Raw genomic sequence first — 57671 nt, 5'->3', positions numbered from 1 at the left:
TGCTGCCGTACGGCCGGCCGGGCGTCATCGGCGCCACCATGCTCGGCCTGGGCCGGGCACTCGGCGAGACGATCGCGCTGGCGATGACCCTCGGCATCGTCTCGAGCATCTCCTTCAACCTCATCGAAAACGGCGGCAACACCGTGGCCGCCAACATCGCCAACGCGTTCGGCGAGGCCAACGACGTCGGCCGGGGCGCACTGATCGCCTCCGGCCTGGTGCTCTTCTCGATCACGCTGATCGTCAACATCACCGCGCGGGCGATCATCTACCGGCGCCGGGAGTTCACGGAGTCCGCCGCATGACGACGACACTGACGCCGGCACCGCCGGGGCAGAGCCCGCAACTGCGTACCCGGAAACTGCCGGTGGTGGCGAGCCTCGGCATCGCGGCCGCCGCCCTGGTGCTCTCCGCCGCGCTTGTCTACGGCGCCGGGATCGGCGGCCCCGCCCTGGTCGTCGCGCTCGCGGTGCTGCTCTACCTGGTCGGCCTCTTCGTCGCCAGCTTCGCGGTGGAGGGGCGGCGGCAGGCGCGCAACCGCACCTGGAGCGCGCTGATCCACTCCGCCTTCGTACTCGCCCTGCTGCCGCTCGCCTCGGTCACCTGGACACTCGTCAGCAAGGGCGTCGAGCGGCTGGACGGCGACTTCTTCGGCACCTCGATGAACAACATCGGAGCCCGGGACCCGAACGGCGGCGCCTACCACGCCATCGTCGGCACCCTTGAGCAGGTCGGCATCGCCACCCTGATCACCGTGCCGCTCGGCATCGCCTGCGCCGTCTACGTCGTCGAGTACGGCCGGGGCCGGTTCGCCTTCACCATCCGGTTCTTCGTCGACGTGATGACAGGCATCCCGTCGATCGTCGCCGGCCTCTTCGTACTCGCCTTCTGGATCCTGATCGTCTCGCCGTACTTCAACGACGGGCGGCCGGGGTACTCGGGCTTCGCCGCCTCGCTCGCGTTGAGCGTGCTGATGCTGCCGACCATCGTCCGGTCCACAGAGGAGATGCTCCGCCTGGTGCCGGCGCCGCTGCGCGAGGGCGCGTACGCGCTCGGCATCCCGAAGTGGAAGACGATCCTGCGGATCGTGCTCCCCACCGCGCTGCCCGGAATCGTCACCGGCGTGATGCTGGCCGTCGCCCGGGCGGCCGGTGAGACCGCACCGGTGCTGCTGGTCGCCGGTGGCGGGGCCGCGATCAACTACAACCCGTTCGAGAACAACCAGTCGTCGCTGGCGCTCTTCGTCTACCAGCAGGCCGGGGACGCCTCCCGGTACGCGCCGGCCCGCGCCTGGGCCGCCGCACTCACCCTCGTCGCCCTCGTGCTGATCCTGACGATCACGGCGAAACTGCTGGCCCGCCGCAACCGGTTCAGCCGCTGACCCCGAAGGAATGACTGACCCCGAAGGAATGATCATGGCCAAGCGAATCGACGCGACGAGCGTCACCGCGTACTACGGCTCGTTCAAGGCGATCGAGGACATCCACCTCACCGTAGAACCGAAGACCGTCACCGCGCTCATCGGACCCTCGGGCTGCGGCAAGTCGACCTTCCTGCGCACCATCAACCGGATGCACGAGGTGCTGCCCGGTGCCCGGGTCGACGGCAGGCTCACCATCGACGACCAGAACATCTACGAGCGGGACGTGGACGTGACCGCGGTACGCCGGATGATCGGGATGGTCTTCCAGCGCCCCAACCCGTTCCCTACCATGTCGATCTTCGACAACGTGGTCGCGGGGCTGCGGCTCAACGGGGTACGCAAGAAGTCCGTCCTGGCGGAGGCGGCCGAACGGGCACTGCGCTCGGCGAACCTCTGGGACGAGGTCAAGGACCGGCTCGGCAAGCCCGGTGCGGGGCTCTCCGGCGGGCAGCAGCAGCGGCTCTGCATCGCCCGGACCATCGCGGTCGAGCCCCAGGTGGTGCTGATGGACGAGCCCTGCTCGGCGCTGGACCCGATCTCCACGCTGGCGATCGAGGATCTGATGTTCAAGCTCAAGGACCGCTACACGATCATCATCGTCACGCACAACATGCAGCAGGCGGCCCGGGTCTCCGACCGGACGGCCTTCTTCTCGATCGAGCGCACCGGCGACCCGGGCCGGCTCATCGAGTACGACGACACCCAGAAGATCTTCAGCAACCCGAGCGAGAAGAGGACCGAGGACTACATCACCGGCCGCTTCGGCTGAGGTGCAAGGAAGGGCCCCTTCTTATCGCTTTTTGTAGAAGAAGGGGCCCTTCCTAACACCTTCACCCGGGTCAGTCGACGTGGAAGTGGACGGTGCCGTCCTGGGCCTCGGTGAGGCGGGGCACAATCGGCTGGGCCGGATTCCGCGCGGTGGCGGCGGCTGGCACTGCGGCCAGGTCGGGGCAGGCGTCGAGTTCGGTGAGCGTGATCAGGGTGGGCGGAAGCATCGCCATCTCCCCCGCCGCCGCCCGGGCCAGCGCGTCGGCCGGCCGGATCCACATGGTGTGGTCGGCCTCCCCGGAGACGTCCCGGGGGCGCTGCCCCGCCGGCAGCAGCGCCACGAAGAAGTACGTGTCGAAGCGGCGCGGCTCGAACTCCGGGGTGATCCACCGGCTCCACGGCAGCAGCAGGTCGGAGCGGAGGGTGAGTTGGCAGTCCCGGAGCAGGTCGGCGAAGCCGGTACGCCGGTTCACCAGCGCCTGCCGGGCCCGCTCCCACTCATCGCCGCTGACGTCGCCGACCACCGCACCGTGTCCCGGGCCGGCGAGCAGCACTCCCGCCTCCTCGAAGACCTCGCGGGCCGCCGCGCAGACAACCGCCTGGGCCGCCCCGGGGTCCAGGCCGAGCCGGTCGCCCCAGCCGGTCGCGTCCGGCCCGGTCCAGTCGAGCCGGATCTCCGAATCACCCGGGTCGACGCCGCCACCCGGGAAGGCGTACATGCCGCCGAAGGTCATGCTGACGGCGCGGCGGATCATGTACACCTCGAAGCCGGCCCCGCCGGACGCGGCGGGGCGCAGCAGCGGCACGGTCGCGGCCGGCCGGGGCGGCACCGGGGTACCGCCCTCGGCGTAGAACCGGCGGGCGTGTGCGGCGATCGACTCCGGGGCGGCAAAGCTGGTCATGCAGCGAGGGTAGTGGGCGGCCTCGGCGCCAGGATCACGCATGCCGGTACGGGACGGGCGCCGAGAGCACCCACGGCAACCGCAGGCCAACCGGACGCCGGCAGGGTTCGCCTGGACGCGACCCCGGTGATGGCGAAGATCGTCTGCCAGAGACCCCGACTGTGCTCCTACTGGATACTGGTGGCGTGACCATGGTGCTGACACGCTCGCGGATCGACGCCCTCGTCGACGTCGGCGAGGTGCTGGAGCTGCTCAGAGAAGGGTTCCGAGCACCCACGGCATCGCCGGCACCCCTGCGGATCCGCACCGACCTACCCGGCCCTGGCACCGCGACATGCCTGATGCCCGGGCTCCTACCAGGTGTCCCCGCCTACACGGTCAAGGTCAACGCGAAGTTCCCCAACGCCACACCCGCCCTGCGCGGCGTGGTCTGTCTGCACGACCTGCACACCGGAGAACTACTCGCCTTGGCCGACTCAGCCAGCCTCACCGCCTGGCGCACCGGCCTGGCCGCCGCACTGGCCACCCACACCCTCGCCCACCCCGACACCGACACCCTCGGCTTCATCGGCGCCGGCGCCCAGGCCCGCACCACGTGGGCTGGGCTACGCCACCTACGCTCCTGGCGACACACCACCGCCTACGACCTCAACCCCACCCGCGCCCGCGAGCTGACCGCGCACCTGGTCGGCAACGCTCGTGCCGTGGCCGCACACGCCGATGTCGTCGTCCTGGCCACCTGGTCACGCGAGCCTGTGCTGCACGCCTCGGACACGCACGCCGGGCAACATCTGACCAGCCTTGGCGCCGACGAACCCGGTAAGAACGAACTGTCGACCGACCTGCTACGCAGTGCCCGAGTGATCGTTGACAACCTCGACCTGGCCTGCGCCACAGGCGCACTGGGCAACGCCGGCCTCGACGCCACCGCCGCAGCCGGCACCCTCACCGACGTCCTGCACGGCAACCTTCCCGCCCACGACCAATCACGCGCAAGCGTCTATGCACCCGTCGGCCTGCCCTGGCAAGACCTGGCACTGCTGTGGTGGCTACATCAGCGCGCCACCGCCAACCCGGTCATCACCATCGACCTGTTGAGCTGAGGTGCACCCGCCTCCACCAGTGACCCGCACGAGCCTTCTGGCTGGTTCCCATGTAGTTGACGGCCGGACATATCTGGCGGCCCGTAGTTGAAGAGGTGCCATGGCGCAGCAATCCAGCCCTGACGGCAAGACACGTTGGGGCATCCTGGCCACCGGTTACATCGCGGCGACCTTCGTCGAGGATCTCCGGCTGCTGCCGGACGCCGAGGTCGTCGCCGTCGGCTCCCGTACGCCGGAGACGGCTCGCGCCTTCGCGGAGCGGCATGGGGTGCCCCGGGCGTACGGGTCGTGGCAGGAGTTCGCCGCCGACGACGACATCGACATGGTCTACGTCGCCACCCCGCACGCGGCACACTTCGAGGCCACGATGGCCTGCCTCGACGCCGGCCGGGCGGTACTGGTCGAGAAGCCGATCACCCTGGACCGGGCCGGAGCGCAGCGGCTCGTCGACGCGGCCGGTGCCAGCCGACGCTTCCTGATGGAGGCGATGTGGATGCGGTGCAATCCGGTCGTACTCCGGATTCTGGAGCTGATCGCCGACGGCGCGATCGGCGAGGTGACAGGCGTGCAGGCGGACTTCGGGGTCGGCGGGCCGTTCCCGCCGGAGCACCGGATGCGGGCCCGGGCGCTCGGCGGCGGCGCCCTGCTGGACCTCGGGGTCTATCCGATCAGCCTGGCGCACCTGCTGCTCGGCGTGCCGGATGAGGTCCGCTCCTGGGCGAAGATCAGTCCGGAGGGGGTCGACGAGAACACCGGGGTCATCCTGGGCTACGAGTCGGGCGCGGTGGCCACGCTGAGCTGCGGCATGATCGGTGCGACCCGGGTGGCGGCGGCGATCACCGGGCGGACCGGCCGGATCGAGCTGGCGCCGCCGTTCTACCGGCCCGGCCAGGTCACCCTGCTGCGGGACGGAGCCGACCCGGAGTTGCTGCCGGTCGACCTGACCGGCTCGGGCTACCAGCACGAGGCGGCCGAGGTGCAGCGCTGCCTCGCCGCCGGGCTGCTGGAGAGCCCGCTGGTGCCGCACGCCGCCACCCTTGAGGTGATGGGCCTGCTCGACGACATCCGCCAGCAGATCGGCGTCACGTACCCGTGAAAGGAAGGGCCCCCGCATATACAAAAAGCGATATGCGGGGGCCCTTCCTTTCACGCGTTCAGAAGAGTGGCCTGACGAGGAGGTACATCAGGGCGCCGATCGAGCCGGCCGCCGGGAAGGTCAGGATCCAGGCGCCGACGATGTTGCCGGCCACGCCCCACCGGACGGCGGAGAGCCGCTTGGTCGCCCCGACGCCCATGATCGCCGAGGTGATGGTGTGCGTGGTGGAGATCGGCGCGCCCAGCACCAGCGCGTTGAAGTAGAGCACGCCGCTGGCGACGGTCTCGGCGGCGAAACCCTCCGGCGGCCGGAGGTCGATGATCTTCCGCCCGAGGGTACGGATGATCCGCCAGCCGCCCGCGTACGTGCCGAGGGCCAGTACGGTCGCCGAGGTCCAGAAGGCCCACTCCGGGATGTGCTCGGGACTGCTCTGGTAGCCGCCGACGAAGAGGGCGAGCACCACGATGCCGATGGTCTTGGCGGCGTCCTGCATACCGTGCCCGATCGACATCGCCGCCGCCGAGGCGGTCTGGGCCCACCGGAAGCCCCGGTTGAGCTTGCCGGGCTGCCCGTTCCGGAAGATCCACTGAACGGCGATCATGACCAGGTAACCGAGCAGGAAACCGACAAGCGGCGAGAGGATCATCGGCAGTACGACGTCCTCGCCGATGCCCTTCCAGAGCACCGTGCCGGAGGCGGCGAGGGTCGACCCGACCAGCCCACCGATGAGCGCGTGCGAGGAGGACGAGGGCAGGCCGAAGTACCAGGTGATCAGGTTCCAGGTGATCGCACCGATCACCCCGGCGAAGACGATGCCCAGGCTGGAGACGCCGGTGGGCAGGGAGACCAGGCCGGAGCCGACGGTCTTGGCCACGTCCGCACCGAAGTGCGCGCCGATGAAGTTGCCGATCGCCGCCATGCCGAGCGCGACCCGGGGCGTCAGTGCCCTGGTGGAGATGCTGGTGGCGATCGCGTTCGCGGCGTCGTGGAACCCGTTCGTGTAGTCGAAGAGCAGCGCGACGGCGATCACCGCCAGTACGGCGATGAGTTCAGGACTCACGGGTCAGCTTTCCTTGACCGCGATGGTCTCGACCGTGTTGGCGACGTGCTCGAACGCGTCGCAGGCCGCCTCCAGTTCGTCGGCGACCTCCTTCATCTTGAGCACGGTCAGCGCGTCGTACTCGCCGGAGAAGAGCCGGACCAGCAGCATCCGGTACGCCTGGTCGCCGTCGTTCTCCAGCCGGTTGCACTCGATCCAGTAGTCCTCGAGGTCCTTCATCGCCCGCAGCCGGGGCATCGCCTCGGCGGTCAGCTTGGCCTGCTGGTCGAGGACGTTCACCAGCTCGTGCATCTCCCGGGGCAGCGACGGCAGCTTGGTCAGCCCGTAGAGGTAGAGCAGGTTGCCGACCGCCTCCAGGTGGTCCATCACGTCGTCGAGCAGCGAGCCGAGCCGGTAGATGTCCTCCCGGTCGAACGGCGTGACGAAGGTGGAGTTGATCTTCTTGTACAGGTCGTGGGTGATCTGGTCGCTGTCGTGCTCGACCTCGGTGAGCCGCTCGCTCACCGACTGCACGTCGACCCCGGGCAGCGCCAGCTCGTTGAGCAGCTCGGTACCCCGCACGAGGTTCTGAGCGGCCCTGGTGAACAACTCGTAGAACGCGCCCTCGGAGGGGCGGAGGGAAAACTTCACGGCACGGAACCTCGTTGCGTCGGCGGACGGGTGGCGGGCCGCAAGAGGCTGCCCCTCGGGGAATGCTAGGGAACCTCGGAACACAGTTTTCGCCCGCCCACCCCTGATCAGAGGTGGTTCACCTGGGATTCACCTGATGTTCACCTTGGCTGCCCGGCAGGCCGGCACGAACCCGACCGAACGAACCTAGATCACACCAGGGGTGTGAGATTGGCCGCGCGCGGCCCGACCTCGGGCTGGGGCTAACCTCGCGGAAGGGACGTACGGCGCGGGGAGGCAGCGGTGCGCGATCTGGCCAGCGAGTTCGAGGCCGAACGGGCCCACCTCAGCACGGTCGCCTACCGGATGCTCGGCAGCCGGTCGGAGGCGGAGGACGCCGTACAGGAGACCTGGCTGCGGTACGCCGCCGCCCTGGGCAGCCCGCAGGCCCGCGCCGAGGTACGCGACCTGCGCGCCTGGCTCACCACCGCCACCGCCCGGATCTGCCTGGACGTGCTCCGCTCCGCCCGGGTACGCCGGGAGTCGTACCACGGCGAGTGGCTGCCGGAGCCGATCGTCAGCCGGTTCACCGACCCGGCCGGCGGGGCGGACGGCTTCGCCCCCGACCCGGCCGAACGGGCCGCGCACACCGAGCAGGTCGGCATCGCCCTGCTCACCGTGCTGGAACGGCTCGGCCCGGAGCAGCGGGTCGCCTTCGTGCTGCACGACGTCTTCGCGGTGCCCTTCGCGGAGATCGCCGCCGTGCTCGGGACCAGCCCGGCCGCCGCCCGGCAGCTCGCCTCCCGGGCCCGCCGCACGGTGGCCGAGGAGGGTCCGCCCCGCTCCGCCGACCCGGCCGAACACCGGCGGCTGCTCAACGCGTTCCTACAGGCCGTCGAGTCCGGCGAACCCGAGCGACTGCTCGAGGTGCTCGCCCCGGACGTGGTCTTCGTCGGCGACGGCGGCGGGCTCTTCCCGACCTCGCGGCGCCCGATGGTAGGCGCGGACAAGGTCGCCCGGTTCACGTTCGGACTGATCCGCCGGGCCGCCCGGGATACCCGCGACCTGCGGATGCGACAGGTACTCGTCAACGGCACGCCCGGCATACAGTTCGAGGCGGAGTACCGGCCGGGCATGCCGCTGCACGGCGTCATGTGGTTCACCGCCGCCAACGGCCGGATCACCGCCGCCTACCACCAGCTCAACCCGGAGAAGCTGACCCGGGTACCCCGGATAGCGCCGGCCGAGCACACCTGGCAGCTCCCACGCTGAGCCGCGCGGCGCCCGCGCCCGCACGGCCGCCTCGACGCCGGGCTCAGACGACCAACGCCAGCCACTTCCGGTACGCCGACGCGAACGGCTCGGTCCCGTCGCCGAGCGCGACGTGCAGCCACTCCGCGGCGGCCCGAGCCTGCGTCACCGTCTCCTCGGGATAGCCGAACCGGATCCGGTGCTCGGCGAACTCGTCCTCGTCGCGCAGCTCCACCAGGCCGGTGCCGCGGCGGCGCACCACGTCGAGGTCGAGGTCGATCAGGTGGACGGTCTCCCCCTCCCAGCGGGCCGGGCTGGTGATGTCGCAGTAGACCTCGCTGGTCCGCGGCGGCGGGTTGAACATCGCACTCCACCAGGTGCCGTGTGGCACCAGCAGCACGAACGGGATCTGTTCCACCGAGGGGCGGCCGTGGTAGACCGACGCCGTCCCGGCGGTCACGCCGAGCCACACGCCGAGGTCGTCCTCGGTCAGTCTGCGGGCGGGGTAGTCCCGGTGCGCGGTGCCGTCGTACTTGCGGTAGACGACTCGGACCACATCGCTCGACATGCCCGCACCCTAACCGATGTAGCCCAATACGCGCGGTGCGTGAAGCGGCCGTCAGGCGTCGGAATCGACAACATCACCCCTGCCCGGGGGCGGGGCGCGGACCCGCCGGGGCGATGGAGTGCGGCGGTGTCGGGATCGGCGGGTACGGTCGCACGGTGACCGTGCCCGCCACCGACACCAGCGTTCCCACCCTGATCGACTCCGAGGCGGCGGAATCCGGCCGGCCTCCGGCGCCCCGGTCCCGGCGGCGGCGCCGAGGTGACCGCCCAAGCGGATCCGACCTGCTCGCCGCCGCCGTCGGTGCCGTGCCGGGCGGCAAGGCGCGGCCGGGGCAGCAGCAGATGGCCGCCGCGATCGAGGAGAGCATCCTCTCCGGTGAGCACCTGCTGGTGCAGGCCGGCACCGGCACCGGCAAGTCGCTGGCGTACCTCGCCCCGGCGCTGACCGTGGACGGTCCGGTGGTGGTCTCCACGGCGACTCTCGCGCTCCAGTCCCAGCTCGTCGACCACGACCTGCCCCGGCTCGCCGACGCGGTCACCCCGGTCCTCGGCGAGCGGCCGACGTTCGCGGTGCTCAAGGGCCGGCACCACTACCTCTGCCTGGCCCGGCTGGAGAACTCCACAGAGGACGAGCCGGAGGACACCCTCTTCGACACGCCGGGCCGGGGTGGCGGCGGGACGAAGTGGCTCGGCGAGGCCGGCCGGCTGGGCAAGCAGATCGAACGGATCCGGGACTGGGCGATGGAGACCGGGACCGGTGACCGCGACGAACTCGACCCGGGCGTCGACGACCAGGCGTGGCGACTGGTCTCGATGCCGGCCCGGGAGTGCGTCGGCGCCGGGCGCTGCCCGTACGGCACCGAGTGCTTCGCCGAGGCGTCCCGGGCCCGCGCCCGCGAGGCGGACGTGGTGGTGACCAACCACAGCCTGCTCGCCGTCGACATGCTCGCCGGCCGGCACATCGTGCCGCCGCACAAGCTGCTGGTGATCGACGAGGCGCACGAGCTGGCCGACCGGGTCTCCTCGGCGGCACAGGCGGAGCTGATCCCGGAACTGATCGACCGGGCCGCCCGGCGTAGCCGGCCCCTGCTCGACCCGGAGCTGGCCGAGTCGCTGGTGGCGGCCGGCGACGCGCTGGCGGTGGGACTCGCCGAGGCGCCGGCCGGGCGGATCACCGGCGAGCTGCCGGGGCCGCTGCGCGAGGCGTGCACACTGCTGGACGCGGCGACCCGGTCGGCACTGGAGAAGATCGGCGACGTGAAGGCCGACGATCCCGACCCGGTACGCAAGCAGCAGGCGAAGGCCGTACTCGACGACCTGTCGAAGACCGCCCAGCGGCTGCTGGAGGAGGCCGACCACGACGTCGCCTGGGTGGAGAAGCCGGACGGCGGCGGCGCGGGCCGGCGGGCCCTGGTCGTCGCCCCGCTCTCGGTGGCCGGCACCCTCGCCACCCACCTCTACGAGGACCGCACCGTCGTCGCCACCTCGGCCACGCTCGCCCTCGGCGGCCGGTTCGACACGGTTGCCCGGGCCCTCGGGCTGGCCGCCCCGGCCGACCCGGGGGGCGACCCGACCCGGCCGCACCCGCGTGCGGCGGCACTGCGGACGGTACGCCCCGATGCGGCGGGGACCGGTGCCGAGAAGCCAGGCGAGGCGCGGCGACCCGCCGCCCGTCCAGCGGACCGGTCCGCCGAAGACCGAGCCGGCCAGGCCGACGGCTCCGGTGCCGATCACCGGGACGCCGGCTGGCGCTCGCTCGACGTCGGCTCCCCGTTCGACTACCCGCGTCAGGGCATCCTCTACGTCGCCGCGCACCTGCCCCGGCCGAGCGCCTCGGGACTGCCGGCGGCGGCCGGCGAGGAACTGCTCGGGCTGGTTGGCGCGCTCGGCGGCCGTACCCTGGGGCTCTTCTCGTCCCGGCGGGCCGCGTTGCAGGCCGCCGAGCTGCTGCGGGCGCGCACCGACCTGCCGATCCTGCTCCAGGGTGAGGAGGCGCTGCCGCTGCTGGTCCGCCGGTTCCGCAAGGAGCGGGCGAGCTGCCTCTTCGGGGTGATGTCGCTCTGGCAGGGCGTGGACGTGCCCGGCGACTCCTGCCAGCTGGTGGTGATCGACCGGCTGCCGTTCCCGCGCCCGGACGAGCCGCTGGCGGCGGCCCGGGCGGCGGCGGTGGACGCCTCCGGCGGCTCGGGCTTCGCCTCGGTGAGCGTGCCGATCGCCGCCGTACGGCTCGCCCAGGGGGTCGGCCGGCTGATCCGGTCGACCGGCGACAAGGGCGTGGTGGCGGTACTCGACTCCCGGCTGGAGACCGCCCGGGGGTACGGCGCCTTCCTGCGCAGGTCGCTGCCGCCGTTCTGGTACACCACCCGGCCGGAGGTCGCCCGGGGCGCCCTGGAGCGGCTCGGCAAGTCCTGAACCCGAGCCGCCCCGGGGGCTCGGCTGCTACGGGGCCTTCGCGGCGACCACCACGGCGTCCGGGGGCACCGCCGGCGGCCGGCGGTGCGCCAGTCGCCGGACGGCGGTGTTGAGCACCGCGATCAGCGGTACCGAGACCAGGGCGCCGACGATGCCGGCCAGCACCACACCGGCGGCGATACCGACGATCACCGCGAGCGGATGGATCGCCACCGCCCGACCCATGATCAGCGGTTGCAGGATGTGCCCCTCGACCTGCTGCACCCCGATCACCACACCGAGGATGATCAGCGCGGTCACCCAGCCGCTGTCGACCAGGGCGACCAGCACCGCCACCGCGCCGGAGAGGGTGGCACCGACGATCGGGATGAACGCGCCGAGGAAGACCAGCGCGGCCAGCGGGAACGCGAACGGGATGTCGAAGATCACCAGGAAGACGCCGATCCCGACCGCGTCGATGAACGCGACGAGCACGGTCGCCCGGACGTACGCGACGAGCGTGGCCCAGGAGGCCCGGCCGGCGTCGTCGACCCGCCACCTGGCGGCCACCGGGAGCAGCCGGACGAGGAAGCGCCAGATCTTCTCACCGTCGCGCAGGAAGAAGAAGGTGGCGAAGAGCACCAGCAGGGTACCGGTGAGCAGCTCGGCGACGGTCGCGGCGGTGGAGACCGCCCCGCTGGTCAACGCCTGGGTGTTCTCGTTGATCCACTGCTCGCCCTGCTCGATGTACGAGTTGAGCTGGTTGTCCGACATGTGCAGCGGCCCGGTCTTGAGCCACTCCTGGATCTTCCGGATGCCGTCGGTGGCGTTACGGCTCAGGTCGGGTACGCCCTGGATGAACTCGTTGACCACCAGGGTGAGCGTGCCGACCACCGCCGCCAACCCGGCGACCAGCACCACGGCGGTGGCCATCGAGCGGGGGAACCGGGCCCGGAGCAGCAGCCCGACCAGCGGCGCCAACAGGGCGGAGAGCAACAGGGCGATGGCCAACGGGATGATCACGATCCGGATCGTGCCGACCACCCGCAGCAGCGCCCAGGCGACCAGGCCGATCACGATCAGTCGCCACGACCAGGCGGCGGCGATCCGCAGCGCGTGCGGTACGTCCGCGTCGTCCCGGCTCGACGTCGACGGGTGCAGTTCCATGGCCGGTTCAGCCCCGGCCGGCGGCGGAACGGGGGTCAACTCGGCAGGCGTCGCGCCGGCACCCCCCTCCGCCGGGCCGGCCTGCCCACCGGACTGGTCCGTCGACCGGCCGAACGCATACGCGCGACGGATCCTTGCTCGTAGCTGCTCGAAACGGCGCAAGCGCACCTCCCACGGCGGAATCGGCCTTCCCTACGGTAGCCGCACCGGGCCCGGCCGGCCCGGAACGGCCGGCGGGGGTGACGCCGACAACCTGTCTGGTGCGGCACGCGGTACCGTTCCGGTCGTGACCGCCGAGGAAACCAACGACAACGGCCTGCCCATCCGCCTGCTGCACGACCGGGTGCTGGTCCGGGCGGACGGCGGCGAGGGCGAGCGCCGCTCGACCGCCGGCATCGTCATCCCGGCGACCGCCTCGATGGGCCGGCGGCTGGCCTGGGCGACAGCGGTGGGCGTCGGTCCGAACGTGCGCTCCATCGTCTCCGGGGACCGGGTGCTCTTCGACCCCGACGACCGGTCCGAGGTCGAGCTGCACGGCCGGGAGTACGTGCTGCTGCGCGAACGCGACGTGCACGCCGTCGCGGCCCAGCGGGTGGAGACCGACTCCACCGGCCTCTACCTCTAGCCTCCCCGGCTACCTCTGAGCTGCCCGGGCCCGAGCCACCCGCCGGTCAACGGTGGTACGGCCCCGGCCAGGGTCCGACCGGCCCGGAGCCGGGTGCCTGCGGTCCGCCGTACGGGCCGGGTGCTCCGGCGTACGGGGGCGGGGGGCCGCCGTACGGGCCGTACCCGGGGACGGGGTAGCCGGAGTGGACCGGTACCGGCGGGGGCGGTGGCGCCACCAGGACCACCGGGATCGGCACCACCGGCTCGGCCGGCGCCGGCAGGGTGCGGCGGGAGCCGTCCGGGAACGCCAGGTGGTAGCGGGAGCCGTCCCAGATCCCGGCCGGGGCCTGCGGATCGCGCCCGACGAAGACCCTGCGGGCGGCCTGGATCGCGTCGAGCAGCCGACGTTCCTCGTCGAGCCGGTGGGCGAGCTGCCCCGGCCGCCGCTCCAACCCGCGCACCAGCCCGTCGCGGAGCAGCGCGAGCCGGGTCGCGGAGATCTGGATCGACCGCATCGCCTTGACGCCCTCCTCCCCGGCGATCCGGCGGGCCCAGCGCCGGGCGGCGTGCCGCCGGCCGAGGGTGCCGAGCGCGGCCAGCTCGGGTGGGGTGAGCCAACCCGCCGAGACGTAGTCGGGGAGCCGCCGCTGGGTGAGCCGCCCCTCCCAGCTGCGGACCCAGAGCGCCAGGCCGACCACGCCCAGGAAGATCGGCACCATCAGCCCGAGGTAGCTGTAGAGCAGGATCAGCGGCTGCCCGGAGAGCTGGGTGAGGGTCGCGGCCAGGTTCCAGGCGCCGTGCAGGATCATCGCCAGCAGCAGCCCGGCGATCGGGGCGAGGATCCGGATCGGGCGGCTCGCCGACCGGACAGCGATGCCGAGCCCGATGCCGGTCATCGAGGTGAAGAGCGGGTGGGCGAAGCCGCTGATCAGTACCCGCAGGATGAAGATCCCGAAGACGGCCTGCGCGCCGCTGGCCGGACCGTACTGGTCGGCGCCCTCGGCGTAGCCGTGCAGGCCGAAGTAGAGGATGTTCTCCACCATGGCGAACCCGACCGCCGACAGGCCACAGTAGACGATCCCGTCGGTGATGCCGGACCACTTGCGGCGCTGGTAGAGCAGGAGCAGGAGCGGGCCGAGCGCCTTGGTCAACTCCTCGATGAAGGGCGCGACCAGCACGCCCACCAGCGGGAGGGGCAGCTCGAGGGTTCCCGCCGCGAAGGTGTTGGTGCGCAGCGAGACGTAGGTGGAGACCGCCGCGCCCCAACCGAGGCTGAAGGCGAGGTATTTGATCGGCTCCGGGTCGTACCTGTCGAGCCAGAGGAAGCAGGCGACCAGCACCGGTACCGGCAGCGCCGCCGCGGCCAGCCCGATCAGCGGCGGCGTGACCCCGGCCGGCGACACCAGCTCCCAGGACATCAGCGCCGCGCAGACGACGATCAGCGTGATCGCCCCGATCACCAGCAGCAGCCGGGCCAGACTCCGCCGGTCGGGCGCCGCCCCCTCCGGCACGCTGCCTGGGGAGGGCGCAAGCTGCCCCGACGGGGCGGACTGCCACGGCGGGGTCGACGACGGTGGCTGGGGCGCCGCCGCGCCGGGCGGGGTGTCGGCCATGTGATCAGCGTAGTTCCTCCGGACAGCCCGGCCTGACCACAACCGGGCCGGTTTCGCTTCCGGACAGGTCACGAGCGTCAGCGGGGCGGTTCCGGCAGTTGTCTTTTGGCGGTGGTGCCACGGTGTCACCATGGTGACACCGTGGCACCTCGCTCATCGGGGATGTGCCTGCCCGCCGGTCCGGAAAGGCACCGGCGTCAGCGGGCCGGACCCCGCTCTCCGGAGGGGCCGCCGGTGCGCCCGCTCGGCGGCGGAGTGCCGGGCTTCTGGGCGGCCTCCGCCGCGGCCTCCCCGGCGTGCCCGCCCGCCGCCCGGCGTACCAGCTGGTTCGCCTCCAGCCGTTCGATGCCGGTGGCCCGGAGCAGGTCACTGCCGGTGGTACGCACCTGGGCGATCACCACGCTGCCGGAGAACCCCACCCCCTCGGCGTACGCCCGACCGGCCTGGCCGATCGCCTGCAACGCCTCCTCCCGGGCCGCCTCCGGGCGGATGCCGTGCCCGAGGTCCCGGCGCAGCAGCCGTACCGCCTCGGCGAGCATGGTGACCGCGTTCGACATCGCCTCCGGGATCGGCTCCTCGTCCTCCAGCGCGGTGACCGCCCGCCGGACCAGGGTGCCGCTGTTGTGCACGGCGTGCTCGATGTACTCGGAACTCTCCACGTACTGGGTCAACGCGCCCCGGCGGCGCCAGCGCACCGGCGCCAGCAGCGCGGTCTCCCGGCCGCCCTGCAACGCCTCCTCGAAGCCCTGGAGGTGATCCTCCACCTCGCGGAGCCGGTCCAGCGCGCCCTGTGCGCGGGGCGCGTCCCGGGTCTTGAGCGCCTCGGCGGTCTCGGAGAGTTCGTCGGCGAGCCGGCCCAGCGCCGGCCGGGCCGCCCGGTCGACCACCCGCAGCGGGTTCAGCGGCAGGAGCAGCGCGAGCACCAACAGCCCGGAGAAGCCGCCGATCAGCGCGTCGATCACCCGGGGGAACTCGATGTTCGCCTCGTGCGGCATCTTCAGGGTCGCGATCAGCACGGCGGTGGCCGCCGCCTGGGTGACCACGGCCGGGCCGCCACCGAGGAAGATGCTGACCACGATCGACAGGAAGACGATCAGACCGAGCTGCCACGGCCCGGTACCGGCGGCGAAGACCAGCGCGTCGCCGAGGCCGATGCCGATCGCGATGCCGAAGATCATTTCGACGGTACGCCGGAATCGCTGGCCGACCGAGGAGGCGAGGGTACCGATCGCGGAGATCGGGGCGAAGACCGGTGACGGGTTGCCGAGCAACTCGTGCGAACCGAGCCAGGCCAGCGCGGCCGCCAGCGCCGCCTGAAGGGCCAGCACCATGTTGAACCGCACGGCGAACCAGCGGTCCTGCACGGTGGCCCGGGACTTGTGCCGGAACTCCTTGGCCAGGCCGGCGATCCGCTCCCGATCGAGTTCCACGGGCGTTTTGGCCACGGTGGCCCGGAGGGAGCGCATGGCGGGGACTACCCACTGACGAACCTGTCGAACCCGTCGAGCCTGTCCGGGGCTGTCCGGACACTGCCGAGCCGGCATCGACCCGGTTGTCCGGGGTGTTCCGCGACGGCCGGAAACGACCATGGTCGGGGTACTCCTCGGGCGGCTAGCCTGCCAGGCATGCCGGATCTTCTCGACGACCTGCGGGCGGCGCTCGGCGAGTCCGCCGTACTGACCGACCCCGACCTGCTTCGCGGCCACCAGCGCGACGAGGCCGACCTCTGCGTGGCCGGCATGCCGGCGGTGGTGGTCCGGCCCCGGACCACCGAGGAGGTGGTCGCGGTGGTCCGCACGGCCGCCGCGCACGGGGTACCGGTGGTACCGCAGGGCGCCCGGACCGGGCTGGCCGGCGCCGCCAACGCGGTCGACGGGGCGGTGCTGCTCTCCACCGTGCTGATGGACGAGATCCGCGAGGTCGACCCGGTGAACCGGATCGCGGTGGTCCAGCCGGGCGTGGTCAACGCCGTGCTGGCCGCCGCCGTCGCCAAGCACGGCCTGCGCTATCCGCCCGACCCCGGCTCGTGGGAGTCCTCGACGATCGGCGGCAACGTGGCGACCAACGCGGGCGGGATGTGCTGCGTCAAGTACGGCGTGACGACCGAGTACGTCCTCGGCCTGGAGGTGGTACTCGCCGACGGCGAGGTGCTGCGCACCGGCCGGCGTACCGCCAAGGGAGTCGCCGGATACGACCTGACCCGGCTCTTCGTCGGCTCGGAGGGCACCCTCGGGGTGATCACCGAGGTGACCGTCTCGCTCCGCCCGGCCGCCGAGGAGTCGCTGACCCTGGTGGCGGTCTTCCCCTCCACCACCGCCGCCGGCCGGGCCGTCGCGGAGATCTCCGCCCGGGGGCTCAGCCCCAGCCTGCTGGAACTGCTCGACCGCACGCACCTGGGCGCGATCGAGGCGTACCGGCCGATGGGGTTGCGTACCGACGCCGAGGCGCTGCTGCTGGCCGCCGCCGACACCGGCACCCGGGCCGCGGCCGACCTCGCGAAACTCGCCGAGGTCTGCACGGCGAGCGGCGCCGACGAGGTCTTCGCGGCCACCGACGCGGAGGAGGCGGCGGCCCTGCTCCAGGCCCGTCGGCTGGCGCACCCGGCGATGGAACGCTTCGCCGCGGCCAGCTACCCGGACGGCGTCGGCGGGCTGGTCATCGACGACGTGGCGGTACCCCGGGACGCGCTAGCGGCGCTGCTCGACGGGGTGGCCCGGATCTCCGCCGAACACGACGTGCCGATCGGCGTGGTCGGGCACGCCGGGGACGGCAACATGCACCCGAACATCGTGGTCGACCGGGCCGATCCGGCGAGCCTGGAGCGGGGCCGGCGGGCCTTCGACGCGATCATGGAACTGGGTCTCTCGCTCGGCGGCACCTGCACCGGCGAGCACGGCGTCGGCCTGCTCAAGCGGGACTGGCTGGCCCGGGAGATCGGGCCGGTTGGCCTGCGGGTACACCGGGCCATCAAGGACGCGCTCGACCCGACCGGGCTGCTCAACCCCGGCAAGGTGCTCTGAACCCGCTGATGTGACCGGGTCAGGCCGGGTCAGCGGGGCAGTTCCGCGCCGTCCAGGCCGGCACCGGCGCCCGGGTCGGCGGCGAATCCCCGGACGTCCGGGGCACCCAACCGGGCCGCGTCGGCGGTGGCGTCGTCCGGCATCCGCTGGGACTGCCGTTCCGCCTGCACCCGGGCCAGGTAGTGCTCGACCTCGCGAGCCCGCACCGAGGCGTCCCAGCCGAGCACCCGGCCCATGATCTCGGCCGCCTGCTCGGCCGACTCGGCGCCCCGGTGCGCCGTCTCGAACGAGATCCGGGTACGCCGGGTCAGCACGTCGTCGAGGTGCAGCGCCCCCTCGGCCCGGGCCGCGTACGCCACCTCGGCGGCGAGATACTCCGGTGCACCGGCCAGCGGGGAACCGAGCAGCGGTTCGGCGTCGACCATGTCCAGCAGGTGGGTGCTGAGGTTGCCGTACCGCTCCAGCAGGTGCTCCACCACCCCGGCCTGTACCCCGTGCCGGCGGGCCAGGTCGGCCCGGTCCCGCCACAGCGCGGCGTACCCGTCGGCGCCGACCAGCGGCAGGTCGGCGGTGCGCGACGGGCGTACCCCGCCGAGCCGGCGGGCGGCCCGGTCGACCACGTCGGCGGCCATCACCCGGTACGTCGTGTACTTCCCGCCGGCCACCAGCAGCAACCCGAGCATCGGCTCGTACACGGCGTGTTCCCGGGAGAGCTTCGAGGTCGAGTCCGCCTCGCCGCTCAGCAGCGGGCGCAGCCCGGCGTAGACGCCCTCGATGTCGGCGGTGGTCAGCGGCCGGTCCAGCACGGTGTTGACCTGGTCGAGCAGGTAGTCGATGTCCCGGGCCGAGGCCGCCGGGTGTGCCCGGTCGAGCCGCCAGTCGGTGTCGGTGGTACCGATGATCCAGTGCCCGCCCCACGGGATCACGAAGAGCACCGAGGTTGGGGTACGCAGGATCAGCCCGGCCTCGCCGGTGATCGCCGAGCGGGGCACCACCAGGTGTACCCCCTTGGAAGCCCGTACCCGCAGGCCGCGCCGTACCCCGACGTCGCCGAGGAGTTCGGACATGTCGTCGCTCCACACCCCGGTGGCCGCGATGACGGTGCGGGCGCGTACCTCGAACTCGGCATCCGGGGAGCCGGGCGGGGCCTCCATGTCCCGGACCCGTACCCCGGTCACCTCGCGGGCCTGCCGGAGCAGGCCGACGACCCGGGCGCTGTTCACCGTCGCCGCGCCCAGGCTGGCCGCCGTGCGGGCCAGGGTGACCACCAGACGGGCGTCGTCGACCTGGCCGTCGTAGTAGCGGATGGCCCCGCTGATCGCGTCCGCGCGCAGGCTGGGGAAGGTACGCCGGGCACCCTCCCGGCTGAGGTGCCGGTGCAGCGGCATCCCCCGCCCGCCGCCGAAGATCCCGGCGAAGGCGTCGTAGGCCGCGACGCCGGTGCCGTAGTAGGAACGTCGCCAGGCCCGGCCGGCCAGCGCGACCCGGCCGTTGCCGGGCGGCAGCGGCACCAGGATCGGCACCGGGCGCACCAGGTGCGGGGCGAGCCGGGTGGCGAGCAGCCCTCGCTCGGTCAGCGCCTCGTGGACCAGGTGGAACTCCAGTTGCTCCAGGTAGCGCAGCCCGCCGTGGATCAGCTTGCTGGACCGGCTGGAGGTGCCGGAGGCGAAGTCGCGGGCCTCGACCAGGGCCACCTTGAGCCCTCGGGAGGCGGCGTCGAGTGCGGCGCCCGCACCCGTCACCCCACCGCCGATGACGAGCACGTCGAAGCGCTCGCTCCGCAGCCGTCGTAGGTCGGCGGCGCGGCGGGAGGGGGAGAGCCGGCTGGCCGTGTTCCGGGAAAGGCTGGGGTCACGCACCCGTCCACGGTAGCCGTACCGGCGCCCGGAGCGGGCTTCCCGGGTGTCGATCCGCGACGGAGCCGGTGGGGATGCCGGTGCCGACGCCGCCCGTCCGGGCACGGCCCGAGTCCCGTCCCGGCCGGACGGGGTACGGTTCCGCGCCGCCCGGACCTGCGACGATCGGGTACCGGCCGAGGTCGGCGGTGGTCGTGCCGGCGCCGTACTGTTCGCCTCATGCAGGATGGTCCGCCTCCGCCCCCCGACGAACCGTCCCCGCCCCCGGTTCCGCAGCCGCAGCCGGTGCCGCAGCCGGTGTGGCCGGCGCAGCCGGTGTGGCCGGTCGCTCCGGCTCGGCCGGTACCGGCGGCCGGCGGTGGGGTCTGGCCGGTGGTCGCCGCCGCGCTGGTCGGGGTCTGGGCGGTCGGCGTGACCGTCGGCGGCCAGACCATCGCCTGGCTCGTCGAACAGGTCCTGCTCGTCGCCGGCCTGGACCGGCAGGACTGGCTCTGGCCGGTCACCGGCGTCGTGACCGCGCTGCTCGTCGGAGTACCCGCCGGACTGCTCGCCGCGCTGCCCCGCTCCCCGGCGGTCCGGACCGCCGGGCGGGCCTGGCTGCTCGGCGCGATCGCGCTCGGCGGCCTGGGACTGCTCCGGGCGGTACCACCCACCCTGCCGGAGGTCTATCTCGCCGGGCTGGCCGGAGCGGCCGGGCTGGGTGCCCTGCTGATCCGTCGCCTCGGCGGCACGGATCGACGGCCGGTCCGCCGTCCCCACCCCGCCCACCCCCAGCCCGTCCACCCACCCGGCCGACCGGGGCAGATCCCCGCCGAGCCGGCCGCGACCGCCCTGGCCGTGGCCGCCGGACTCGCCCTGCTGCTGCCCTGGGTCTGGGTCGGCGCTCTCGGTGGCGTACTGGAGACGATCTGCGGGCTGCTCGCCTCGGCCGCGCTGGGCTGGCTGGCCGCCACCGTCCTCGATGGACGGTTCTGGGCCGACTACGAGCGGCCAGCCGCCAGCCACGGCACCGGACCGGTTGCGAGTCACGGCGCCGCGCCGGCCGGGAGTCACGGCGCCGCGCCAGCTTGGAGCCACGGCCACCGGCCGGTTGCGGAGCGTCCGGTGGGCGGGGCCCGGTTGGTCCTGGTCGGTGGCCTGGTGGCCGGCGTGGCGCTGGCGCTGCTCGCTGGTGGGATCGGCCAGTCCGGGGCGCAACTCGGCGCGCTGCTGCTGCTCCCGCCGGCCGGTTTCGCGCTCGCCGCCCTGCGGGTGACCTCCCGGCCCCGACCGACTGCCGGAGCACCGGAGTCGGCGCCGCGACAGGTCGGCTCCGCCCCGGTCGGTTGGCTGGTCGGCATCGCCGTCGCCGGCCCGCTGACCCTGGTCGACCCGGAGGAGATCACGCTGCTGCTCTCCGGGGCCCGGGACGTGCCGTTCTGGGCCGCCGTCGCCGCCGCCGGCTCGCTCGCCGTCGCGGTGCTGCTCGGCATCGGGTACGGCGTCGGCCTCGGTCGCGCCACCGCACCCGTACCGCGCCGTCCGGTCGCCGCTGCGGTGGCCGGCGTACTGTTGCTCGCCACCGGCGCGGTGTACGTCGGGCTCGGCTCCCCCGGCTGGCACGGTGAGCGGCTCTTCGTGGTGCTCCGGGAGCAGGCGGACCTGACCGGGGTGGCTGCGCAGACCGGACCGGCCGGTCGGCAGGCCCGGGGTCGTGAGGTCTACCGGAGACTCGTCGAGACAGCCGAACGGTCGCAGGCGGACCTGCGCCGGGAACTGGACCGGCTGCACCTGGAGCACACCCCGTACTACCTGGTCAACGGGATCGAGGTGCAGGGCGGCGCGGCGGTACGCGCCTGGCTGTCCCAGCGCGGGGACGTCGACCGGGTACTGGTCAGCCAACGGTTGCGCCCGCTGCCGGCCGGCGGCTCACCGAGGCGTGGCGACGAGCGGGCACCGACCGTACCCGCCTGGGGCCTCACCCTGATCGGCGCGGACCGGGTCTGGTCGCAGCTCGGCGTGGACGGCTCGGGCATCGTGGTGGGTTCCTCGGACTCCGGGGTGGACGGGGCGCACCCGGCCCTCTCCGCCGGTTTCCGGGGCGGCGACGACTCCTGGCACGACCCGTGGAACGGCTCCCGCTCCCCCACCGACCTGGGCGGCCACGGTACGCACACCCTGGCCACCGCCGTCGGCGACGAGCGGGTCGGGGTGGCGCCCGGAGCACAGTGGGTCGGCTGCGTGAACCTGGACCGGAACCTGGGCAACCCGGCGCGTTACCTGGACTGTCTCCAGTTCATGCTGGCGCCCTTCCCGCCCGGTGCCGACCCGTTCACGCAGGGCCGCCCGGACCGGGCACCCCAGGTGCTCAGCAACTCGTGGGGCTGCCCCGAGATCGAGGGCTGCGCCAGGGAGACCCTCCAGCCGGCCACCTCGGCGCTGGCGGCGGCCGGGATCTTCTTCGTCGCCGCCGCCGGCAACACCGGTCCGTTCTGCGGCTCGATCGACGACCCGCCCGCTCCGTACCCGGACGTCCTCACCGTCGGGGCGGTGGACCGGCAGCGCCGGGTCACCTCGTTCTCCAGCCGAGGCCCGGCGCCGGACGGGGTGGCGAAGCCGGACCTCATGGCGCCCGGTGCCGACGTTGTCTCGGCGCTGCCCGGCGGCGGGTACGGCGCGTTGAGCGGCACCTCGATGGCGGCGCCGCACCTGGCCGGGGTGGTCGCGCTGATGTGGTCGGCCAACCCGGCGCTGGTCGGCGACCTGGAGACGACCCGGCGGATCCTGCTCGACACCGCCGGCCCGGCCAACCCGACCGACGCGGCCGGGTCGGGCACCGACACCTGCGGCTCGGAACGCAACATCACCGGTGCCGGTCTGGTCGACGCCTACGCGGCGGTCCAGGCCGCCCAGGAACTCGGCCGGACCGGCCGGTAGCCGGCGCCCGAGCCTGGACGCCAGCCCTTGGGCGCCGCCGAACCCGGGCCGGGGCGGCGCCGAACCCGGACCCGAGGTGGACCCGGACCCGACGTGCCACCGGACCCGGACCCGAGGTGCCACCGGACCCGGACCCGGGCACCGCCGGGCACCGCCGAGTGCCGGGCCGCGTCGGGTCGGCCGGGCTCGGCTAGGGTCGGCGGGCATGAGCGCCGAGTCGTCCCTCATCGAGCCGTCCCTCACCGAGCTGACGGACGACCAGATCCCCGCCGTGGTGGAGTTGTGCCGGGTTGCGCTGGACCTGCCGGAGGACTCCGTTGAGGCGGCCGAGATCGTGGCCCGGCTCCGCGACGACTCCGCGCTGCCGGGTGCCGCCGGTCCACGTCGTACCGTCGGGGTGGCCGCCTGGCAGGACGGCGCGCTCGTCGGGGTCGCGCTCGGCTCGATGGCGGACCGGCGTCCGGATCCGGCCGTCGGCCACCTCGACCTGGTCGCGGTGCGCCCGGACCAGCGCCGGCAGGGCATCGGCAGGGCCCTGGTGACGCGGCTGGAGCAGGCGCTCGGCGGGCTCGGTGCGACCCGGGTACGCGTCGCCGGCAACCCGCCGCACTACGTCTGGCCCGGCATCGACGTCCGGTACACCCCGGCGATCTGCACCGTGCTGGCCCTCGGCTACACCCCGGAGGGCACCGCCTGGAACATGACCGCCGACCTCTCCACCGAATCCTCCCCGGCGTTGCGATCCACCGAGGCGGCGGAACGGCGACTGGCCGAGCAGGGCGTCACGGTACGCCGGGCCGAGCCGGCCGACCTGGAGATGCTGACCGGGTTCGCCCGGTCGACCTTCGGCGGCAACTGGGACCTCGAACTGCTGCACTCGGTCGGTCGGCAGAACGCCGGCTGCCACCTCGCACTCCGTACGCCGGACGGGGGCGGGGCACCCGAGCTGCTCGGCTTCGCCGCGTACGGCTCGTCCCGGCCGAGCTGGTTCGGGCCGATGGGTACCGCGCCCGCCGCACAGGGTCTGGGGATCGGCGGCGTACTGCTGCGCCGGTGCCTGCGTGACCAGCAGGCGGCCGGGCACCGACGCGTGCAGATCGGCTGGGTCGGCCCGGTGCCGTTCTACGCGAGCAGTGCCGGGGCGCGGATCGAGCGGGTCTTCTTCCTCTACGGCAAGCAACTCTGAGGAATCACATATGGGTATGGAGTTGATCGGTCGTCGGCTGTCGGGCGACGAGTTGCGAGCGGTGTTGGACGACCCGCAGGCTGTCGATGCCCTGCTCTACGGCGATCTGGACGATGACGACGCGGAGATGCCCGAGCCCGAGCTGGATCTGGGCAAGTCCTGGCACGGCGTCCACTATCTGCTCACCGGTTCCGCCTGGGGCCTCGGCGACGAAGCGGCCGGCGCGGCGATCCTCGGTGGCACCGATATCGGCGACGACGGTGGCTATGGTCCGGCCCGGCTGCTCGATCCGGCGGCCGTCCGCGCCGTCGCCACCGAACTGGACGGGTTGGACGTCGAGACACTCCACACCCGGTACGACGCGGATGCGATGGCGACCGCCGAGATCTACCCGCTCGGCTGGTCCAACGACGACGCCGAGGTCGACAACCTCGTCGGGCACTTCGCCGAGTTGCGCCGGTTCTATCGGGCCGCGGCCGAGAACGGCCAGGCGGTCCTCCTCGCCATCACCTGACGCTCCCAGCGGGGCGATGGGCTGCTCGCCCCAGCACGTGCAGGAGCATGATTGCCTACCGGCAGCGCGCCTGTCATATCCGGGAGGGTAGACCCGGGCGGGTAGACCCGGGAGGCCGTACCGGCGGCCGAAGGCAGCGACAGCATCGTGCTCGATGCCGGTTATCGGCCTTGACCGGGTGCCAGGCGTGTACCGGATCGATACCGCGCCATTTGCTCGTGTGGACCGGCCCGCGCCTCCTACCGTTTTCGACGGAGGAGGAAAGTCATGGCAGAAGACGACGAACCTGTTGAGAATCTCCCGGTCGCCCGGACTCCGACGGCGGACCTCTCCACGCCCGGTCCGGCGCCCCGGCTCGACGGCGGGGAGGCCGATCAGCGGGTGGGAATGGGAGGGGCCGCCGACGTGACACCCGAGGAGGCCGTGGTGCCGGTGGACGCGCCGCCCTCCGTACGGGAGCCGTTCAACCAGGCGGAGAAGCGACGTAACCAGCGGCGGATGCCGACATGACGAAGGGGCGGGCCGCTGACGCGACCCGCCCCCACGACGTGGAGCCTGGACTCAGAAGTCCATGTCCCCGCCGCCCGGCGCAGCCGGGGCAGCCGGGTTCTTCTCCGGCTTGTCCGCCACCACAGCCTCGGTGGTCAGGAACAGGGCCGCGATCGACGACGCGTTCTGCAGCGCCGAACGGGTCACCTTGGCCGGGTCGATGATGCCGGCCTTGAGCAGGTCGACGTACTCACCGTTGGCCGCGTTGAGGCCGTGCCCGGCGTCCAGGTTGCGCACCTTCTCGACCACGACGCCGCCCTCGAGGCCGGCGTTGACGGCGATCTGCCGCAGCGGGGCGTCCAGCGCGATCTTGACGATCTGCGCACCGGTCGCCTCGTCGCCGACCAGGTCCAGCTTGTCGAAGGCGGTCTTGCCGGCCTGGACCAGCGCGACACCACCACCGGGGACGATGCCCTCCTCGACGGCGGCCTTCGCGTTGCGCACCGCGTCCTCGATGCGGTGCTTGCGCTCCTTCAGCTCGACCTCGGTGGCCGCGCCGACCTTGATCACCGCAACACCGCCGGCCAGCTTGGCCAGGCGCTCCTGCAGCTTCTCGCGGTCGTAGTCGGAGTCGCTCTTCTCGATCTCGGCACGGATCTGGTTGACCCGACCGTTGATCTGGTCGGCGTCACCGGCACCGTCGACGATGGTGGTCTCGTCCTTGGTCACCACGACCTTGCGGGCCCGGCCCAGCATGTCGAGGCCGACGGCGTCCAGCTTGAGGCCGACCTCCTCGCTGATCGGCTGTCCGCCGGTCAGGATGGCGATGTCGCCCAGCATGGCCTTGCGGCGGTCACCGAAGCCCGGCGCCTTGACGGCGACGGACTTGAAGGTGCCCCGGACCTTGTTGACCACCAGGGTCGCCAGGGCCTCGCCCTCGACGTCCTCGGCGATGATGGCCAGCGGCTTACCCGACTGCATGACCTTCTCGAGGATCGGCAGCAGGTCCTTGACCGTCGAGATCTTGCTGTTGACGATCAGGATGTACGGGTCGTCGAGCACGGCCTCCATCCGGTCGGGGTCGGTCATGAAGTACCCCGAGATGTAGCCCTTGTCGAAGCGCATGCCCTCGGTCAGCTCCAGTTCGAGCCCGAAGGTGTTGCTCTCCTCGACGGTGATGACGCCTTCCTTGCCGACCTTGTCCATCGCCTCGGCGATGATCTCGCCGACGCTGGTGTCACCGGCGGAGATGGAGGCGGTGGAGGCGATCTGCTCCTTGGTCTCGACGTCCTTGGCGAGCTTGCTCAGCTCCTCCGAGACGCTCGTGACCGCAGCCTCGATGCCCCGCTTCAGCGCCATCGGGTTCGCGCCGGCCGCGACGTTGCGCAGACCTTCGCGGACCAGCGCCTGGGCGAGGACGGTCGCCGTCGTCGTGCCGTCACCGGCGACGTCGTCGGTCTTCTTGGCGACCTCCTTGACCAGCTCCGCACCGATCTTCTCGTACGGGTCCTCGAGCTCGATCTCCTTGGCGATGCTCACACCATCGTTGGTGATGGTGGGGGCGCCCCACTTCTTCTCGAGCACGACGTTGCGGCCCTTCGGGCCCAGCGTCACCTTTACGGCGTCGGCGAGGGTGTTCATGCCCCGCTCAAGGCCGCGGCGCGCCTCCTCGTCGAACGCGATCATCTTGGCCATACGGCGTTGTCCTCCTGGACACTCACGGCCGCCGGAGCCTTGCCGACCCCGACCTGCCGCCTGATTACGCACCTTCGGACGTCACTACGGCACTGGCGGACGGGGCGCGTCGCACCCGAGGGTGCCTGTCGTGCTCCGTCGCGCTGTGCGACAGTGACGTCCGCCGGCCGGGCCGGACAGCCCGCGACGACCGGCCATGTGCCGCGCACCCGCTTCCGCAGGCCCGCGACCGTGGCCCTACCGCCCCGACCTTGGCACTCACGGTGTGCGAGTGCCAAACACTTGTTTAGCACTCTCCCATGCCGAGTGCAAGCGAGTGAGCCGGTCCAGCCGAGCCGCAGCACCGGTTACCGGCGGCCGGAGCAGGGCGAGCGGCCGGTACCCGCCGGTCGGGACACGCCGGTCGGGACACGCCGCCGTCCGCGACACCGGAATGGGCGGTTGTGGCAATCGGAAAAGCCAGACACGACCGGCTGATGTCCCCGGAACGGGAACACCGGCGATCGGCGAGAGATCTCCGGAGAAAGGCGGCAGGGCGCGGCGGTACGCGGCTCGCCGGCCGTCACGCCGACAAGGCAACGTCGGCCGCCACAGGTGCCACTTGGGGGCCGAGGCTACCGGCACCACTACAGGCTCATCGGCTACAGGCTCATCGGCACATCCGAATGCGCGTCGACGCACCGATCCGGATCGGCGCGCCGGAAGGCCGGACACGCGCGGAGACTCGGCACGGTGACCCGACAGGCCGCATCGCGATCGCGCAATAGAGCGTCGAACGGCGGTGGTCCGAAAGCGGGCCGGCAATGGTCCCGGCCAAGGCAGACCCTGGGCCGGGTGACGCGGAACGGGGACGTACCCGAGGAGCCGTGGGCCGGAAGGCCCGGCAGCTCAGGCGATGACCCGGACCTGTTCCGCCTGCGGCCCCTTCTGCCCCTGTGCGATCTCGAACTCGACGCGCTGACCGTCGTCAAGCGCCTTGTAGCCGTCCATCTGGATCGCGGAGAAGTGGACGAAGACGTCCTGTCCGCCATCGACGGCGATGAAGCCGTAGCCCTTTTCGCTGTTGAACCACTTCACGGTGCCCTGCGCCACGGTGCACTTCCTTACTTCGGTCGCGTCGGAGCCGCTCCGAGCTCCGGCGACGCCGTATGCCTGCCGGGGCCGCCGAGTCGCTTTCCCCGAAAATGGATCATGCAATTGAACGGATCCAACGAATCAAGCGGCCGAACCCGCACCGTACACCAAGGTCGGGTCGCAGCGCACTAGGCCAAAACGGTCACTGGACGGGCAACCATTGGGTCGTTTTCCGGCCCCACAGCCATTGGCGACCGTCGCTGCCCAGGTCAGCCGGCCCGTACCCACCCGTCAGCAGCCCCGTCACCCGCCGAAACTGGTCCCCGTACGGCGTGCGACGATGGCCGACGTGCCGGCTTCCATCCCGCAGACCACCGCCGGTCCGGAGTCCGGGCACTCCGCCGGCCGCCCCCTGACGGCCATACCGGACGGGGCCACCCCGGCGACCGATTCCGGTCTCCGGCCGGCCGTCGATCTCCCACCGGTCCGCCGGGTACGCCCCGACGACGCCGGCCGGGTCCGGGCGATCCGGCTGGAGATGCTCGCCGACTCGCCGCTGGCCTTCCTGGAGACGCTCGCCGACGCAGCGGCCCGGCCGCACGCCGAGGTCGCGGCGAGGATCGCCGGAATGTCGACCGGGCACCGGACGGCGGCCTTCGTCGCCGAGGTCGACGGGCGGGTCGTCGGGCACGCCGGAGGCCAGGCCGCGCCCGGCCAGTCCGGCATCACCGTGGTCTTCGCGGTCTACCTCAGTCCGGCCTGGCGGGGCACCGGCCTGCTGGCCGCCCTGGTCGAGGCGGTGGCCGACTGGTCCAGGGCGGCCGGCCGGCCGGAGCTGCTGCTGGAGGTGGTCGTCGGCAACGACCGGGCGGTACGCGCGTACCAGCGGCTGGGCTTCGTCGACACGGGGGTACGGGTGCGGCACCCGACCATCCCGACGCTCCGCGAGCTGCAGATGACCCGGCCCGCCTGAACCGCCCCGCACCGCACCGCCTTGCCGGTTAGGAAGGGCCCCTTCCTCTACCGAAAGCGCTAATGGGGGGCCCTTCCTTACACCTCAGTTGTGTCGGCGGGCTTGGACCAGGCGGAAGCGGTTGGCGACGTAGGCGCCGTCGGTCAACGCGGCGTTCGCCGCCGGGTTGGCACCGCTGCCGTGGAAGTCCGAGAACGCCGCCGACTGGTTGACGAAGACGCCACCGGTGAGGTTGCAGGAGAGGTGCACCCCGGTCTCGATCGCCGCGGTCTCGGCCGCGTCCAGCACGGTGGAGTCGGTGGAGTAGACCGAGGCGGTGAGCGCGCCCCGCTCGCCGACGGTCTGCCGCAGGATCGCCAGGCTGTGCGGGGTGGAGTCGGTGGCGATCACGAACGAGATCGGCCCGAACCACTCCCGCCCGTACGTGCCGGCGTCGTCGGCACCGAGCTTCGCGATCAGCGGCGTACGCACCACCGCGCCGGGATAGTTGGGGTGCTCGACCGGCCGGGACGGCAGCACCGGCTCGCCGAGCCCGGCGACCTCGTCGAGCCGGGCCAGTACCCCGTCGTTGACGATCGCGCCGGTCAGCTCGACGGCCCGGGCCGGGTCGCCGGTGAGCTTGCCGACCACCCCGGCGATGCCGGCGGCCACCTCGTCGACGCTCTTGTGCCCCTGGTCGGTCTCGATCCCGTCCCGGGGCACCAGGATGTTCTGCGGGGTGGTGCACATCTGTCCGCTGTAGAGGACCAGTGAGAAGCCGATGTTGCGGCACATTCCGGCGAAGTCGTCGGTCGAGTCGACAACGATCGTGTTGACGCCGGCCTTCTCGGTGTAGACGGCCGCCTGCCGGGCGTTCGCCTCCAGCCAGTCGCCGTACTCGGTGGAGCCGGTGAAGTCGACGATCCGTACCTCGGGACGCAGCGCCAGGGTGGAGGCGAGCCGCTCGCCCGACGCCTCGGGGGCGAGCAGGATCAGGTTCGGGTCGAAGCCCGCCTCGGCCAGCACCTCGCGGGCGTACCGGACGGTGACGGCGAGCGGCAGCACGGCCCGGGGGTGCGGCTTGACCACCACCGGGTTGCCGGTGACCAGCGAGGCGAAGAGTCCCGGGTAGCTGTTCCAGGTCGGGAAGGTGTTGCAGCCGATCACCAGCGCCACGCCGCGCGGCACCACGTGGAAGGTCTTGGTCATCCGCAGCGGGTCGCCCTTGCCGGCCGGCTTCTCCCAGGCCGCCGTCGCCGGGTGCCGGGTCATCTCCCGGTACGCGTAGGCGAGCGCCTCCAGCGCCCGGTCCAGCGCGTGCGCGCCACCGGCCTGGAACGCCATCACGAACGCCTGCCCGGTGGTGGCGTGCACCGCGTTGGCCAGCTCGAAGACGTGCGCGTGCAGCCGGGCGAGGATCTCCAGGCAGACTCCGACCCGGGCCTGCGGCCCGGCGTCCCGCCAGGCCGGCAGCGCGGTCGAGGCGGCGGCGAGCAGCACCTCGGCGTCGCTGTGCGGGTAGCTCACCCCGAGGTCGATGCCGAACGGGCTCGTCTCGGTGGCGACCCAGTCGCCGGTGCCGGGCTGGTCGAGCGGGAACTTCCCGCCCAGGTACGCCCGGAACGCCGCCTCGCCCTCGGCGGCGGCGGTCTCGCCGTAGACCCGTGGGCTCGGCGACTCGGGGTAGGCGGACCAGTAGGAGCGTTCGGTGATCGCGGTGAGCGCCCGTTCCAGGGTGTCGGCGTGCCGGGCGTAGAGGGGGTGCGGGGTCTCCGTCATCCCGCCATCATGCCGCACCGGCCCGCCCGGTCCCAGCCTCCGTCTCCGGGGCGGGCGGCGCTGGTCAGAGGGTTGCCTGCCAGGTGTTGAGCCCGCCGACCGCCCGGAATCCCAGCGCCTCGTTGATCGAGATCATGTATCCGTTGGACGCCGCGTTGTAGGTGTCGACGGCTCGGAGCGCCGGCTCGTGCGCGCGGATGTGCCGCAGGTTGTCGACCTTGATCACGGTGCCCAGGCGGTGCCCCCGGTGCGCCGGCTCGACCAGGGTGATCTGTTGGGAGGCGTGCCAGTCGCAGCTGGTGTGCATGCCGATCCCGGTCCAGGCGACCAGCCGTCCGGTGGCGTCGTGCCGGGCGCCGCTGTTGTACCAGTACTGGCCGCGCTCCTGGTAGATCTGCTCGATCTCGCGCAGTCGGCCCACGTCCGGCCGGGGCGGCTCCCAGGTGAGGTCGCCGAGCGGCGCGTCGCTGATCAGCCGGCTGTCGAGGTAGGCGACGTCCTCGGCGTACTCGTCGGGGGTGGCGCCCCGCCAGCGCACCAGCGAGTAGCCCTCGGCCCGGGCCAGGCCCTCGGCCATCAGCCGGTCGAGTTCGGCCTCGTCGAGCGTGGTCAGGTCGAGCCGGCGGCGTATGTCGGCCAGCGCCGGCTTGGCACCCATCGCGGCGGCGAAGGCGTCACCCGGTGTCGTCGGCGCGGCCTCGGGGCTCATGTTCACCACCTCGGCGATGATCCGTTTGCGTCCCTCCTGGCGGACCAGCCGCACCGCGTGCTCGTAGAGCGCCCGGCCGACGCCCCGACGGCGGTACTCCGGATGGACGGCGAGCACAAGCTCGGCGTTCTCCAGGTTCTCCAGCTGCGGCAGCGAGACTCCCAGATAGCCCACGGCCACCCCGTCGAGAAAGCCAAGCGAGTGCCTCTCTTCGTTACCCGGCCACGGGCGCCGGAGCCCGGCGAGGAAGCGCTGTCGGGGCAGCGGCGGCACGTCGGGCTGGTCGGCCGCACGCGCGGCGGCCTCGATCTCGTACGCCCGCTCGGTTGCGGCGACGTCGGTGACGTCGAGTGGGGTGACCACGATGTCCATGCTCTGGAGGGTGCCGCTTACCCGGACCCGGCGCGACCGAATATCGAGCAACCGTCACCTGGGGCGGTGGATTCGCGTTGAGCCCGACGGCGGGTTGTGAGCGTCGGCCGGACCGGGCGGAAGAGTTTGGTCGGGAGGACGCCCGCACAACGCCTCCGGCGCTGGGTCGTAAGAGCTTTGAAAGTCTACGGCGGTGCGTCCTCCCGCACGGAGCATCTTGCGTCGTGCAGATGCAGTCGTCAAGCCCTCTTCCGCGTGTTTTCGTCACGGGTGGCAAAAGAGCAGCTACGCAACGCATTCGTACCGCCGGGCAGGCGACCCGGTCGGTGGACTGGAACGATTCCACCTGCAAGTTGCACGTGCATCTGCCCGAGCACGCTTCGGGCAGATGCCGAAAATTTCTTCCCGGAAATTCAGCCGAGCAGGCCGGCGTCGCGGACCGCCCGCAGCGACGGCCTGATCCGGTACGTCGGACCGACCTGTGCCGCCACCGCATCCAGGGTCTTGAGCCCCTCGCCGGTGTTGTAGACGACCGTCTCGGCGTCCGGGTCCAGCCGGCCGCTCGCCACCAGCTTGCCGAGTACGGCCACGGTCACCCCGCCGGCCGTCTCGGCGAAGACGCCTGTGGTCCGGGCCAACTGGCGGATGGCGGCGCGGATCTCGTCGTCGTCGGCGTAGTCCATCCAGCCACCGGTACGGCGCACCGCCTCCAGGGCGTAGAGCCCGGCGGCCGGGTCGCCGATGTTGAGCGACTTGGCGATCCCGGTCGGCCGGACCGGGGTGATCACGTCGGTGTCGGAGTGCAGCGCGACGGCGATCGGGTTGCAGCCGGCCGACTGGGCGCCGAAGACCTTCCAGCCGTTCGCCGGCGCCTCGACCAGTCCGATCTCGACAAGCTCGCTGAACGCTTTGTCGATCTTGGTGAGCAGTTCGCCACTGGCCATCGGGACGACCACCTGCTCGGGAATCCGCCACCCCAACTGCTCGGCCACCTCGTAGCCGAGCGTCTTGGAGCCCTCGGCGTAGTACGGCCGGACGTTCACGTTGACGAACGCGGTGTCGGCGAACTCGTCGGTCTCGACCAGCTCGCCACAGAGCCGGTTGACGTCGTCGTACGAGCCGTCGATGGCGACCACGTCGCCGCCGTAGACGGCGGTGGTCACCACCTTGCCCTGCTCCAGGTCACCGGGGATGAAGACGATCGACGGCACCCCGGCCCGGGCCGCGTGCGCGGCGACCGAGTTCGCCAGGTTGCCGGTCGAGGCGCAGGCGAACCGGGTGAAGCCGAGCCCGCGGGCGGCGGTCAGCGCCACCGACACCACCCGGTCCTTGAACGAGTGGGTGGGGTTGGCGCTGTCGTCCTTGACCCAGAGCGGCGCCCTGATGCCCAGTTCGGCGGCGAGGGCGGCGGCCGGGACCAGCGGGGTCAGCCCCGGGTCGACGGTGACCCGGGCGGCCGGGTCCTGGCCGGTCGGCAGCAGTGCGGCGTACCGCCAGAGGTTGTCCGGGCCGGCCTCGATGTCCGCCCGGGTGACCCGGGCCAGGGTCGCGGCGTCGTAGCCGACCTCCAGCGGGCCGAAACACTCGTAACAGGCGTGCTGCGCGATCAACGGGTATTCGGCGCCACAACCCCGACAGACGAGGACACGGGCGGGATTCGGTGCCACCGGGCTGGTCTGGCTGGGGGTCGCGTCGATGATCGACGTCATGGCGATAGCCGTCCTCTCATCTTTCCCTGGCGCCGCACCGCGCGGCGGGGACGGATTTGGCACCTGCTCCGCCGTGGAGTGGTTGCCGGGGCGTCTTCGGGCCGTATCCCTCAGCCCCTCTGGATGAGGTATGAAGTTGTGCCCGACAGTCTACGGGCAGCGCGGGCCGGTGTCCCGGGTCTGTTTCCGGTGTGAGGAAGATCCCGGCACCGGTCCGCCGCCGGCCGCCGGCTGAAATAGTTGTCCAAGCTAACGACATTCGGGTACGGCCGGCGCGCACGATCCGGCCGGGCAGGACGGGAGCGGGACGTTGCGGGACGCGATGCAGGCCGGAACGGTCCGGATCACCGGGGCGGGCGGCGACGAGATCGAGGCGTACCTGGCCCAGCCCCTCGGCGACACACCGCACGGCGGGGTGGTGGTGATCCACCACATGCCCGGTTACGACGAGGCGACCAAGGAGATCACCCGTCGACTGGCCAGCTACGGCTTCGCGGCGATCTGTCCCAACCTGTACTCCCGGGAGGCGCCCGGCGCCAGCCCCGACGACGCGGCGGCGGCGGCCCGGGCCGCCGGTGGGGTACCTGACGACCGGCTGATCGGCGACGTCGGCGGCGCGGCCGACCACCTGCGCGGACTGCCGGCCTCGAACGGCAGGGTCGGGGTGATCGGGTACTGCTCCGGTGGCCGGCAGGCGTTCCTGGCCGCCACCCGGCTGCCGCTGGACGCCGCCGTCGACTGCTACGGCGCGTTCGTGGTCGGCGACCCACCGGAGGACTTCCCGCTGGCGGTGCGGCCGCTGCTCGACCAGGCGGACCGGCTCTCCTGCCCGCTGCTCGGCCTCTTCGGTGCCGAGGACCGCTATCCGGCGCCGGCCCAGATGGACGAGCTGTCCCGGGAGCTGACCCGGCTCGGCAAGCCGCACGAGTTCCACACCTTCGCCGATGCCGGGCACGGCTTCTTCGCCGTCGACCGGCCCGGCTACCGACCGCTGGCCGCGACCCAGGGGTGGCAACGGGTCCGGGACTTCTTCGACCGCTACCTGAACGCCTGACCGGCCGATCCCGTCCGGGTCCGGGTCGCGTCAGTCCGAGTCCTGTCCGTCAGTCCGAGTCCTGTCCGTCCGAGTCCGAGGAGGCCGGCATGTGCACGTACGTCACGGTGCAGCGCGAGATCGACGGCAGCGGCAAGGGTGCCGGCGGCTGGTTCCCGGTCACCCGCACCTGCGTCTATGTCGACCATCCGACACACGCGCCGTACGCACACACCCTCAACATCGACTTCCTGAACCCGGCCGCCGGCCCGGGGGCGCGGGTCGCGGTCGAGCTGACCGAGGAGTCGGCGCTCGCCCTGGTCGAGGCGATCCAGGCCGCCCTGGCCGCCGCGCCGGCCGGGCTGGCCAGCCGCGACCAGAACGTCTGACCCGGCTCTTTCAAGGGCCGCCGCCGCACCCGCCCAGGGGCCGGGCGCTCAGCCGGTCGCGTCGAGCCGGGCCAGCTCGTCCGGGCTGAGCCGCAGGCCGCCCGCGGCCACGTTCGCGACCAGGTGCTCCGGATTGCCGGTACCCGGGATCGCCAGCACGTGCGGGCCACGGTGCAACGTCCAGGCGAGCCGGACCTGCGCGACAGTCGCGCTGTGCACCTCCGCCACCGCCCGCAGCTCGGCATCGCCGTCACCGCCGGCGGTCACACCCGCCTCCCGGCCCGCACCGGCGATCGCGAAGAACGGCACGAAGGCGATGCCCTGCTCACCACAGATCCGCACGAGGTCGTCGGCGGTACGCCGGTAGTCGACCCCGTACGGGTTCTGCACGCAGACCACCGGCGCGATCTCCTGCGCCTCGGCGAGCTGCTCCGGCCGGATGTTGGAGACGCCCAGGTGCCGGATCAGCCCGGCCTCGCGCAGCTCGGCCAGTACGCCGAACCGCTCCGCGATCGGGTCGGGGCCGTGCACCCGGAGGTTCACCAGGTCGAGATGGTCCCGGCCGAGCTGCCGGAGGTTCTCCTCGACCTGGCCGCGCAACTGCTCCGGCCGGGCCGGCGGCAGCCACTCACCCGACGGGTCCCGACCCGGTCCGACCTTTGTGGCGATGACCAGATCGTCCGGGTACGGCGCCAGCGCCCGGTTGATCAACTCGTTGGCCGACCGCAGCGCCGAGAAGTAGAACGCGGCGGTGTCGATGTGGTTCACCCCGAGTTCGACGGCCCGGCGGAGCACCGCCACCGCACGGTCCCGGTCGCTCGGCCCGCCGTCGGCGTTCCGGGTCAGCCGCATCGCGCCGAAGCCGATCCGGTTGACCGTCAGGTCGCCGAGCCGCCAGGTGCCGGCGGACGCCGCGTTGATTTCGCCGGAATCCGTCATCGGAAACGCCTCCTCGTGCTCTGTCCACCCGTGGTCGGCCGACCATCCACCCCTGTGGACGATGGTCGGCACGGTGCCGAAGACTAGGCGGCTCCGTCACCGGCGGGACAGGGCACCACCTGCAAATTCGTCCGGCCCCTCATGCGACTATGGGTGAGAAGGGCACCTTCGGGTCAGAGCGCCCGGGACTGCCGCACCAGGGCCCGGCCCACCCCCAGCACCGCGACCACGCCGATCACCCCGAGCAGCAGGAAGTACGGCCAGGCGGCGGCGAACCCGCTCAGCAGCGCCTCCCGCAGCGCGGTGACCCCGTAGGTGACCGGGTTGACGGCGGCGAGGACCCGCTGCACCGGCCCGAGATTCTCGATCGGATAGAACGACGGGCTGGCGAAGAGCAGCACCGGGGCCAGCACGTTCACCAGCACGGTGAACCGCTGGAAGTCCTGCACCAGGGTGGCGAGCAGCAGATAGAGCGCGTTGAAGGCCAGCGCGGCGAGCAACGCCCCGCAGAGCAGCGCCAGCCACCGCTCCGCCGGCCAGCGCCCCCGGAACAGTGCCGCCGAGACCGCCAGCGCGGCGACGGCCTGGGCCAGTACCAGCGCGGAGCCGGCGAGCAGCTTGCCGACGACGTACTGCCGGCGGGTCAGCGGGTACGACCACAGTTCCAGCGACATCCCGCTCATCCGCTCCTGGAACAGCGCCGTACCCGAGGTGGTGGCGGCGGCCAGCAGCGAGGAGAACATCAACGCCGGGATCGCGAAGTCCGGATAGTCGACCAGCCGGCCCCGGTAGCTCACCTCGCCGACCAGCGCGGTGAGCGAGGTGGCGAAGAGTGCGATGTAGACGGCGGTCGGCACCACCGCGAGCAGCAGGTTGGTGCGGTTGCGGGTGAGCAGCAGCCACTCCCGCCGCAGTGTCGCGGTGAGTCCGGAGCCCTGCCAGGGCGGCGCGCCGACGGCGTCGTGGTCGGCGGGGGCGGGTGCGGTCACCGGGCGGTCACCTCCGATCGGGTCAGCGCCACGAAGGCGTCCTCCAGCGAGGCCGTCGCCAGTTCCATGCTGTCGACGGGGATCTGCCGCTCGGCCAGTTCGGCCAGCAGCCGGGGCAGCCGCTGCCGCAGGTCCGGCCCGGTCAGCACGATGTCGTCGGCACCCTGGGCCGCCGCCAGGCCGAGCCGCCGCGCCTCGGCGGCCACCGCCGGCCAGGCGTCTGCCGATCCGGTACGCAGCCGGGCCCGTGCCTCGCCGCGTTCGTCGCGCAACTGTGCCGGGCTGCCGTCCCGGACCAGCCGGCCGTGGTGGACCACCAGCACCCGCTCGGTGTTGCGTTCCACCTCGTCGAGATAGTGGCTGGTCAGCACGATCGTCAGCTCGTGTCGGGTACGCAGTTCGTCGAGGGTGGCCCAGACCCGGCGTCGCCCCTCGACGTCGAGCCCGGCCGACGGCTCGTCCAGCAGCAGGATCCTCGGCACCCGCAGCAGGGCCCGGACCACCTGGAGCCGCCGTCGCTGCCCGCCGGAGAGGGTGAAGACCAACTGCTCCTCGCTGCCGGTCAGATCGAAGGCGGCGAGCAGTTCGTCGGCCCGGGACCGGGTGCTCCGCCAGGAGAGGCCCCGGAACGCGGCGGCGATCTTCAGGTTGTCCCGAACGGTCAGCATCATGTCGAACGGCCCGGACTGGTGCACCACCGCCACGTCCCGCTTCGCTTCGGCGTCGGGGCGGCGGCCGTGCACCAGGATCTGCCCGGAGCTGGGCGGGCTGGCTCCACAGACCATCTTGAGCAGGGTGGTCTTGCCGGCACCGTTGGGGCCGAGCAGCCCGACGGACTGGCCGGCCGGCACGCTGAAGCTGAGCCCGTCGACTGCCGGGGTGGCGGCACCTGGGTACGCCTTGACCAGGTCGGCCGCGACGATCGCCGGGGTCATCGGGAGACCGCCGGCACCGGTGGTACGCCCAGCGTGGCGAGGACGATCCGGATCTCGTCCGCCGGACCGGTCTCCCGCAGTGGTGGACCGGTCCGCAGGTGGTGGTCGACGTCCTCCGGGGCGACCACCGGCTCGACGACGCCGTCCCGGCCGTCGTCCGGGGCACCGTCCGGGGCGGTGGTACCGGCCGCGGGGTGTGCCGCGGGGCGCCCGTACCGGCAGCCGAACACGATGTCGAGCCGGCGGGCCGGGCGGGCGAGTCCGGTGCGCAGGTCGTCGACCGGTCGGACCGCCGCCGGTGAGATGCCGACGGTCAGCCCGTCCAGCACGTCGAGTGCGGCGAGCGCCCGGCGTACCCGGTCGGGGAGGGCGGAGCCGGCCGCGAGGTGGCGTACCCGGACCACCGTCGCCGGCTGGCTGGCCTCCGGCGCCGGGAGCTGGTGGTCGATCTCCGGTACGGCCCGCGCCGCCGCCCCGGCCAGCCAGAGCGTGATGTCGTCAGGCAGCGCGGCCACCGGCCCGGTGCCGTCCGGGGTGCCCGGGGCACGGGCGGGGACCTGCGGCACCCGGCCGAGGACCGCCGCCCGGGGCACCGGTGGGTCGTACAGCGGCAGGTTGTCGCCGGCCGTCAGCAGGTGGTCCGGCCGACGGGCGACCACCCGGTGCACCACGATCCGCTCCCCGTGCTGGTAGGCGACGACCTCGCCGGGACGGAGCCGGTCGAAGTCGGCCGGTTCGACCACCACGGTTCCGGCACGCAGCGCCGGCAACATGCTGGAGCCGGTGACCGGCACCCGGGCGGTACGTCCGGCGGCCAGCGCCGCCCGTACCAGATCGGCGAAGCCGGTCCCGCTCACCGGTCACCGTCCCCGGGAGCCGGTTCGGGGGTGCCGAACAGGTTGCGGGCGCGCAGCAGCGCGACGAACTCGCGGACGTCCCGGGCGATGACGTCGCGCTCCCGCTCGTCGTCGCTGCCAAACTCGTCGGCCAGCTCGCGGATCACGGTCTCGACGTCGCTGCCGGCGGCGAGCCGGCGCCAGATCAGCGCGGCGCTCGCGTTGAACGTCTGGAACTCGCCGTCCTCGGGGTTGTAGAGCCGGACCTCGTCGTCGCTGTCGACCCAGACGATCTCGGGGTTGATTCCGACAGTCACGCGGCACCTCCCTTGCCGCCGACCAGCAGCGGCAGCGACCGGCGGGCTCCTTCCGGCGGGGACCAGGTGCGCCAGTCGTCGTACACCGGGTGCACCGAGCCGTCCCGGACCAGTCGGGGCACCGTCATCTCGGACTCCCGTTCCAGCAGGTCGGCGCCACTGAAACCGGTGGAGCGCCAGATGTTGGTGATCATGGAGTGCCGGAGGATCCGGCAGTGGTCGCGGCTGTTCCGTTTCACCGAGCCGGACTCGGCGGCGTGGTACGCCCGGCAGCCACCGCCACAGGCCGCCCGGATGTAGCAGCGCCGGCAGTCGGCCAGGTTCTCGCCCTCGAAGACGTTGTTGGCCCGCAGGTCGGCCAGGACGGGTGAGGCGAAGACCTCGCGCAGCGGCTGGGCCCGGACGTTGCCGGCCTTGTGCAGCGGGCCGGTGACCAGCTTGCAGGGATAGACGTCGCCGAGCGAGTTGATGTAGATCTCGGTGCCGCCGAGCCCGCAGTTGGCCCGGATCGAGCAGGGCTTGACCGCCTTCGGCCCCTCGGTGAGGATCTTCCGGGCCACCGGGTTCGTCCAGGTGAACCGCTGCACCGCGAGGTGGTGTTCCCAGCCGAAGTGGACGCCGTCGGAGGCGCCCCGGCCGATCCCGGTGTGGTTCATCATCCGGATCTTGCTGAACTCGATCCCGTCCAGGAACGACATCAGGTCGTCCAGTGTGGACAGATTCTCCGGCGACACCACGTGGTTGATCGCCGGCTTGACGCCTGCGGCGTTGAGCAGGGTCAGTCCGAGTACGGTCTGCGCGAAGGTCCCCTCGCCCCGGGTCTTCTCGTGCGTCTCGGCGGTGCCGCCGTCCAGGCTGACGGTGACGCTGGCGAAGGTGTCGGCGATCCGCCGGGCGGTGGCGGCGTCGCGGATCCGGGTTCCGTTGGTGATCATGTTGACCCGCAGGCCACGGCTGCGGGCGTGGTCGGCCACCTCGAAGAAGTCACGCCGCAGCATCGGCTCGCCACCGGTCAGGATCAGCAGCTCGGCACCCATGTCGGCGATCTGGTCCACCAGGTCGAGGGACTCCGCCGGCTCCAGCTCGCCGGGGAGCTTGCGGGTGGAGGAGGCGTAGCAGTACGGGCAGCGCAGGTTGCAGCCGTCGGTGATGGCGTAGTAGACCATCTTCAGCGCGGGTTCGGCCGGCCGGACCCGGGGCTGCTGCCCCGGCAGATAGACCAGCCAGTTCAGCACCAGGGTGGCGAGTACCCGTTCGAGTTCGGTGCGCCCGCCCGGCCCGGTCGCCTCCCCGGTGGGCCCGGCGGTGGCCCAGGCCGGCGGTGGGGCACCCTCGGCGAGCGCCCGCAGCAGCCCGAGTTCGTCCTCGGTGAGCACCGCCCAGGCGGCCAGGCCGGGATTCTCGACCAGATACCGGTCCCGGCACTGGAAATAGACGAGGTCGTCCGGGACGACCAGCGAGTTCCACATCGTCGACAGCCGCATGACCACTCCCTTCCTGCCGGAAGGAGCCGCCGGACGGCGGCTCCTTCGTCAACCGTCGGACCTGGCTAGTTGGCCTGGCCGGAGCCGGCACCGGCCAGCGCGCCACAGGCGCACGCGCAGCCGAGCTGCGCGGCGAAGTCGGCGGGCTGGATCGCGGGCTTCACCCATTTGGTCATCGCGACATCCCTTCTTTCTCGAAAAGTCCCGGGCGGCGGGTCTGTCCCCCACACGAAGAACCCGGGCCCCCGTCATGATCACTTGCTGTGATCGAGCAATGCCAGAGAGCAAAAATGTCGTCTTGACATCCGGATCGACGTGGATCTAACCTCCGGTTCTCCTGCCCCCGTCCCAGGTCCCGAAGAAATCGCTGCGACGCAAGGTGAGGTGCCGTCTCCCGTGCCCGTGATCTCGGTCTCCGTTGTCGACGACGATCGGATGCTGCGCGACGGCATGGCCGCCTGGCTCGGCTCCGTACCCGACCTGCGGCTGCTCGGCACCGCCGCCACCGTGGACGAGCTGCTCGACACCGAACCCGGCCGGGCCGACGTCGTCGTACTCGACCTGCTGCTGGCGGACGGGTCCGCGCCGGTCGACAACGTACGCCGGCTCGTCGCCACCGGCCGTCCGGTGCTGGTGGTCAGCGTGGTACCGCACGTGGTGCACGGCGTGGACGTGATCCGGGCCGGCGCGTCGGGCTATCTGACCAAGGACCACGACCTGCCGAGTCTCGCCGAGGCGATCCGGACCGTCGCCCGGGGCGAGCTGGCGCACTCCCCCGAACTCGCCTTCGCCTGGTCCTGTGACGAGCGGCCGGACCGGCCCAGGCTGGCCCCCCGGGAACGGGCGGTACTCGTCGCCTACGCCTCCGGCATGACGCTGACGGCAGCGGCCCGCAAGGTCGGGATCCAGCCGGCGACCGCGCGGCAGTACCTGGACCGGGTCAAGGCGAAGTACTGCGAGGCGGGCCGGCCGACGTACACGAAACTCGACCTCGCCGACCGGGTCCGCGAGGACGGGCTGCACCGCTACCGGTCACCGGGCACCGGGGACGGCACCGACCAGAACAGCTCGACACTCGTGCCGTGACCGGGTTCGGAGAAGAGCCGCACCTCGCCGCCGATCTCGACCATCCGTTCCGTGATGGAGCGGCGCAGCCCGAACCCCGCACCGACGGCGGCGGTGTCGAACCCGACCCCACGGTCGACGACCCGTACCCCGAGCACGCCTTCGTACCAGTCGACGGTGAGCCACGCCTCGCCGGTACCGGCGTGCCGGGCCACGTTGTTCAACGCCTCCCGGGCGGCGTCGCAGATCGCCTGCACCACGTGCCGGGGCGGCTGCGTCGGCAGGTTGCCCGAGCGCAGGTGCACCCGCAGGCCGAGCGCGGTCGCGTCGGCCGCGACCTCGGCCAGGCTGGCGCCGAGCGTGCTCACCGCCTCGGCGCGGTCCTCGGTGACCAGCCCCCGGATGTAGTCGGCCTCCCGGCCGCAGCGCCGCCGTACGTCCTCGGCACGGTGGTCCAGCCCGCCCCGGGCGATCGCGGTGAGCGTCGCCAGCGCGGTGTCGTGCAGCCGGCGGTGGTGGTGCAGGCGTTCGGCGTACCGGGCCGCCCCGGCCGCCGTGGCTGTCTCGGCGGCGAGCCGGCGCTGGGTCGCCTCGTCGACCGCGCTCGCCTGGGCACAGAGGTAGCGGCGCATGAAGTGCAGCAGCAGCGCGAACCAGAGGCTGGAGTTGACGTGGTTGACGAAGCCCGACTCCAGGGGTGGCAGCCCGCCGATCTGCACCGACGCGGCGGCGATCGCGGTGAGCACCAGCACCGCCAGCCCGACCAGCAGGGCCCGCAGGCTCAGCACCGCGCCGACCAGCGCCGCCGAGCCGAGGGCGAACTTGCCGGCCCAGTTCGCCGCCGACAGCTCGTAGCCGGGCAGGATGTTGATGTTGACAATCACCAGCAGCCCGCAGGTGATCGCCACGTCGGCCACGACGTGCCCGTAGCTGAACCAGCCCCGCCGCCACACCGCCGTGCCGAGCAGGACGTTCCAGAGCACCACTGCCAGCAGCAGCACCGTGTTCAGCGTCGGGCTGTGATAACGGCCCGACGCGCTGGTCATCCCGGCCAGCGCCGGCACGATGTAACTCGCCCGCTGCCCGAAGAGCAGCACCGCGACGAAACGCAGCGCCCGCTCCCGGCCGGGCATCGTGACCATCAGTCGGGCGTCCACCCAGCCCAGTCGCGCCTCGGCCAGGAACCGGCTGATCCGCCGGGGCGGGCGCCCGATCCGGGCGGTATGGTCCAACATCGAGCCCACTCCCGTCACAGAGTCACCGGACGGCCACCCGTAGCACCGAAGCGCCGATCATAGGGCAGCCGCGCCAGCCACGGCCGGGAGAACCGCGCGGCACCGGGTTACGACACCACGTCCTTGCGGGTGAAGCGCCAGAAGGCGAGCGACCAGAAGACGGTGGCGTAGCAGATCGCCGAGATGGCTCCCTTGACGATGTCGTCGGTCTGCACCGGTGTGGAGAGCAGGCCGAGCCAGGCCGAGCTGTAGTGCGTCGGCAGGAAGTCCCGGAGCACCCCGAGCGCGGTGATCTGGTCGAGGATGCTGGAGAGGATCCAGAGCAGCACCGCGCCGCCGACCGCGCCGAGCGCCGCGTCCGTGATCACCGAGAGCAGGAACGCCAGGCCGGCCACGACCAGGAGTACCACCGCCAGGTAGCCGAGGATGCCGAGCAGGCGCAGCAGCCCCTCACCGGCCGGTATCTGCGCGGCGACCGTGCTGGACAGCGGCGACCAGCCGTACCGGAGGGTGCCGGCGAGCAGGGCGGTGCCGGCCAGCAGCAGCAGGGCCAGCAGTGAGTACCCGAGCGCGACCACCAGCTTGACCGCCAGCAACCGGGCCCGGGGCACCGGTATGGCAAGCAGGTAACGCAGACTGCCCCAGCTCGCCTCGCTGGCCACCGTGTCGCCGCAGAACAGCGCCACCACCACTACCAGCAGGAACGACGACGAGACCAGCAGCGCGAAGAGGGTGAAGTTCAGCCCGCCCGTGGTGGCCAACTCGATGAGGCTGCCGAACTCGCCCCCGCCGTTGTCGTCGTCGCCGGAACTCTCGAACTGGAACGCGATCAGGATGATCAGCGGCAGCAGCACCATGAAGCCGAGCGCGAACTGGGTACGCCGGCGCGACGCCTGCCGGCGCCACTCGGCGGCTATCGAGAGCGTGGCCCGGGGGCGGTACCCGGCGGCACCGCCTGCCGCGTCCGGCGCCGCCGGAGTCTGTGTGGCGGTCATCAGCGGTCCCCGCTTCCCCGAGAGTTCTCGCCGACCAGGGCGAGGAAGGCATCCTCCAGGCGGCGGCGCGGCACCACCCGGTCCACCCCGACACCGGCCCGGACCAGTTCGGCCACCACCTCGCTGCGGGCGGTGCCGTTGGTGTCGACCACCAGCGCCCCGTTCGTCTCCGGCAGCACCCGTACCCCGGCCAGCCGGTCGAGCACTGCCCGGGCGGCGTCGGTGTCGGAGACGTCGAACTGGGTACTCGGCGACTCGCCGACGATCTCCTCCACCCTCCCGGCCGCCACGATCTGTCCCTTGTGTACGACGACCGCGTGCGTACAGGTCTGTTCCACCTCGGCCAGCAGGTGACTGGAGACCAGCACCGCCCGCCCGTCGGTGGCGTACCGGCGCAGCACCCGGCGCATCTCGGCGATCTGCGGCGGGTCGAGCCCGTCCGTCGGCTCGTCCAGCACCAGCAGTTCCGGCAACCCGAGCATCGCCTGGGCGATGGCCAGCCGCTGCCGCATGCCGTGGCTGTATTTGCGGGTCCTGCGGTGCACGGAGTCGCCGAGTCCGGCGATCTCCAGCGCCTCCTCGAAGTGCGCGTCCGCCTCCGGCCGCCCGGTCGCCCGCCAGTACGCCCGCAGGTTCTCCAACCCGCTCAGGTGCGGCAGGAAGCCCGGCCCCTCCACCAGCGCGCCGATCCGGGAGAGCACCGGCGAGCCGGGGACCAGCCGGTGCCCGAAGACGTGGATCTCTCCGGTGGTCGGCTGGGTCAGCCCCATCAGTACCCGCAGGGTGGTGGTCTTGCCTGCGCCGTTCGGCCCGAGCAGCCCGACCACCTGCCCCCGGTGCACCTCGAAGTCGATCCGGGAGACCGCCACGAAGCCGTCCGCGTACTCCTTGCGCAGGTCGCGGACGACGAGCGGGATGTCGGCGTACTCGGGATGCACCGAGGTGTCGTGCCGGCGGTGCCGGCGGCGCAGCACGGCCACCACCACGACGAGCCCGAGCACGATCGCCGCGACCAGGCCGGCCAGCGCCCACCGCCAGATCACCGCCGGGGTGGCGATCGGCTCGCCCGGCACGGTCGGCAGCGACACCTCGGCGCCGGTCAGCGCGGCCCCGGCCGGCATCCCGGGTACGTTCCCGGCGGCCGGCCCGGCCAGCGCGACGGTGTAGGTGGCCGGCTCGACCGGGGTGGCGTAGCCCTGGTCGGAGGTGGCGAGCACGATCCGCAGCCGGTGCCCGGCCTCGATCCGGCGCACGATCGCCGGCAGGGTGACCGTGACCGGGGTGGCCGCCGCGACGTCGGCCGGCAACCCGGTCAGCCGGACCGGCGCGACCAGGCCGTTGGAGAGCGCGGCCGGCCCGTTCGGGTCGACGTCGTAGAGCTTGACGAAGAGCACCGCCTCGCCGGTCGGTGAGGCGGCCCGGATGGTGACCGTCGGCGAGCCGACCACGTCGACGGCCCGGGGCAGCGGTGCCGACTCGAACCGGGCGTGCTGGCCGGGCAGGTCACCGGCGACCCCGTCGAGCAGCGAGGAGAAGCCGCCGCTGAACGGCAGCGCGGAGATCGCCGCCGGGTTGCCGGCCGGCGGGTTCGCGATCCGCTGCGCCGGCCCGGCCACCGCGATCGACTCGCTGGTGGTGCCGGTGACGCCCGGGTAGTCGGTGACGGAGAAGCCGGAGGCGACCAGGCCGCGGTCGAGCGCGTCGAAGCCGGCGATCCGGGACCAGGTGAAGCTGCCCGAGGGCGCCTCGCCGGCGCCCTTGACGTGGTGCTCCAGCCACTGGGCCATCAGCAGGCGCAGCCGGTCCCGGTCGGTCTGCGGGCCCTCGCCGCCGTCGTGTCCGCCGGTGAACCAGGCGACCCGGACGGGGGTGCCGCCAGCCGCGATGCCCCGGGCGTTGGCGTCCGCCTCGGCGAGCGGGAAGAGCGTGTCGGCCGCACCCTGGATGAGCAGGGTGGGCGCCTTGATCCGGTCGAGCACCCCGGCCGGGCTGGACCGGCGGAGCAACTCGACCGCCGCCGGGTCGGCCCGGCCGGTGGTGGCGATCCGCAGGTACGCGGCGCAGACGTCGGCGGCGAAGCGTCCGCAGGCCGGGTCGGCCGGGGTACCGCCCGGAGCGGCACCGGGCACCGTGCCGAGTACCGGGTCCTGGCCGCCGGTCGGGCCGTCCCCGTTCTCCGACCCGGAGCCGTCGGAGTCGCCGCCCGGTGCGGTCAGCCCGCCCAGGCCGCCGGTGCCACCGCCGCTACCGAAGAAGATCCCCGCCCAGCCCTTCTTGAAGACGCCGTCGACCGGCTCCCGGCCGGTGGCCTCGGGCAGGAAGGAGCGGGCCAGGTCGTTCCAGGTGATCATCGGCACGATGGCGTCCACCCGCTGGTCCGCCGCGGCGAGCAGCAGTGCCAGGCCGCCGCCGTACGAGCCACCGACGACACCCACCCGGGGGTCGCCGGCCGCGTCCTTGCGGATCTCCGGCCGGGCGGCGAGCCAGTCCAGCAGCCGGGCGGCGTCCCGTACCTCGTAGTCGGGGTGGTCCAGGTGGATCTGTCCCCCGCTGCGCCCGAACCCCCGGGCGGTGTACGTGAGCACCGCGTAACCGAGTCCGGCCAGGTCCTCGGCGTCGTCGGTGACGGAGGACTTCGTACCGCCGAAGCCGTGCGCCAGCAGCACCGCCGGTACCTGCCGGTCGGCGCTCGCCCCGTCCGGCAGGTAGAACCGGGTGTCCAGGTCGACCGGCTGGTCACCGCCCGGCCCGGACCTGACGGTGATCATCGAGTCCGTTGTGGAGTAGGTCGGCCGCTCCGGCCAGACCGCCCAGCCGACCAGCGCGGCCAGCAACACCAGCACTGCCGACCCGGCGACGAGTCGACGCCGGGTCGGCCGGGCACGGCGCAGCCGCGCCAGCAGTCGGGAAGGCATGGGTCACACCGTACGGCGCGGACCCTGAGCGTTGGCTGAGATCCGCCGTACGTCTGTCCGGCTGGCCCGTTCGGCGCCGCCGAGTCGTCGTCCGCGTCGCACCAGCGGGTATCCGGCGGGGCGACTTCGGATTCTGTGAATTCCGATCTTTGGCGCAGGACGCCCTTATCGATACATGCACCTAGGCAACAATGTACAAGGAGTCACATTTTTGCTCACCCGGTGTTACCTGTACCCAAGTGACGCATAACTGACTGCTCGGCCCCGATCGAGCGGGTCCAGCGTCCATTAGTTTTCCGGTCCGGTGGACGGGACCGGGCGGCCTCCCCACGCCCGCCACACAGATCGACCCCCTCGCGCCGATGGAGATGGACGATGACAGTTCCCGCGCAACGGTCCCGGCGTGCGCCGAACCGGACCGGTACGGCACTGCGAGTGCTGCTCGCGGTCACGCTGCTGATCCCGGTCGGCGCGCTGTTCAGCTCGGCCTGGCGCAGCAACGACGACCGGCTCGCCGGCACCGAACGGGAGCGGCACGGGGTGGAGTACCTGCGTGCCCTGGGACAGGTGACGCTGGCCCTGGTCGACGCCCAGTCCGGTGCGGTGGCGGGCCGGGCGGCGGCCGCCGCGGCACTGCGTACCGCGGTCGAGGAGACAAGCGCGATCGACGTCCGGCACGGCGCGGAACTGCGTACCAGCGAGCGCTGGGCCGGGCTGCGTGCCAAGATCGAGGCGCTGCCCGACCGTCCGCCGGCCAACCCGCAGGACGCCTGGACCGTCTACACCGAGACCACCGATCTGCTGCTCGCGCTCTACGCCAAGGTGCGGGAGAGTTCCGGGCTGATCCGGGATCCGGACTCGGACTCCTACCACCTCCAGGACGCGGTGGCCGAGGAACTGCCGGAGGCCCTGGTCGCGGCCGGACGCCTCGCCGACCGCTCGGTACTGGCCAGCGGGCGCCCGCGCGCCGACCGGCTGCGTACCGCCAGCGAACTGGCCCTGGCCCGGGCCGACGTACTCGGCCCCACGGCCGACCTGGTCGACAACCTTCGTTCGGCGGTGGAGAACACCGCCAGCCGTACCCTCGGCGGCAACCTGCTCAGCCGGCTCGACGGCTACCAGCGTGCGGTGGAGGACCTGGCGACGCTCACCCGCGACTCGACCGCACCCAACCCGATCCAGGTGGGTGCCGCCCGAGCCTCCGCGCAGCTCGCCGGCTCCGGACTGGCCACGATCATCCTCACCGAACTCGACATCCTGCTCCGGGAACGGGCCGACCGGCTCTCCGGCGAGCGGCTGCTCGTCGTCGGCGCGCTGACCCTGGCCGTACTGCTGGTGCTCGCCCTCGCCGCCCTGCCGCTCCTGGCCGCCCGCTCCGCCGCCCGGGCCAACCGTGCCCCGGCCGAGGCCGACCCGAGCGGGTTCCACCCCGCCGCCGGCACCGAATCCGGCCCTCCGCCGACCGGGCCGCCATCGGCCGGACCGCCACCGGTCGAGTCGCCGCTGCCGGCCGGCGCGGCGCTGGCCGGGCCGGCGGCCGGCGGCGTGCCACCGCTGCCCGAACGCCGGCCCCGCCGGCCAGAGCCGGCCGGCGACCCGGCCCGGCGCTCGCCGCTGGCGGACTGGCAGGATCCGGTACCCGCCGGCCAGTCCACCCAGTCGGCCACCCCGGACAGCCCGGCCCCCTGGGGACGTCCCGATGCTCGGTAGGCTCCGGATCCGGGGCCGGCTGGCCCTGCTCGCCATCCTTCCGTTGCTCAGCACGATCGGTCTCGCCGTTCCGGTGCTGGTCGACCGGATCTCCTCGGCCCGGGAGGCGGCGGACACCGCCGAGACGGTGCGCCGGGCCGGCCAGGTCGGCACCCTGGTGCAGGATCTCCAGCGGGAGCGGCTGCTCTCCGTCGGCTACCTGCTCAACGTGGTCGACCGCTCCCAACTGGTCCAGCAGAGCGCCCAGGTGGGCGACCGGATCGCCGACCTGCGGGCCGAACTCGGCGACCAACTGACCGAGGAGATCGACAGCGCGATCGGCGGCATCGGCCGGCTGGCCGACCTGCGCACCGGCGTACTGAACCGGCGGGCCCGGCCGGACCAGGTGATCACCGCGTTCGGGCAGGTGGACACCGCGCTGATCGAGTCGCTGCGGCTGACCTGGTCCACCGACGCCAGCACGCCCGAGGGTCGGCAGATGATCGCGCTGGACGCGGTGCTCCGCACCGACGAGGGGATCAGCGCCGCCGCCAGCCTGATCGTGTTGGTCGCCGGCACGAAGAACCCCGCCTCCGGCATCGCGTACGTCGGCACCATGGCCCGACTCGAAGCCAACCTGGCCCGGTTCCGCAGCTTCGCCACCCCCGCGCAGAACGACCTCTACAGCCTCATCGAACGGGCGACGGCGGCCCGGACCAGTCCCGAGTTCCTCAGCGCCGGTGCCGCCGACCCGACCGCGGCGATCGCCGAACTGGACCTGGCGGACCTGTTCCCGGCGGCCATCTCCCTGATCACACTCGGCCAGTTCATCGAGAAGAAGATCGTCACCGACGTGGTCGCCGAGGTCACCGACCAGCGCCAGCGGGCCATCGCCGGTGCGTACACGGTCGGCCTGCTGGTGCTGCTGACCATCGCGTTGATGATGCTGCTCAGCCTGGCGGTGGCCCGTACCGTCGCCCGGCCGCTGACCCGGCTGACCGTCTCCGCCGACCGGATGGCCCGGGCCGCCGAGGAGGAACTGACCCGGATCGTCGACGACGAGTCCGAGGCGTACCAGCCGATCCGGCTCGACCCGGTGGACGTGGACGGCCGGGACGAGATCGGCGACCTGGCCCGCGCCTTCGAGCGGGTGCAGGGTACGGCCGCCCGGCTGGTGGAGCGGCAGGCCGCCAGCCGGCGGAACGTGGCCCAGATGTTCGGGCACGTCGGACGACGTACCCAGAACCTGGTCGGCCGGCAGATCGCCCTGATCGACCGGCTGGAGCACCAGGAGACGGACCCGGGCCGGCTCCAGCACCTCTACCGGCTCGACCACGTCTCCAGCCGGCTGCGCCGCAACGCGAGCAGCCTGGTGGTGCTCTCCGGTGGAGCCGGCGGCGACGGGCACGTCGCCCCGCTGCCGCTCGGTGACGTGGTCCGGCTGGCGCTCGGTGAGATCGAGGACTTCACCCGGGTCGACGTGCAGGTCCGGCTCGACGTCGCGGTGGCGCCCGGGGTCATCGGCGACCTGGTGCTGACCCTGGCCGAGCTGATGGAGAACGCCACCGCCTTCTCCCCGCCACACACCCGGGTCACCGTGCTCGCCGAGGTCATCCCGGGCGGGGTACGCCTCAACCTGGTCGACCACGGCATCGGGATGACCCCGGAGCGACTGGCCGAGGAGAACGCCCGACTGACCCGGCGCGAGCGGCTGGACCTGGTGCCGACCGAGGTGCTCGGGTTGTTCGTGGTGGGCCGGCTGGCCCGCCGGCACGGCTGGCGGGTCATCCTCTCGGCCACCACCCCCGGCGGCGGCGTCACGGTCGGGGTGGAGATCGACGACCGGCTGCTGGTCAACCGGCGTCCGGAAGCCGAACTGCCGACCCCCCGGGCGAGCGCGTCGGCGCCGCTGCCGGTCCGTCCGGTCCGGGTTCCGGAGGGCGGCGTCCCGCACGGCCGGGCCAGCGTGCCCACCGCCGAGCCGGCCCCGCCCGAGTTCGCGGCCCCGCCCGAGTTCGTCGAGCCGGCGCCCGCCAGGCCCGCCGAGCCGGCCCCGGTGACCCCTGCCCCGGTGACCCCGGAGCCGGTGCCCGCCACGGCCGGGCCGGTACCGGTGTCGCGGCTGCCCGAGCTGATGCCGGCGACGGTACCGGCCGGCCCGGTCTTCGACGAGGAGCTGATCCGCCGGGCCACCCGGTCGCTCTCCTCCGGCCAACCCTGGAACGCCTTCCTGACCCGCCCGGTGGCCACCGCCGAGGCCGGCACTGCCCGGCCCGGTGCGGGGGATCCGGCGGGACGACCCGGCGGCGCCACCCCTGGCGACGCGGATGCCGGAAGCGGCCCGGCCACCTCCGGTGCGCCGGCGACGCCTTCCGCCGACAACGGCCCGGGACCCGCCTCGTCCGGCCCCGGCACCGGGCTGCGCCAGCGGGTCCCGGGCGCCCAACTGCCCGACACCACCAGCCGGACCCGCCCCGATCCGACCCCGGCCGACCCGTCCGTGGTCCGGGCGCTGATCGAGGAGTTCGAAGCCGGGGTACGCCGGGCGCAGCGCGAGCAGCAGTCCCGGCCGACCAGCCCCGACACCGGTTCGACTCAGGTCGGCACCGGACCCGCCCAGCCGGATCAGGCGGTTCCGACTGCGCCACCGCCGCCCGGTCCGGTGCCCGCCGGCCCGCCTCCGAGCGGCGCACCGCCGCAGTGGACCGGCCCGCTACGCCCCGAGGGCGGTAATCTCAGGCCCGCCGGGTCGACATCCCGACCCAACGGCACCCCAGCGGCGACCCCCGCCGCGACGAGCCCTCCGCCCCGACTCAACCGGCGGGTCCCCGGAGCCAACCTGAGCGTCCCGTTGCCGACCACCCCGCTCGGCCAGGCGCCGGCAATCGGCACCGCCGGGGCGGACGACCCGGACAAGGTACGCGAGCTGATGATGCAGTTCGAGTCCGGTGTCGCCCGCGCGCTGAGCGAAGTCCGAACAGAAGACCGCCACGAAGAGGGAACCCCACGATGAGCACTCCCTTCATCCGTACCGAGCAGGATCAGCAGGCAGCGGGCACCGGCGAGCTGAGCCAGGAGGCCCGTACCTTCAACTGGCTGCTGGACTCGTTCACGTCCGGCACCGCCGGGGTGCAGGAGGCGATCGCGGTCTCCTCCGACGGCCTGCTCATGGCCATGTCGTCGATCAAGGACCGGTCGAACGCGGAGCGCCTGGCCGCGGTGGTCTCCGGGATGACCAGCCTGGCCAGTGGCGCCGCGAACTGGTACACGCTGGGTGCGCTCAACCGGGTGGTGGTGGACATGACCGACGGCTACCTGCTGGTCAGCGCGATCAGCAGCGGCTCGGTCCTCGGGGTGGTCGCCGACCGGTCGGCCAACCTCGGCACCGTCGCCTACGAGATGACCCTGTTCGCCGGTCGGGCCGGAGGCGCGCTCACCCCTCGCCTGATCGTCGAACTGAAGAACTCCGTTCAATCGTGACCACGGGTGCTGCGGTGGGCGGCGGCCCGCCACGCCGTACACCCCGGAGCGCCCCCGGGCGGAGTGAGGGATCCTCATGACCGAGCGGAGCGAGGTGCCGGCGCCGGACGCGGAGCCGGAACCGGAGGTACTGCCGACGGTCCGGATCCGCCCCTATCTCCAGGCCGCGCTTGCCGAGGAGGAGGCCGAGCCGGAGGCGGACACCGGGGAACTGCCGGTCGTGCAGCCGGTGCCGACCGGCCTGCGCCCCTTCGTGTTGACCTCCGGGCGGGTCTCCGGGGCCGACCCGGCGATCGGGCTGGAGACGCAGGTGACCGCCAGGATCGACGACACCTCCTGGACCAGCCCGCCGGTCAACCGGCTCTCCTCGGAACTCCAGGACATCGTCGCGCTGTGCGTCGAGCCGATGTCCGTGGCGGAGATCTCCGCCCGGCTCCGGATGCATCTCGGCGTCACCAAGATCCTGGTCGGTGACCTGCGGGCCGCCGGCCACCTCGACGTACACGTCTGTCCCGTCGAGGATGCCCACGACCCCGACCTCATTATGCGAGTGATCGATGGACTTCGTGCGATCTCCTGACTGGTCCGCCTCGCCGCCGGCCGGCCCCCTGGCGAACAGCGCACCTGGCCGGTACGGCAGCGCGGCCGGTGTCGGCACCGGTCGCGGGTTGCCCGCCGGGTACGCCCCACCGGCCCGCCACGTGCCACCCCGGCACGCCCGGGAGGCCGGCGCCGACCCGGCCGGGGCGCACCGGTCCGACCAGCGGCGCGGCAGTGCGCCACCGATCCCGGTCAAGATCTTGATCGCCGGCGGTTTCGGGGTCGGCAAGACCACCACCGTCGGCGCCATCTCGGAGATCGCGCCGTTGACCACCGAGGCGGAGATGACCACCGCCGGGATCGGGGTCGACGACCCAGGAATCCGCTCCGAGAAGACCACCACGACGGTGGCGATGGACTTCGGCTGCGTCACCATCGACCGCAGCCTCAAGCTCTACCTCTTCGGCACCCCGGGACAGTCCCGGTTCGGGTTCATGTGGGACGACCTGGCCCGGGGCGCGCTCGGGGCGCTGGTGGTGGTGGACTCCTCGCGGCTCGACGACTGTTATCCCGCCATCGACTACTTCGAGCGGGCCCGTCTACCCTTCGTCGTCGCGGTCAACGCGTTCGACGGTCAGATCGCACACGACCTGACGGCGATCCGCTGGGCGCTGGCGATCGGGGAACACGTCCCACTGGTCCAGTTCGACGCACGAGATCGACTTTCGGTACGCGACGCCTTACTGATCGTGCTGGATCGGGCCCTGGATCGAGCGATCCGGGAGCGGGAGACTTAGCCCGCGACGGTCCGGCCGCGACGGGTCGGCGGTTGGCCGGGAAGGGTGACACGATGAGGGGCGAACTGGACGACGCACTGGCACGGATGGAGCGCCGGGAGGCGCTGCAACGACGACGGGCCCAGGAGGCGGCTGCCCGCGCCGGATCACCTGTGGACGAGGTGACCGAGGCGGTCCAGCGGGTGGTCGCACAGCACCCGAACGTGGCGGTCACGATGTGGGTCGCCGACGGGCCGAAGATCTCGGCCATGCACGTGGCCTGGTCGGATGGTCAGGTCACCGTGCGGCCCGCCGCCGAGCCGGCGCTGCCGGTCGCCGGGCAGCCACCGCACTCCTGGCCGATGTCTGTCCGGACGGTGCCGAGCTGGGCCGCGCCGGAGGATCCACCGGCCCCGGACGCCGCCGCCCGGCTCGCCGACCTGATCCGGCGGGACCCGTCCCTGCTCGGCCCCGACGACTGAGTCGCGGAGCCGGGCGACGGCCGGGCGCACCCGGCAACGGCTGCCGTCCGGGTCGGGCGGTCGGCCGCCGGTCAACGGCTCCCGGTGGTGCTCGACGCCGGCAGTACGGCGACGACCTCGACGCGCTCGGGCACCTTGTAACCGGCCAGTCGTTCGCGCAGCCGGGCCCGTACCCGATCGGGAAGACCGGCGTCGGGCTCCGGTACGCGTGGCACGATGTACGCGGTGACCCGCTGCCCGCGGCGCGGATCGGGCTCGCCGATTACCCTGGCGTCGGCCACCTCCGGCAGCTCGCGCAGCGCCTGTTCCACCTCCGCCGGATACACGTGGTAGCCATTGTTGATCATGCCGTCCAACCGGCCCAGGTGGTGCAGGTGGCCCAGTTCGTCGCGGCGTACCACGTCACCAAGTGAGCACCAGCCGTCCTGGTCGGTGTACTCGTCGACAGCCATCGGGGTCCGGACGCAGAGTTCACCGGTATCGGCCCGGATCCGGGTCGCCACCTCGTCGACCGGTCGACCACAACTGGTGGCCAGGGCGTCGTCACCGGCCAGGATGCGGGCGTGCGCTCCGGTGTCCAGTACGCTGATCGGCCAGCCGCCCTCCATCCGGCCGTACACCTGCACCAGCACCGGGCCGAAGGCACGTAACGCCGTACGCAGCTGCGGCAGTGGCAGCGGGGCGCCACCGTAGACGATCCGCCGCAGCCTCGTACGCCGGCCGTGTGCGGCGGTCACCGCCCGGCCGCGCTCGGCGGTCAGCGACCTGTCGTGTGCGGCTTCCGCCAGCGGGGGCAGCATGCCGGAGACCAGCATCGTGCTGGTCACGCCGAACCGGTCCACCGCGTCGAGCACCGCCGCCGGGTCGAACCGGGCGAGCACCACCTGCGGCAACCCGAGGAGCAGGAACGGGAAGGTGCCGAGCATGCCCGTGCCGTGCATGAGCTGCTGCACGGTGAGGTAGCAGTCGTCCGGGCCGACCGGCGGCCCGTACCGCCCGGTGCGGTAGAGGGCCACGTTGACCCGCATCGTCTCGGCCCAGTTGCCGTACGAGACCGGCACCGCCAGCAGCTCGCCGCCGTGCACCATCCGGGGATAGAGCAGGAGGGTCCGCCGGGGGTCGACCCGGCGGGCCGGCCAGCGCGCCGGGCCGGTGAGCGGCTCTGCGTCGTCGTGCGTCACCCCGTCCGGCAGCAGATCCGCGTGTTCCGCGTCGGCCAGCACCAGGTCCACTCCGGCGGCCTCGAAGACGGCCTGGGCCTCGGTCGCCGCCGCGCCCGGGTCGACCGGAACGCGGGTACCACCGAGCCACTCCACGGCCAGGAACGCCTCGACGGCGGCCAGGCTGTTGCGGTACCAGAGACCGATCCGGCGGCCGGCCAGGCCGCGGACCTCCAGCGCACCGGCCAGCCGGTCCACCCGGTCGACCAGCTCCACACCGCTGCGGCGCCGGCCGTGCGCGTCGAGCAGCACCGGCCGGTCCCCGGCGGCCAGCAGGGCGCTCCGCTGGGCACCCCCGGCGACGATCCGCGCCCCCGCGCCGCCGGACCGGACCGGTGCCGGGCCGGCCGGACCAGCCGCCCCGGTCACGCTCCGACCGCCTCGAGCTGCTCCCGGAGTACGTCCCGGCGCACCTTGGCCCCGCCGAGGACCGTGGGCAGCTCGGCCAGCACCACGACGCGGTGGGGCTGCTCGTGTGGCCGGAGACCGGGCCGGGCCGCCGCCGCGATCTCCGCCACGAGTTCGGGGGTGTCCACCCGGTCCGCCTTGAGCTGCACGGCGGCCACCACCTGCCGGCCGTGCACCCCGTCGATCCCCACCACACCGCAGGTGGCGACGGCCGGATGGCGCAGCACCGCCTCCTCGACCAGGTGCGGATAGACCACGCCGTCGGCCGTGACGATCGTGTCCTTGGCCCGGTCGACGTAGTACAGGAACCCGTCGTCGTCGAGGTATCCGAGGTCGAGCGGGCGGAACCAGCCACCCGGGAAGAACGCCTCGGCGGTACGGCCGGGAAGCGCCCAGTACCCGCTGGCGGACATCGGGCTGCGGACCGTGATCTCGCCCACCTCACCGGGAGCGACCCGCTCGCCGCGTTCGTTGCGGATCGCCACCTCCAGGAACGGGCTCGCCGGCCGGCCCACGCTGCTGAGCAGCCCGGGGTGCCCGTGCACCGCCTCGTGCGCCAGCAGCCGGGTGGTGACCGCACCCTGTTCGGTGGACCCGAACCCGTGGCACCAGATGGGTCCCAGCAGCTCGGTGGTACGGCGCAGCAGTTCCGGGGTGGCGAAGAAGATGATCAGCCGCCGCAGCCGGTGCGAGATACCACCCCGCGCCTCGATCACGTCCAGCACCGGGGTCAGCATCGGCGCCGGCAACAGCACCCCGGTCACCCCCTCGGCGACGATCGTCTCCACCACGAGGTCGGGATCGAAGGTCTCGTCGTCCAGCAGGACGGTGCGCGCCCCGCGCAGCAGGTACGGGTAGAGGGTCTGCGCGCCGCTGGCCCACTGCAACGCGTGCACGTGCAGGTTCACGTCGTTCGGGCCAACCGCCGGCAGGCCGGGCGCGAAGGTGTCCAGGTGGTGGAGGTTCTGCTGGACCCAGCCGCGCCACGACCGGTGGCTGAACGTCCACGGCTTGGGTGCGCCGGTGGTCCCGGTGGTGGGCTGGACGCAGACCGGGCTCTCCTCCGCGACGTCGATGTCCGGGGCGTGCGCCGAACCCGAGGCCAGGACCGCGTCGAACGGCACCGCCCAGCCTGGTGCGCCGGCGCCGATGGCGACGAACTGGCGCACCGTGGCCAACCGGGACCGGTACTCCTCGACCTGGGCGGTGAACCGGGTGTCGAACACCACCGCCGCCGCCTCGGTGTGGTCGAGCAGTTCCGCGTGCCGGGCCATCTCGAAGTGGCTGTGCAGCACCACCCGGACGAACCCGTGCGCCTCCAGGCCCAGCCAGGCCTGCACCACCTCGGCACGGTTGTGCGACAGTACGGCCACCCGGTCGCCGGGCCGCAACCCGAGCGTACGGAGCCCGTCGCCGAACCGGTTGCCGGTGGCGACCAGCTCGGTGAACGACTGGGAGCCGGCCCCCGTGGTCAACGCGGTCCGCTCCCCGAATCGGCCAGCCGAGTACGTGCTCAGCCCGCCTGCCACCACGTCCATGACTACCTCCTCGATCAGCGGCCGGGACCCCGGCTCGTCGCAGACGGTAGGGGCCGGGATCGTGCCGGAACACCGCCCCGACGACGGCTGTACGGGCGGGGTCAACAGTCGTACGCTGCGAATCAACCCGGCCGAGATCGAGTTCCGGCAGCTCTCGTGCGAGGTGGGTGATGACCACCGTCCTGTCGACCAACCACGTAGCGCCGCGCGACCGTGTCGCGTACTGGCGCGAGGTCATCTGTCGCACCTTCGTCCGGCTCGACGTCGACACCGGGGGCGGGCCGTTCGCCGGCCAGGTCACCAGCGTCCCGATCGGTGCCGTCCGGTTCTCCCGGATCGACGCCAACTCGATGACGGTGCACCGGCGGCAGCCGCACATCGCCACGGCGGACGAGGACGAGCTGCTGCTCGCGGTCCACCTGGCCGGCGAGGCGATCGGTGCGCAGGACGGCCGGCAGGTCCACCTGCGCCCCGGCGACCTCGCCCTGTTCGACGCCAGCCGCCCCTACACGGTCGACTTCACCGGCCACGCGGCGTTCCACCACCTGGTGGTGCAGGCGCCCGGGACCCTGCTGCGCTCCCGGGTGAGCGGGTTGGAGTCGCTCACCGCGGTACCGATCCGGCGTGCCGAGCCGCTCGGCGGCCTGGTCTCGGCCTTCCTGGCCAGCCTCGCCCAGCGGGCCGGCTCGGTGGACCCCGCGCTGCACGAGTCCCTGGCCGGGCACGCCCTGGACCTGATGGCCGTCGCGTTGGCCAGCCACGCCGGACTGCCGGTGGCCGCCGACTCGGTACGGGCCGCCCACCGGCGGCGGGCGTACGCCTTCATCGACCAGCATCTCGGCGACGTCGGACTGGGGCCGGCGACGATCGCGGCCGGGTTGCACGTATCCGAGCGCTACCTGCACAAGCTGTTCGAGTCGGAGCCGCTGTCGGTGGTGCGCACCGTCTGGTCCCGGCGACTCGACAGGTGCCACCGGGATCTCGCGGACCCCTCGCTCGCGGGCAGGTCGATAAACGACATCGCCCGCGGCTGGGGATTCCGCGATCCCGCGCACTTCAGCCGGGCCTTCCGGGCCCGGTACGGGCACAGCCCCAGCGAACACCGCCAGGCGTGCTCTGCGACCTGGCCGACGCACCGGCACCGGTCAGGACCACCGGCCGGTACTCTCGGCCGGTGACGGGTCGGGATCTCACGCTCACCGCCAGCCTGCGTCCGGCCGCGCTGGACGCCCGCCGGGGCATCGTCCGGCTGCACCCGGAGGTACTCACCGCGCTGGGTCTGCACCCCGGTGCTCCGGTACGCCTCACCGGGCGCCGCAGCACCGCCGGGATCGTGGCCCGGGCGGAGCCGTCGGCGAGCCGCGCCCTGCTCTACGCCGACGACCTGATCCTCGGCAACCTCGGGGTACGCGACGGCAGCCAGGTCACCGTCGCACCGATCCCGGTGGTGGCGGCCCGCCGGGTGGTGCTGACCGGCCCGCCGGAGATCGTCGCCGTGGTCTCGCCGGAGATGCTCCGCCTCGCGCTGCTCGGCAAGATGGTGACCAAGGGTGACGACGTCTCCCTGCTCCCCCAGGAC

At 72.6% G+C, this 57671-nt stretch carries 50 protein-coding genes and 1 riboswitch (2 of these 51 cut by a window edge); of the genes, 25 read left to right on the top strand and 25 right to left on the bottom strand.

All coding sequences use genetic code 11. The features are described 5' to 3' along the window. The 3 genes in view from pstC to pstB are tightly spaced (at most 34 nt apart) and all read left to right on the top strand, a layout consistent with a single transcriptional unit that may run on beyond the window. Positions 1-305: the 3' end of a phosphate ABC transporter permease subunit PstC gene (gene pstC, locus CLT71_RS25440; RefSeq protein WP_101369329.1), read on the top strand. 805 nt of this gene lie to the left of the window's left edge; only the last 305 of its 1110 coding nucleotides appear in the window; the start codon falls outside the window, past its left edge; its stop codon occupies positions 303-305. Then, on the top strand, positions 302-1381 hold the full coding sequence (gene pstA, locus CLT71_RS25435) for a phosphate ABC transporter permease PstA (protein WP_101369328.1): 1080 nt from the start codon (positions 302-304) through the stop codon (positions 1379-1381). Before pstC ends, pstA begins: the two co-directional genes overlap by 4 nt. A 34-nt stretch (positions 1382-1415) precedes the next feature. Then, positions 1416-2192 carry a phosphate ABC transporter ATP-binding protein PstB gene (gene pstB / locus CLT71_RS25430; protein WP_101371767.1) on the top strand — a complete coding sequence of 259 codons (777 nt, stop codon included), beginning with the start codon at positions 1416-1418 and terminating at the stop codon, positions 2190-2192. 70 nt (positions 2193-2262) lie between these two features. Here pstB and CLT71_RS25425 read toward each other — a convergent pair whose 3' ends face one another. Then, positions 2263-3093, bottom strand: coding sequence for an NUDIX hydrolase (locus tag CLT71_RS25425; RefSeq protein ID WP_101369327.1), 831 nt, complete (start codon positions 3091-3093; stop codon positions 2263-2265). Between the two features lie 191 nt (positions 3094-3284). On the opposite strand from CLT71_RS25425, the gene CLT71_RS25420 reads away from it, so the two are divergent. Together CLT71_RS25420 and CLT71_RS25415 are read left to right on the top strand one after the other, a co-directional pair. After that, positions 3285-4196, top strand: coding sequence for a Rossmann-fold NAD(P)-binding domain-containing protein (locus tag CLT71_RS25420; RefSeq protein ID WP_101371766.1), 912 nt, complete (start codon positions 3285-3287; stop codon positions 4194-4196). Positions 4197-4296: 100 nt separating this feature from the next. Beyond that, positions 4297-5292: a Gfo/Idh/MocA family protein gene (locus CLT71_RS25415; protein ID WP_101369326.1), complete on the top strand. Its 996-nt coding sequence runs from the start codon at positions 4297-4299 to the stop codon at positions 5290-5292. Between the two features lie 58 nt (positions 5293-5350). Here CLT71_RS25415 and CLT71_RS25410 read toward each other — a convergent pair whose 3' ends face one another. After that, positions 5351-6352 carry an inorganic phosphate transporter gene (locus CLT71_RS25410; RefSeq protein WP_101369325.1) on the bottom strand — a complete coding sequence of 334 codons (1002 nt, stop codon included), beginning with the start codon at positions 6350-6352 and terminating at the stop codon, positions 5351-5353. A 3-nt stretch (positions 6353-6355) separates the two neighbouring features. Next, positions 6356-6982: a DUF47 domain-containing protein gene (locus CLT71_RS25405; RefSeq protein WP_101369324.1), complete on the bottom strand. Its 627-nt coding sequence runs from the start codon at positions 6980-6982 to the stop codon at positions 6356-6358. Between the two features lie 282 nt (positions 6983-7264). On the opposite strand from CLT71_RS25405, the gene sigJ reads away from it, so the two are divergent. Beyond that, a complete protein-coding gene (gene sigJ, locus CLT71_RS25400; protein ID WP_101369323.1) occupies positions 7265-8233 on the top strand; it encodes an RNA polymerase sigma factor SigJ in 969 nt (322 codons plus the stop codon). Between the two features lie 43 nt (positions 8234-8276). Here sigJ and CLT71_RS25395 read toward each other — a convergent pair whose 3' ends face one another. After that, positions 8277-8780, bottom strand: coding sequence for a ribonuclease FAU-1 family protein (locus tag CLT71_RS25395; protein ID WP_101369322.1), 504 nt, complete (start codon positions 8778-8780; stop codon positions 8277-8279). A 281-nt stretch (positions 8781-9061) separates the two neighbouring features. On the opposite strand from CLT71_RS25395, the gene CLT71_RS25390 reads away from it, so the two are divergent. Then, on the top strand, positions 9062-11191 hold the full coding sequence (locus CLT71_RS25390; RefSeq protein WP_101371765.1) for an ATP-dependent DNA helicase: 2130 nt from the start codon (positions 9062-9064) through the stop codon (positions 11189-11191). A 27-nt stretch (positions 11192-11218) separates the two neighbouring features. On the opposite strand, the gene CLT71_RS25385 is transcribed toward CLT71_RS25390, so the two are convergent. Further along, positions 11219-12520 (bottom strand): AI-2E family transporter, encoded by a 1302-nt coding sequence (locus CLT71_RS25385; RefSeq protein ID WP_101369321.1) that lies wholly within the window; start codon positions 12518-12520, stop codon positions 11219-11221. Between the two features lie 103 nt (positions 12521-12623). On the opposite strand from CLT71_RS25385, the gene CLT71_RS25380 reads away from it, so the two are divergent. Then, on the top strand, positions 12624-12962 hold the full coding sequence (locus CLT71_RS25380; RefSeq protein ID WP_101369320.1) for a GroES family chaperonin: 339 nt from the start codon (positions 12624-12626) through the stop codon (positions 12960-12962). 46 nt (positions 12963-13008) lie between these two features. On the opposite strand, the gene CLT71_RS25375 is transcribed toward CLT71_RS25380, so the two are convergent. Both CLT71_RS25375 and CLT71_RS25370 read right to left on the bottom strand, forming a co-directional pair. Then, positions 13009-14556, bottom strand: coding sequence for a PrsW family intramembrane metalloprotease (locus CLT71_RS25375; RefSeq protein WP_101369319.1), 1548 nt, complete (start codon positions 14554-14556; stop codon positions 13009-13011). A gap of 197 nt (positions 14557-14753) precedes the next feature. Further along, a complete protein-coding gene (locus CLT71_RS25370; protein ID WP_486483443.1) occupies positions 14754-15986 on the bottom strand; it encodes an FUSC family protein in 1233 nt (410 codons plus the stop codon). Between the two features lie 195 nt (positions 15987-16181). Between CLT71_RS25370 and CLT71_RS25365 the strand changes: the two genes are divergently transcribed. Next, positions 16182-17576: an FAD-linked oxidase C-terminal domain-containing protein gene (locus tag CLT71_RS25365; protein ID WP_101369318.1), complete on the top strand. Its 1395-nt coding sequence runs from the start codon at positions 16182-16184 to the stop codon at positions 17574-17576. Positions 17577-17605: 29 nt separating this feature from the next. Here the strand turns inward: CLT71_RS25365 and CLT71_RS25360 are convergent, their stop codons facing one another. Beyond that, positions 17606-19435: a glycerol-3-phosphate dehydrogenase/oxidase gene (locus tag CLT71_RS25360; RefSeq protein WP_101371763.1), complete on the bottom strand. Its 1830-nt coding sequence runs from the start codon at positions 19433-19435 to the stop codon at positions 17606-17608. Positions 19436-19717: 282 nt separating this feature from the next. Between CLT71_RS25360 and CLT71_RS25350 the strand changes: the two genes are divergently transcribed. The 4 genes from CLT71_RS25350 (at position 19718) to CLT71_RS25335 (ending at position 24558) form a co-directional block, all read left to right on the top strand. Next, positions 19718-22348, top strand: a complete 2631-nt coding sequence (locus tag CLT71_RS25350; RefSeq protein WP_486483442.1) for a S8 family serine peptidase — start codon at positions 19718-19720, stop codon at positions 22346-22348. Positions 22349-22574: 226 nt separating this feature from the next. Next, positions 22575-23534 carry a GNAT family N-acetyltransferase gene (locus CLT71_RS25345; RefSeq protein WP_101371761.1) on the top strand — a complete coding sequence of 320 codons (960 nt, stop codon included), beginning with the start codon at positions 22575-22577 and terminating at the stop codon, positions 23532-23534. A gap of 10 nt (positions 23535-23544) precedes the next feature. Next, positions 23545-24048 (top strand): YfbM family protein, encoded by a 504-nt coding sequence (locus CLT71_RS25340; RefSeq protein WP_101369317.1) that lies wholly within the window; start codon positions 23545-23547, stop codon positions 24046-24048. 267 nt (positions 24049-24315) lie between these two features. After that, entirely contained in the window at positions 24316-24558 is a 243-nt protein-coding gene (locus tag CLT71_RS25335) for a hypothetical protein (RefSeq protein WP_101369316.1), read from the top strand. 51 nt (positions 24559-24609) lie between these two features. Here the strand turns inward: CLT71_RS25335 and groL are convergent, their stop codons facing one another. Both groL and CLT71_RS25325 read right to left on the bottom strand, forming a co-directional pair. After that, a complete protein-coding gene (gene groL / locus CLT71_RS25330) occupies positions 24610-26232 on the bottom strand; it encodes a chaperonin GroEL (protein ID WP_101369315.1) in 1623 nt (540 codons plus the stop codon). A gap of 888 nt (positions 26233-27120) precedes the next feature. Continuing rightward, positions 27121-27324, bottom strand: coding sequence for a cold-shock protein (locus CLT71_RS25325; protein WP_095568160.1), 204 nt, complete (start codon positions 27322-27324; stop codon positions 27121-27123). A gap of 403 nt (positions 27325-27727) precedes the next feature. On the opposite strand from CLT71_RS25325, the gene CLT71_RS25320 reads away from it, so the two are divergent. Further along, a complete protein-coding gene (locus tag CLT71_RS25320) occupies positions 27728-28279 on the top strand; it encodes a GNAT family N-acetyltransferase (RefSeq protein WP_486483726.1) in 552 nt (183 codons plus the stop codon). A gap of 84 nt (positions 28280-28363) precedes the next feature. Here the strand turns inward: CLT71_RS25320 and paaN are convergent, their stop codons facing one another. The 3 genes from paaN to thrC form a co-directional block, all read right to left on the bottom strand. After that, the gene (gene paaN, locus CLT71_RS25315; protein ID WP_101369313.1) at positions 28364-30037 is read right to left on the bottom strand and encodes a phenylacetic acid degradation protein PaaN; all 1674 of its coding nucleotides are present in this window, start codon (positions 30035-30037) and stop codon (positions 28364-28366) included. Between the two features lie 64 nt (positions 30038-30101). Further along, positions 30102-31118, bottom strand: coding sequence for a GNAT family N-acetyltransferase (locus CLT71_RS25310; RefSeq protein ID WP_101369312.1), 1017 nt, complete (start codon positions 31116-31118; stop codon positions 30102-30104). A 413-nt stretch (positions 31119-31531) separates the two neighbouring features. After that, positions 31532-32827 (bottom strand): threonine synthase, encoded by a 1296-nt coding sequence (gene thrC, locus CLT71_RS25305; RefSeq protein ID WP_101369311.1) that lies wholly within the window; start codon positions 32825-32827, stop codon positions 31532-31534. 13 nt (positions 32828-32840) lie between these two features. Continuing rightward, positions 32841-32957, bottom strand: a riboswitch (SAM riboswitch). 180 nt (positions 32958-33137) lie between these two features. Between thrC and CLT71_RS25300 the strand changes: the two genes are divergently transcribed. Together CLT71_RS25300 and CLT71_RS25295 are read left to right on the top strand one after the other, a co-directional pair. Next, complete coding sequence (locus CLT71_RS25300; protein ID WP_101369310.1) at positions 33138-33881, top strand: dienelactone hydrolase family protein; 744 nt, start codon at positions 33138-33140, stop codon at positions 33879-33881. A gap of 89 nt (positions 33882-33970) precedes the next feature. Beyond that, entirely contained in the window at positions 33971-34249 is a 279-nt protein-coding gene (locus tag CLT71_RS25295) for a DUF6295 family protein (protein ID WP_101369309.1), read from the top strand. A gap of 48 nt (positions 34250-34297) precedes the next feature. Here CLT71_RS25295 and CLT71_RS25290 read toward each other — a convergent pair whose 3' ends face one another. The 7 genes from CLT71_RS25290 to stsA form a co-directional block, all read right to left on the bottom strand. Continuing rightward, the gene (locus CLT71_RS25290) at positions 34298-35188 is read right to left on the bottom strand and encodes an oxidoreductase (RefSeq protein WP_101369308.1); all 891 of its coding nucleotides are present in this window, start codon (positions 35186-35188) and stop codon (positions 34298-34300) included. 173 nt (positions 35189-35361) lie between these two features. Then, positions 35362-36177, bottom strand: coding sequence for an ABC transporter permease (locus CLT71_RS25285; RefSeq protein WP_101369307.1), 816 nt, complete (start codon positions 36175-36177; stop codon positions 35362-35364). After that, the gene (locus CLT71_RS25280) at positions 36174-37112 is read right to left on the bottom strand and encodes an ABC transporter ATP-binding protein (RefSeq protein WP_101369306.1); all 939 of its coding nucleotides are present in this window, start codon (positions 37110-37112) and stop codon (positions 36174-36176) included. Before CLT71_RS25280 ends, CLT71_RS25285 begins: the two co-directional genes overlap by 4 nt. After that, the gene (locus tag CLT71_RS25275) at positions 37109-37969 is read right to left on the bottom strand and encodes a S24/S26 family peptidase (protein ID WP_101369305.1); all 861 of its coding nucleotides are present in this window, start codon (positions 37967-37969) and stop codon (positions 37109-37111) included. The genes CLT71_RS25280 and CLT71_RS25275 overlap by 4 nt, the downstream gene beginning before the upstream one ends. Continuing rightward, on the bottom strand, positions 37966-38265 hold the full coding sequence (locus CLT71_RS37155; protein WP_158242308.1) for a PqqD family protein: 300 nt from the start codon (positions 38263-38265) through the stop codon (positions 37966-37968). Before CLT71_RS37155 ends, CLT71_RS25275 begins: the two co-directional genes overlap by 4 nt. After that, positions 38262-39749 carry a StsB family radical SAM/SPASM domain sactipeptide maturase gene (stsB, locus tag CLT71_RS25265; protein WP_101369303.1) on the bottom strand — a complete coding sequence of 496 codons (1488 nt, stop codon included), beginning with the start codon at positions 39747-39749 and terminating at the stop codon, positions 38262-38264. Before stsB ends, CLT71_RS37155 begins: the two co-directional genes overlap by 4 nt. Positions 39750-39814: 65 nt before the next feature. Further along, positions 39815-39925 (bottom strand): StsA family sactipeptide RiPP, encoded by a 111-nt coding sequence (gene stsA, locus CLT71_RS38205; RefSeq protein WP_486483441.1) that lies wholly within the window; start codon positions 39923-39925, stop codon positions 39815-39817. Between the two features lie 220 nt (positions 39926-40145). On the opposite strand from stsA, the gene CLT71_RS25260 reads away from it, so the two are divergent. Then, positions 40146-40835, top strand: coding sequence for a response regulator transcription factor (locus CLT71_RS25260; protein ID WP_486483440.1), 690 nt, complete (start codon positions 40146-40148; stop codon positions 40833-40835). Here the strand turns inward: CLT71_RS25260 and CLT71_RS25255 are convergent. From CLT71_RS25255 to CLT71_RS25245, 3 genes are all read right to left on the bottom strand, one after another. Next, positions 40775-42049, bottom strand: a complete 1275-nt coding sequence (locus tag CLT71_RS25255; RefSeq protein WP_143743610.1) for an ATP-binding protein — start codon at positions 42047-42049, stop codon at positions 40775-40777. The genes CLT71_RS25260 and CLT71_RS25255 overlap by 61 nt on opposite strands. Positions 42050-42156: 107 nt before the next feature. Beyond that, positions 42157-43044 (bottom strand): ABC transporter permease subunit, encoded by an 888-nt coding sequence (locus CLT71_RS25250; protein WP_101369300.1) that lies wholly within the window; start codon positions 43042-43044, stop codon positions 42157-42159. Then, positions 43044-45959: an alpha/beta fold hydrolase gene (locus tag CLT71_RS25245; protein ID WP_101369299.1), complete on the bottom strand. Its 2916-nt coding sequence runs from the start codon at positions 45957-45959 to the stop codon at positions 43044-43046. The genes CLT71_RS25250 and CLT71_RS25245 overlap by 1 nt, the downstream gene beginning before the upstream one ends. Before the next feature lie 375 nt (positions 45960-46334). Between CLT71_RS25245 and CLT71_RS25240 the strand changes: the two genes are divergently transcribed. From CLT71_RS25240 to CLT71_RS25215, 6 genes are all read left to right on the top strand, one after another. Continuing rightward, positions 46335-47669, top strand: coding sequence for a hypothetical protein (locus tag CLT71_RS25240; protein ID WP_199187715.1), 1335 nt, complete (start codon positions 46335-46337; stop codon positions 47667-47669). Further along, complete coding sequence (locus tag CLT71_RS25235) at positions 47659-50661, top strand: nitrate- and nitrite sensing domain-containing protein (protein ID WP_101369298.1); 3003 nt, start codon at positions 47659-47661, stop codon at positions 50659-50661. The genes CLT71_RS25240 and CLT71_RS25235 overlap by 11 nt, the downstream gene beginning before the upstream one ends. Next, the gene (locus CLT71_RS25230; protein ID WP_101369297.1) at positions 50658-51128 is read left to right on the top strand and encodes a roadblock/LC7 domain-containing protein; all 471 of its coding nucleotides are present in this window, start codon (positions 50658-50660) and stop codon (positions 51126-51128) included. Before CLT71_RS25235 ends, CLT71_RS25230 begins: the two co-directional genes overlap by 4 nt. Before the next feature lie 76 nt (positions 51129-51204). Then, complete coding sequence (locus tag CLT71_RS25225) at positions 51205-51708, top strand: DUF742 domain-containing protein (protein WP_101369296.1); 504 nt, start codon at positions 51205-51207, stop codon at positions 51706-51708. Continuing rightward, complete coding sequence (locus tag CLT71_RS25220; protein WP_199187714.1) at positions 51686-52465, top strand: ATP/GTP-binding protein; 780 nt, start codon at positions 51686-51688, stop codon at positions 52463-52465. The genes CLT71_RS25225 and CLT71_RS25220 overlap by 23 nt, the downstream gene beginning before the upstream one ends. 53 nt (positions 52466-52518) lie before the next feature. Beyond that, entirely contained in the window at positions 52519-52926 is a 408-nt protein-coding gene (locus CLT71_RS25215; RefSeq protein ID WP_101369295.1) for a hypothetical protein, read from the top strand. Positions 52927-52997: 71 nt separating this feature from the next. Here CLT71_RS25215 and CLT71_RS25210 read toward each other — a convergent pair whose 3' ends face one another. Together CLT71_RS25210 and CLT71_RS25205 are read right to left on the bottom strand one after the other, a co-directional pair. Next, positions 52998-54515: an AMP-binding protein gene (locus CLT71_RS25210; RefSeq protein WP_101369294.1), complete on the bottom strand. Its 1518-nt coding sequence runs from the start codon at positions 54513-54515 to the stop codon at positions 52998-53000. Next, complete coding sequence (locus CLT71_RS25205) at positions 54512-56092, bottom strand: class I adenylate-forming enzyme family protein (RefSeq protein ID WP_101369293.1); 1581 nt, start codon at positions 56090-56092, stop codon at positions 54512-54514. Before CLT71_RS25205 ends, CLT71_RS25210 begins: the two co-directional genes overlap by 4 nt. A 170-nt stretch (positions 56093-56262) precedes the next feature. Here CLT71_RS25205 and CLT71_RS25200 point away from each other — a divergent pair, with 170 nt between their 5' ends. Beyond that, positions 56263-57270, top strand: a complete 1008-nt coding sequence (locus CLT71_RS25200) for an AraC-like ligand-binding domain-containing protein (protein ID WP_101369292.1) — start codon at positions 56263-56265, stop codon at positions 57268-57270. Further along, positions 57267-57671, top strand: partial view of an AAA family ATPase gene (locus tag CLT71_RS25195; protein WP_101371759.1) — the 5' portion only. It continues 1890 nt past the right edge of the window; the window shows 405 of its 2295 coding nt (coding positions 1-405); its start codon is at positions 57267-57269; the stop codon falls past the right edge of the window. Before CLT71_RS25200 ends, CLT71_RS25195 begins: the two co-directional genes overlap by 4 nt.

The sequence above is a fragment of the Plantactinospora sp. CNZ320 genome (assembly GCF_002846275.1).
This window is presented reverse-complemented; position numbering and strand designations above follow the sequence as displayed.

Bases quoted from the DNA above. Each gene is read 5' to 3' on its own strand.
- groL (WP_101369315.1), bottom strand. From the start codon at position 26,232: ATGGCCAAGATGATCGCGTTCGACGAGGAGGCGCGCCGCGGCCTTGAG.
- CLT71_RS25420 (WP_101371766.1), top strand. From the start codon at position 3,285: ATGGTGCTGACACGCTCGCGGATCGACGCCCTCGTCGACGTCGGCGAG.
- CLT71_RS25280 (WP_101369306.1), bottom strand. From the start codon at position 37,112: ATGACCCCGGCGATCGTCGCGGCCGACCTGGTCAAGGCGTACCCAGGT.
- CLT71_RS25415 (WP_101369326.1), top strand. From the start codon at position 4,297: ATGGCGCAGCAATCCAGCCCTGACGGCAAGACACGTTGGGGCATCCTG.
- CLT71_RS25290 (WP_101369308.1), bottom strand. From the start codon at position 35,188: ATGACGGATTCCGGCGAAATCAACGCGGCGTCCGCCGGCACCTGGCGG.
- CLT71_RS25310 (WP_101369312.1), bottom strand. From the start codon at position 31,118: ATGGACATCGTGGTCACCCCACTCGACGTCACCGACGTCGCCGCAACC.
- CLT71_RS25340 (WP_101369317.1), top strand. From the start codon at position 23,545: ATGGGTATGGAGTTGATCGGTCGTCGGCTGTCGGGCGACGAGTTGCGA.
- CLT71_RS25240 (WP_199187715.1), top strand. From the start codon at position 46,335: ATGACAGTTCCCGCGCAACGGTCCCGGCGTGCGCCGAACCGGACCGGT.
- pstA (WP_101369328.1), top strand. From the start codon at position 302: ATGACGACGACACTGACGCCGGCACCGCCGGGGCAGAGCCCGCAACTG.
- CLT71_RS25220 (WP_199187714.1), top strand. From the start codon at position 51,686: ATGGACTTCGTGCGATCTCCTGACTGGTCCGCCTCGCCGCCGGCCGGC.
- stsA (WP_486483441.1), bottom strand. From the start codon at position 39,925: ATGACCAAATGGGTGAAGCCCGCGATCCAGCCCGCCGACTTCGCCGCG.
- CLT71_RS25375 (WP_101369319.1), bottom strand. From the start codon at position 14,556: ATGGCCGACACCCCGCCCGGCGCGGCGGCGCCCCAGCCACCGTCGTCG.
- CLT71_RS25425 (WP_101369327.1), bottom strand. From the start codon at position 3,093: ATGACCAGCTTTGCCGCCCCGGAGTCGATCGCCGCACACGCCCGCCGG.
- CLT71_RS25215 (WP_101369295.1), top strand. From the start codon at position 52,519: ATGAGGGGCGAACTGGACGACGCACTGGCACGGATGGAGCGCCGGGAG.
- paaN (WP_101369313.1), bottom strand. From the start codon at position 30,037: ATGACGGAGACCCCGCACCCCCTCTACGCCCGGCACGCCGACACCCTG.
- thrC (WP_101369311.1), bottom strand. From the start codon at position 32,827: ATGACGTCGATCATCGACGCGACCCCCAGCCAGACCAGCCCGGTGGCA.
- CLT71_RS25335 (WP_101369316.1), top strand. From the start codon at position 24,316: ATGGCAGAAGACGACGAACCTGTTGAGAATCTCCCGGTCGCCCGGACT.
- CLT71_RS25225 (WP_101369296.1), top strand. From the start codon at position 51,205: ATGACCGAGCGGAGCGAGGTGCCGGCGCCGGACGCGGAGCCGGAACCG.
- CLT71_RS25295 (WP_101369309.1), top strand. From the start codon at position 33,971: ATGTGCACGTACGTCACGGTGCAGCGCGAGATCGACGGCAGCGGCAAG.
- CLT71_RS25230 (WP_101369297.1), top strand. From the start codon at position 50,658: ATGAGCACTCCCTTCATCCGTACCGAGCAGGATCAGCAGGCAGCGGGC.
- CLT71_RS25205 (WP_101369293.1), bottom strand. From the start codon at position 56,092: ATGGACGTGGTGGCAGGCGGGCTGAGCACGTACTCGGCTGGCCGATTC.
- stsB (WP_101369303.1), bottom strand. From the start codon at position 39,749: ATGCGGCTGTCGACGATGTGGAACTCGCTGGTCGTCCCGGACGACCTC.
- CLT71_RS25365 (WP_101369318.1), top strand. From the start codon at position 16,182: ATGCCGGATCTTCTCGACGACCTGCGGGCGGCGCTCGGCGAGTCCGCC.
- CLT71_RS25200 (WP_101369292.1), top strand. From the start codon at position 56,263: ATGACCACCGTCCTGTCGACCAACCACGTAGCGCCGCGCGACCGTGTC.
- CLT71_RS25245 (WP_101369299.1), bottom strand. From the start codon at position 45,959: ATGCCTTCCCGACTGCTGGCGCGGCTGCGCCGTGCCCGGCCGACCCGG.
- CLT71_RS25250 (WP_101369300.1), bottom strand. From the start codon at position 43,044: ATGACCGCCACACAGACTCCGGCGGCGCCGGACGCGGCAGGCGGTGCC.
- CLT71_RS25395 (WP_101369322.1), bottom strand. From the start codon at position 8,780: ATGTCGAGCGATGTGGTCCGAGTCGTCTACCGCAAGTACGACGGCACC.
- CLT71_RS25255 (WP_143743610.1), bottom strand. From the start codon at position 42,049: ATGTTGGACCATACCGCCCGGATCGGGCGCCCGCCCCGGCGGATCAGC.
- CLT71_RS25235 (WP_101369298.1), top strand. From the start codon at position 47,659: ATGCTCGGTAGGCTCCGGATCCGGGGCCGGCTGGCCCTGCTCGCCATC.
- pstB (WP_101371767.1), top strand. From the start codon at position 1,416: ATGGCCAAGCGAATCGACGCGACGAGCGTCACCGCGTACTACGGCTCG.